Origin of the sequence: Bradyrhizobium valentinum, from assembly GCF_001440405.1 — a bacterium.
GTDB lineage: Bacteria > Pseudomonadota > Alphaproteobacteria > Rhizobiales > Xanthobacteraceae > Bradyrhizobium > Bradyrhizobium valentinum.
In genome coordinates, this window is sequence record NZ_LLXX01000060.1 from 1 (window position 1) to 56894 (window position 56894).

55 protein-coding genes and 2 tRNA genes (1 of these 57 running past the window's edge) are annotated in these 56894 nt (G+C 62.8%); 24 read left to right on the top strand and 33 right to left on the bottom strand.

Annotated elements, in window-relative coordinates; all coding sequences use genetic code 11:
• Positions 1-185: 185 nt before the first annotated feature.
• From CP49_RS10030 to CP49_RS10040, 3 genes are all read right to left on the bottom strand, one after another.
• Complete coding sequence (locus CP49_RS10030) at positions 186-1424, bottom strand: CHRD domain-containing protein (RefSeq protein ID WP_057850107.1); 1239 nt, start codon at positions 1422-1424, stop codon at positions 186-188.
• Positions 1425-1765: 341 nt separating this feature from the next.
• Positions 1766-2785 (bottom strand): serine hydrolase, encoded by a 1020-nt coding sequence (locus CP49_RS10035; RefSeq protein WP_338060340.1) that lies wholly within the window; start codon positions 2783-2785, stop codon positions 1766-1768.
• A gap of 465 nt (positions 2786-3250) precedes the next feature.
• Positions 3251-4864: a helix-turn-helix domain-containing protein gene (locus CP49_RS10040; protein ID WP_057901972.1), complete on the bottom strand. Its 1614-nt coding sequence runs from the start codon at positions 4862-4864 to the stop codon at positions 3251-3253.
• Between the two features lie 246 nt (positions 4865-5110).
• Here CP49_RS10040 and CP49_RS10045 point away from each other — a divergent pair, with 246 nt between their 5' ends.
• The gene (locus tag CP49_RS10045) at positions 5111-5584 is read left to right on the top strand and encodes a nuclear transport factor 2 family protein (RefSeq protein ID WP_057850109.1); all 474 of its coding nucleotides are present in this window, start codon (positions 5111-5113) and stop codon (positions 5582-5584) included.
• 124 nt (positions 5585-5708) lie between these two features.
• Here the strand turns inward: CP49_RS10045 and CP49_RS10050 are convergent.
• The 12 genes from CP49_RS10050 to CP49_RS10105 form a co-directional block, all read right to left on the bottom strand.
• Positions 5709-5784, bottom strand: a tRNA-Phe gene (locus CP49_RS10050).
• A 170-nt stretch (positions 5785-5954) separates the two neighbouring features.
• Positions 5955-6182: a DNA gyrase inhibitor YacG gene (gene yacG / locus CP49_RS10055; RefSeq protein ID WP_057850110.1), complete on the bottom strand. Its 228-nt coding sequence runs from the start codon at positions 6180-6182 to the stop codon at positions 5955-5957.
• Complete coding sequence (locus CP49_RS10060; protein ID WP_057850111.1) at positions 6172-6795, bottom strand: Maf-like protein; 624 nt, start codon at positions 6793-6795, stop codon at positions 6172-6174. Before CP49_RS10060 ends, yacG begins: the two co-directional genes overlap by 11 nt.
• 247 nt (positions 6796-7042) lie before the next feature.
• Complete coding sequence (locus CP49_RS10065) at positions 7043-7510, bottom strand: arsenate-mycothiol transferase ArsC (protein WP_057850112.1); 468 nt, start codon at positions 7508-7510, stop codon at positions 7043-7045.
• A gap of 30 nt (positions 7511-7540) precedes the next feature.
• Positions 7541-8044 (bottom strand): UPF0262 family protein, encoded by a 504-nt coding sequence (locus CP49_RS10070; RefSeq protein ID WP_057850113.1) that lies wholly within the window; start codon positions 8042-8044, stop codon positions 7541-7543.
• Complete coding sequence (gene hisD, locus CP49_RS10075) at positions 8041-9336, bottom strand: histidinol dehydrogenase (protein ID WP_057850114.1); 1296 nt, start codon at positions 9334-9336, stop codon at positions 8041-8043. The genes CP49_RS10070 and hisD overlap by 4 nt, the downstream gene beginning before the upstream one ends.
• A gap of 194 nt (positions 9337-9530) precedes the next feature.
• Complete coding sequence (locus tag CP49_RS10080) at positions 9531-9953, bottom strand: DUF2948 family protein (RefSeq protein ID WP_245310635.1); 423 nt, start codon at positions 9951-9953, stop codon at positions 9531-9533.
• A 58-nt stretch (positions 9954-10011) separates the two neighbouring features.
• Positions 10012-11301 (bottom strand): UDP-N-acetylglucosamine 1-carboxyvinyltransferase, encoded by a 1290-nt coding sequence (murA, locus tag CP49_RS10085; RefSeq protein WP_057850116.1) that lies wholly within the window; start codon positions 11299-11301, stop codon positions 10012-10014.
• A gap of 205 nt (positions 11302-11506) precedes the next feature.
• The gene (locus tag CP49_RS10090; RefSeq protein WP_057850117.1) at positions 11507-12331 is read right to left on the bottom strand and encodes an alpha/beta fold hydrolase; all 825 of its coding nucleotides are present in this window, start codon (positions 12329-12331) and stop codon (positions 11507-11509) included.
• Between the two features lie 137 nt (positions 12332-12468).
• Positions 12469-12969: a hypothetical protein gene (locus CP49_RS10095; protein ID WP_057850118.1), complete on the bottom strand. Its 501-nt coding sequence runs from the start codon at positions 12967-12969 to the stop codon at positions 12469-12471.
• 354 nt (positions 12970-13323) lie between these two features.
• Entirely contained in the window at positions 13324-15033 is a 1710-nt protein-coding gene (locus CP49_RS10100) for an FAD-dependent oxidoreductase (protein WP_057850119.1), read from the bottom strand.
• A gap of 83 nt (positions 15034-15116) precedes the next feature.
• On the bottom strand, positions 15117-15335 hold the full coding sequence (locus CP49_RS10105) for a hypothetical protein (RefSeq protein WP_057850120.1): 219 nt from the start codon (positions 15333-15335) through the stop codon (positions 15117-15119).
• Between the two features lie 584 nt (positions 15336-15919).
• Here CP49_RS10105 and CP49_RS10110 point away from each other — a divergent pair.
• The 3 genes from CP49_RS10110 (at position 15920) to CP49_RS10120 (ending at position 17253) form a co-directional block, all read left to right on the top strand.
• Positions 15920-15994: transfer RNA gene (locus tag CP49_RS10110), tRNA-Thr, on the top strand.
• 114 nt (positions 15995-16108) lie between these two features.
• Positions 16109-16456: a DUF3024 domain-containing protein gene (locus CP49_RS10115; RefSeq protein WP_057850121.1), complete on the top strand. Its 348-nt coding sequence runs from the start codon at positions 16109-16111 to the stop codon at positions 16454-16456.
• A gap of 293 nt (positions 16457-16749) precedes the next feature.
• Positions 16750-17253: a hypothetical protein gene (locus tag CP49_RS10120; protein ID WP_156438238.1), complete on the top strand. Its 504-nt coding sequence runs from the start codon at positions 16750-16752 to the stop codon at positions 17251-17253.
• Positions 17254-17470: 217 nt separating this feature from the next.
• Here CP49_RS10120 and CP49_RS10125 read toward each other — a convergent pair whose 3' ends face one another.
• The gene (locus tag CP49_RS10125; RefSeq protein WP_057850123.1) at positions 17471-18511 is read right to left on the bottom strand and encodes an HD-GYP domain-containing protein; all 1041 of its coding nucleotides are present in this window, start codon (positions 18509-18511) and stop codon (positions 17471-17473) included.
• Positions 18512-18763: 252 nt separating this feature from the next.
• Between CP49_RS10125 and CP49_RS10130 the strand changes: the two genes are divergently transcribed.
• Entirely contained in the window at positions 18764-19786 is a 1023-nt protein-coding gene (locus CP49_RS10130; RefSeq protein ID WP_420807599.1) for a glycoside hydrolase family 16 protein, read from the top strand.
• A gap of 12 nt (positions 19787-19798) precedes the next feature.
• Entirely contained in the window at positions 19799-21262 is a 1464-nt protein-coding gene (locus CP49_RS10135; protein ID WP_057850152.1) for a GH1 family beta-glucosidase, read from the top strand.
• 15 nt (positions 21263-21277) lie between these two features.
• Here the strand turns inward: CP49_RS10135 and CP49_RS44470 are convergent, their stop codons facing one another.
• Positions 21278-21511 (bottom strand): hypothetical protein, encoded by a 234-nt coding sequence (locus tag CP49_RS44470; protein WP_156438240.1) that lies wholly within the window; start codon positions 21509-21511, stop codon positions 21278-21280.
• Between the two features lie 101 nt (positions 21512-21612).
• On the opposite strand from CP49_RS44470, the gene CP49_RS10140 reads away from it, so the two are divergent.
• Both CP49_RS10140 and CP49_RS10145 read left to right on the top strand, forming a co-directional pair.
• Entirely contained in the window at positions 21613-21933 is a 321-nt protein-coding gene (locus CP49_RS10140; RefSeq protein ID WP_057850124.1) for a helix-turn-helix domain-containing protein, read from the top strand.
• 225 nt (positions 21934-22158) lie between these two features.
• On the top strand, positions 22159-22884 hold the full coding sequence (locus CP49_RS10145) for an outer membrane protein (protein WP_057850153.1): 726 nt from the start codon (positions 22159-22161) through the stop codon (positions 22882-22884).
• A 34-nt stretch (positions 22885-22918) separates the two neighbouring features.
• Here the strand turns inward: CP49_RS10145 and CP49_RS45865 are convergent, their stop codons facing one another.
• A complete protein-coding gene (locus CP49_RS45865) occupies positions 22919-23206 on the bottom strand; it encodes a hypothetical protein (RefSeq protein WP_197423065.1) in 288 nt (95 codons plus the stop codon).
• On the opposite strand from CP49_RS45865, the gene CP49_RS10150 reads away from it, so the two are divergent.
• On the top strand, positions 23112-25232 hold the full coding sequence (locus CP49_RS10150; RefSeq protein WP_057850125.1) for a methyl-accepting chemotaxis protein: 2121 nt from the start codon (positions 23112-23114) through the stop codon (positions 25230-25232). The genes CP49_RS45865 and CP49_RS10150 overlap by 95 nt on opposite strands.
• 149 nt (positions 25233-25381) lie before the next feature.
• Positions 25382-26443 (top strand): MBL fold metallo-hydrolase, encoded by a 1062-nt coding sequence (locus CP49_RS10155; RefSeq protein ID WP_057850126.1) that lies wholly within the window; start codon positions 25382-25384, stop codon positions 26441-26443.
• A gap of 33 nt (positions 26444-26476) precedes the next feature.
• Here the strand turns inward: CP49_RS10155 and CP49_RS10160 are convergent, their stop codons facing one another.
• Positions 26477-27862 (bottom strand): malonyl-CoA decarboxylase, encoded by a 1386-nt coding sequence (locus CP49_RS10160; protein ID WP_082645953.1) that lies wholly within the window; start codon positions 27860-27862, stop codon positions 26477-26479.
• 32 nt (positions 27863-27894) lie between these two features.
• Entirely contained in the window at positions 27895-29565 is a 1671-nt protein-coding gene (gene mdcA / locus CP49_RS10165) for a malonate decarboxylase subunit alpha (RefSeq protein ID WP_057850127.1), read from the bottom strand.
• Between the two features lie 113 nt (positions 29566-29678).
• Here mdcA and CP49_RS10170 point away from each other — a divergent pair, with 113 nt between their 5' ends.
• From CP49_RS10170 to CP49_RS10180, 3 genes are all read left to right on the top strand, one after another.
• A complete protein-coding gene (locus CP49_RS10170) occupies positions 29679-30557 on the top strand; it encodes a LysR substrate-binding domain-containing protein (RefSeq protein WP_057850155.1) in 879 nt (292 codons plus the stop codon).
• A 144-nt stretch (positions 30558-30701) separates the two neighbouring features.
• Positions 30702-31931 (top strand): 5-aminolevulinate synthase, encoded by a 1230-nt coding sequence (gene hemA / locus CP49_RS10175; protein ID WP_057850128.1) that lies wholly within the window; start codon positions 30702-30704, stop codon positions 31929-31931.
• Positions 31932-32099: 168 nt separating this feature from the next.
• Positions 32100-35615: a PAS domain-containing hybrid sensor histidine kinase/response regulator gene (locus tag CP49_RS10180; protein WP_057850129.1), complete on the top strand. Its 3516-nt coding sequence runs from the start codon at positions 32100-32102 to the stop codon at positions 35613-35615.
• A 92-nt stretch (positions 35616-35707) separates the two neighbouring features.
• Here CP49_RS10180 and CP49_RS10185 read toward each other — a convergent pair whose 3' ends face one another.
• From CP49_RS10185 to CP49_RS10195, 3 genes are all read right to left on the bottom strand, one after another.
• Positions 35708-36379 (bottom strand): response regulator, encoded by a 672-nt coding sequence (locus CP49_RS10185; protein WP_057850130.1) that lies wholly within the window; start codon positions 36377-36379, stop codon positions 35708-35710.
• Between the two features lie 188 nt (positions 36380-36567).
• Entirely contained in the window at positions 36568-38700 is a 2133-nt protein-coding gene (locus CP49_RS10190; protein ID WP_057850131.1) for a DUF294 nucleotidyltransferase-like domain-containing protein, read from the bottom strand.
• Positions 38701-38738: 38 nt separating this feature from the next.
• Positions 38739-39359: a hypothetical protein gene (locus CP49_RS10195; RefSeq protein WP_057850132.1), complete on the bottom strand. Its 621-nt coding sequence runs from the start codon at positions 39357-39359 to the stop codon at positions 38739-38741.
• Between the two features lie 278 nt (positions 39360-39637).
• Between CP49_RS10195 and CP49_RS10200 the strand changes: the two genes are divergently transcribed.
• The 6 genes from CP49_RS10200 (at position 39638) to CP49_RS10225 (ending at position 45168) form a co-directional block, all read left to right on the top strand.
• The gene (locus CP49_RS10200) at positions 39638-39925 is read left to right on the top strand and encodes a DUF4212 domain-containing protein (protein ID WP_245310636.1); all 288 of its coding nucleotides are present in this window, start codon (positions 39638-39640) and stop codon (positions 39923-39925) included.
• 13 nt (positions 39926-39938) lie between these two features.
• A complete protein-coding gene (locus tag CP49_RS10205) occupies positions 39939-41915 on the top strand; it encodes a sodium:solute symporter family protein (RefSeq protein ID WP_057850134.1) in 1977 nt (658 codons plus the stop codon).
• Between the two features lie 172 nt (positions 41916-42087).
• Positions 42088-42408, top strand: a complete 321-nt coding sequence (locus tag CP49_RS10210; protein ID WP_057850135.1) for a hypothetical protein — start codon at positions 42088-42090, stop codon at positions 42406-42408.
• Positions 42405-42728 (top strand): hypothetical protein, encoded by a 324-nt coding sequence (locus CP49_RS10215; protein ID WP_057850136.1) that lies wholly within the window; start codon positions 42405-42407, stop codon positions 42726-42728. Before CP49_RS10210 ends, CP49_RS10215 begins: the two co-directional genes overlap by 4 nt.
• Positions 42729-42824: 96 nt before the next feature.
• Positions 42825-43193 carry a hypothetical protein gene (locus CP49_RS10220; protein WP_057850137.1) on the top strand — a complete coding sequence of 123 codons (369 nt, stop codon included), beginning with the start codon at positions 42825-42827 and terminating at the stop codon, positions 43191-43193.
• 313 nt (positions 43194-43506) lie between these two features.
• A complete protein-coding gene (locus CP49_RS10225) occupies positions 43507-45168 on the top strand; it encodes an MFS transporter (RefSeq protein WP_057850138.1) in 1662 nt (553 codons plus the stop codon).
• 76 nt (positions 45169-45244) lie between these two features.
• Here the strand turns inward: CP49_RS10225 and CP49_RS10230 are convergent, their stop codons facing one another.
• The 3 genes from CP49_RS10230 to CP49_RS10240 form a co-directional block, all read right to left on the bottom strand.
• Positions 45245-45718, bottom strand: coding sequence for a secondary thiamine-phosphate synthase enzyme YjbQ (locus CP49_RS10230; RefSeq protein WP_057850139.1), 474 nt, complete (start codon positions 45716-45718; stop codon positions 45245-45247).
• 159 nt (positions 45719-45877) lie between these two features.
• On the bottom strand, positions 45878-46414 hold the full coding sequence (locus CP49_RS10235; RefSeq protein ID WP_057850140.1) for a hypothetical protein: 537 nt from the start codon (positions 46412-46414) through the stop codon (positions 45878-45880).
• A gap of 142 nt (positions 46415-46556) precedes the next feature.
• A complete protein-coding gene (locus CP49_RS10240; RefSeq protein ID WP_057850141.1) occupies positions 46557-47180 on the bottom strand; it encodes a 2-hydroxychromene-2-carboxylate isomerase in 624 nt (207 codons plus the stop codon).
• Between the two features lie 276 nt (positions 47181-47456).
• Here CP49_RS10240 and CP49_RS10245 point away from each other — a divergent pair, with 276 nt between their 5' ends.
• The 5 genes from CP49_RS10245 (at position 47457) to CP49_RS10265 (ending at position 50039) form a co-directional block, all read left to right on the top strand.
• Entirely contained in the window at positions 47457-47828 is a 372-nt protein-coding gene (locus CP49_RS10245) for an AtpZ/AtpI family protein (protein WP_057850156.1), read from the top strand.
• Positions 47829-47897: 69 nt separating this feature from the next.
• On the top strand, positions 47898-48653 hold the full coding sequence (locus CP49_RS10250; protein WP_057850142.1) for a F0F1 ATP synthase subunit A: 756 nt from the start codon (positions 47898-47900) through the stop codon (positions 48651-48653).
• Between the two features lie 56 nt (positions 48654-48709).
• Complete coding sequence (locus tag CP49_RS10255; RefSeq protein WP_016847054.1) at positions 48710-48940, top strand: F0F1 ATP synthase subunit C; 231 nt, start codon at positions 48710-48712, stop codon at positions 48938-48940.
• A gap of 60 nt (positions 48941-49000) precedes the next feature.
• Entirely contained in the window at positions 49001-49549 is a 549-nt protein-coding gene (locus tag CP49_RS10260) for a F0F1 ATP synthase subunit B family protein (RefSeq protein WP_057850143.1), read from the top strand.
• A 4-nt stretch (positions 49550-49553) separates the two neighbouring features.
• The gene (locus CP49_RS10265) at positions 49554-50039 is read left to right on the top strand and encodes a F0F1 ATP synthase subunit B family protein (protein WP_057850144.1); all 486 of its coding nucleotides are present in this window, start codon (positions 49554-49556) and stop codon (positions 50037-50039) included.
• A 66-nt stretch (positions 50040-50105) separates the two neighbouring features.
• Here CP49_RS10265 and CP49_RS10270 read toward each other — a convergent pair whose 3' ends face one another.
• From CP49_RS10270 to CP49_RS10300, 7 genes are all read right to left on the bottom strand, one after another.
• Complete coding sequence (locus CP49_RS10270; RefSeq protein ID WP_057850157.1) at positions 50106-50717, bottom strand: hypothetical protein; 612 nt, start codon at positions 50715-50717, stop codon at positions 50106-50108.
• 132 nt (positions 50718-50849) lie between these two features.
• Positions 50850-51437, bottom strand: a complete 588-nt coding sequence (locus CP49_RS10275) for a GNAT family N-acetyltransferase (protein WP_057850145.1) — start codon at positions 51435-51437, stop codon at positions 50850-50852.
• A 100-nt stretch (positions 51438-51537) separates the two neighbouring features.
• Complete coding sequence (locus CP49_RS10280; RefSeq protein WP_057850146.1) at positions 51538-52827, bottom strand: M16 family metallopeptidase; 1290 nt, start codon at positions 52825-52827, stop codon at positions 51538-51540.
• Positions 52824-54242 (bottom strand): threonine synthase, encoded by a 1419-nt coding sequence (gene thrC, locus CP49_RS10285; protein WP_057850147.1) that lies wholly within the window; start codon positions 54240-54242, stop codon positions 52824-52826. Before thrC ends, CP49_RS10280 begins: the two co-directional genes overlap by 4 nt.
• Positions 54243-54623: 381 nt before the next feature.
• Positions 54624-55895, bottom strand: coding sequence for a lipoprotein-releasing ABC transporter permease subunit (locus tag CP49_RS10290; protein ID WP_245310637.1), 1272 nt, complete (start codon positions 55893-55895; stop codon positions 54624-54626).
• 134 nt (positions 55896-56029) lie between these two features.
• The gene (locus CP49_RS10295) at positions 56030-56425 is read right to left on the bottom strand and encodes a (R)-mandelonitrile lyase (protein WP_057850158.1); all 396 of its coding nucleotides are present in this window, start codon (positions 56423-56425) and stop codon (positions 56030-56032) included.
• 161 nt (positions 56426-56586) lie between these two features.
• The coding region annotated (locus CP49_RS10300) for a xanthine dehydrogenase family protein molybdopterin-binding subunit (protein WP_057850149.1) crosses the window boundary (this coding region is incomplete at its 5' end): on the bottom strand, positions 56587-56894 show 308 of its 1468 nt. Its footprint extends 1160 nt past the window's final position.

The following is a 56894-nucleotide window of genomic DNA, read 5'->3' on the forward strand; positions in this document are numbered from 1 at the left end:
GCTGGGTGTTCGCAAACTCAGCTTACCCCTGACCACCTGCCACCCCATAGGATCTATGCTTGCTGCGAATTTTCCGGCCTGTGTCCCGCCAGTTCGATGCCCAAATCGGGAATTGCGCGAGACGAAACCAGCAATCGCCAAGAGGGAGCTGGGGCGGGCCGCAGATCCGGCCCGCCACCGCCACCTCAAGCGGTCACGAGGAAATTCGCGGCGTTCAACTCGGTCGGAAGAAGACCCAAGAACAGCACCTGATTGCCCTCGCCGAGATCAAGGGTGGTGCCCGAAGCTGACGCGCTCAGATTGTCCAGCGGGTCGAAGTCGGCTCCGAAGCCTTCCAACACCGCGACGTCCTGCGTTACGTCGAAGTCGGTAATGGTATCACTGCCTGGCTCAGTCTCACGAAAGATAAACTGATCAGCTCCACCGAAACCCGCTAGGTTGTCGTCGTCGGCGCCGCCTTCGATCGTATCACCAGCATTGCCGCCGAAGATGGTGTCATTGCCGCGGTCTCCGAACAGACGGTCGGGCGCGTGATCCGCCAGCTGCTGGTTGGCGACCGCCCGGATGAGGTCGTCACCATTACCACCAAAGATCGTGTCGGCGGCAACGTCGCCGCCTCGCAGCGTGTCATTCCCGGCGTCCCCGAACACGATATCGCCCGTGGGATCGTTCCAGGCGATGAAGTCATCGCCGGCACCACCGAAGACGGTATCCATTCCGGCCATTCCGACAACGGTGTCGTTGCCTTGACCGCCGAAAACCAGGTCATTGCCGGCGCCTGTATTGATATTGTCGTTTCCCTGGCCGCCCCTGATAATGTCGTCGCCATCGCCGCCTTCAAGTCTGTCGTTCCCGGCAAGGCCACGGATGATGTCATTGCCGCCGAGCCCCGGAAGGAAATCGTCACCCGGCGTTCCGACGACGACGTTGTCGTTGTCATCTGCGATTGCGATCAACTGACCCCGGATCTCGCCCCCTTGATTTTGGTTCGTATGGACGTTGAAATAGATCGGGATCTCCGATCCCACCGGAGCTGAGCCGAATTCGTCGGCGAAGTCAGTGATTGGAACGCTGGCGGGGTCCGTCGTCTCCCATCGACCACTTACCGTCCAGGAGCCATCCGTATTCAGGGCAATGCTGAGATCATCGTCGTCCTGAGCCGGGTTGATCTGCCCGAAGACAACGGGCCCGTTTACTCCGCGCACTTGGTTGTGAAAATGCGTGGAGATGACGTCATCTGAGGTCGACGGCGTCTGGGCCGAACCACCCGTAATCGGGCCGTAATCGACGCCCTCGATGCGAAACGTATAGCTCGCGGCAATTTCCGTACTGTCAAAGATGACGGTGCCGAGACCGCTTGCAGTCGAGCTGTTCGGAGGAACTTCCTGAGTGCCTTCGAGAACCACGCGGAACGCTGTGGACATGAGAGCCTCCTGCTCTTTGCGCAGCAGGTCGGGCGGCCAGCGACGCCGGCCTGCATATGTGGCAGATGTTGCACCCGGCTCGCGCCGGCATGAATTAGGCGCCCGCGTCGCTCCGCTATCGCGGAATCGGCGCGTTGTCCTTCTCGCGGTATTTCGGCCGAGAACAAGGGATCGCTGGATCGCGCCAAGCTAGCTTCGCCGCTGTAGGCCATCGACCGGGCGTTATTGTGATTTGTTTATGCGATCGAGTCATTGTGATGCAATGTCCGGTTGCCGACGCAGAAATTGTGTTCGGTTCCAGCCTGCAACCCGTCACCGGAGCTCTCCACCGTGGCTCGCATCTACAATCGCGACAATGCTGGAAGCACACGGTAGCGGGCGATTTCGTGCGGAAACTCGCCGCGGTTGGCGAGCAGAACGACGCCAACCTTGCGCCCGGGTACGAGCCCCATATAGGCCGTCGCATTGTTGAGGCCGCCCGGCTTGTCGACGATGCTTACTCCGTCCACATCGATGGTTTCCCACGCCATCGCCTGTCCAAACTGCTCGCTGACACGGAACATTTCACGCTGCGTCATCTGTAAAGCCTCACGTAGCTGCGGATCGGCCGCGCCATCGCCGAGGCAGGCCGCGAGGAAGATCGCGAGATCCCGCGCCGAGGTGAACATCTGCCCGGTCCCGGGGAATTCAAAATAGCCCTGCTGGTTGCCCCGCGGACCGATTGGCATGCCGTTATCGGAATAACCCTGGACGACGCGTTGCATCAGCGCCGGACTCATGATGGCGCGGCGGTCCGGCCTCCGTTCGGGGAGCAGCGTCGAGTTCATATTGAGGGGCCGCAGGATACGGCTCTGGATGAGTTGGTCGATAGGAAGCCCGTACCGACGTTCGAGCGCGAGCTGCAGCAGCACGTAACCGGCATGCGAATAAATGCGTTGCTTGCCCGCCTCTTCGCCCGCGTGTGGCGTCCAAACGTTGAGCATGTCGATGAATTCGACGAGCGAATACGACGCATTGGGCCAGGGCGGGTGATCCGTCGGCAACAACAGGCCGGAAGTATGGGCGGCGAGTTCGCCGATCGTGACCCTGCGAATATAGTCGCCCCGCAGTTCGCCGACATATTTGCTGACCGGATCGTCCAGCCGCAATTCGCCGCGAAGCGTTCCGAGCGCGACCAGCGCAGCCTCAAACACCTTGCGAAGCGATGCGATATTGAACAGCGAGTCCGGCGTGATTGGACGCTTCTCCGCTTGATCGGCAAGGCCGTAGCTGAAGAACCGCGTGTGGCCGGCGACGTAGACAACGGATGCAAGCCCGCCCGCGTGACCGGCCGTTGCTGCGGGGGCGATGTTGGCAGCCATGATATCTTCAACCCGGGAATCCGCATCAGGGCCGGTCATGACCGCTGACGCCAAACCGGGCAGGAAGACGAGCAGGAACGCCAGAATTGCACGAGACGCGCAGAAAGACCGCGATCTGATCAAGAGCATTACCCTTGGACATTTGCTGCGATTGCCCGCAGCGGCCACGCCGGTCGGACGATCCGGCGATTGATGCAAACGCCATGGTCGGTCCGCACCGTGCAGTGGTGGCCCGCGCATCACCACGAGCGCAAACGCGCAGATGCTGTACTGAGTTCCGCGATCCGATCCATTGCTCCATGTCAAATATTGTCGATCGGCGACGCCGCACTACGAAGCTGCCGCTGGGTCTGGTGCGATGAATGAGGGATTGCGGTGAGCACCGTCACCGTAATTCTGAGTGGCCACAAGCAGACATTGTATCGATGCGCGCTGTGGAAACGCGGCGCATGGTTGTTCCCTTGATCAGGGAGGCAAGCCGAGATCACTTAACCCCTCTGCGATACGGTCGAGAAAGTCATTTGTGAAGGGAATGGAAGCTACAACTTCGCCGATCGTGACGTCCGGACAGTAGCGGCGGAACGCATCCAACGAATCGAGCGCAGCCACTCGCTGGCCGAGACGTGAGTAAGACACCGCCAGAGTTCGATTGACCCAGACGGTGGCCGGTTGCTCCAGGAGTGCTTGGCGCATCCAGAGGGCGCCTTGATCGTAGCGACCGGCATGGAAGTGAGCGGAGCCGATCCCGACAAAGCGGTTGGCGGTCGACGCACCGGATGGATCGAGACTGATCGCACGGCGGAAGTGTTGAATCGCAGTCTCCGGTTCGCCCGCGAATGTCTTCAACCAACCGCTTCGCTCCCAGACCCATGCCGAGGTTGGGTCGCGCGCGAGAACCCGAGCGAGAAGGGCGTCAGCAATATCGAGTTGTCTCGCCATGGTGTGCACCGCACATCGCGCCGTGAGCACTAGCGGATCGTCGCTGTCGAGAATGCCCGCGCGCTCGGCAAGGAGCAGCGCTCGTGCTCTTTCGTCCGCAGGTCGTTGTGTGCCATTGTGCATCACCAATTGACCGTGGCACCAAGCGGCCAGCGCGGCCGCCAGCGCATAATCGGGATCAATCTCCATTGCACGGTTGAGTAGCTCGAGTGCGCGCCGTGCGCCGTCGGGATTCGCAGCCAACGCCAAGGGAAACGCTCGCATCGTGAGGCCGTAGGCATCCAGTTCTTCCGGTCGCTTGCGCTGCGCACGATCGATTTCAGCCCTGCGGATGCTGGGCAAGATGCCGCGCATAACCCCGTCTGTGATACGATCCTGCAACCCGAACAGGTCGGCTGGCTCGCCGTCATAGCTGTCGCCCCACAGGTTTTGCCTCGTGACGTTGTCGATCAGACGCATGATGACGCGGATACGTTGGCTGGCCTGTGTGATCCTGCCCGTCAGGAGGTAGCGCGCCCCAAGCTCCCGGTCGGGGCGTCGGTCGAAGCCCGAAGTTCGTGACCGTGTCGGCTCGATGACCGAAATGGAGCCGATGCGACACAACGCGGCACCAATTCCCTCCGGTGCACCTTCGACGAAATCGCAGAGGTTCAGCTCAGTTGTGCACGCCTGCAGCGGCAGCACGGCGACTGAGGGTTTTTCGTGCGCACGACCTATGCCACGTGCGCAGCGGATAGCACTGGGCAGCTTGTCGGGGGCTGCAGCACGGCTTCGCCGAAGTGTGCCAGAGGGTGTTTCTCCGAAGCATCTCCGGTATTGGAGCGAGAACCTCCCAAAATGGCTGAAGCCGTACCGCGTGGCGATCTCTGTGATCGACACACCTTCTGCGCCCTCGATTAGCTCATCCCGAACCGCTGCCAACCTGAGCCGGCGCAGGTAGTCGAGCGGTGAAAGGCCCACAAATTCACGAAAGTGCTTGCGCAGTGTTCGGGCCGCAACCCCGGATGCGGTGGCGACCTCGGCCATCGTGATTTTCCGGCTCATGCGCGCCCGCAGATAGCCAATCGCTTTCCTGACATCCCTGGATGCCGGGCTGCTGCGCGCGAGCGCGGTACGATCGAACTGGGTCGCTAGCACCATCGGCCCTAGTCCAGCTAGCGCAGCGCATCAGCACTGCCTCGGGCCAAAATCTGCCACCTCACGCCGACCACTGTAACTACCTTTCGGCTTATTTGCAGCCTCGAACTTCTGCAGCCCGCGCCTTCGGGTCAGATAATCGGGCCGCTCGCGGATAGGGCGGGCCGAAAGCGGATATTCAGGTTCACTTTCTGTCCTGCATCTTCGGGTTCTTCGCGCAGCATCGCGGCTTTAAGAAAGGAGAACCCCATGTTCAAACGAACGATCCTCGTTTTCGTTCTCGCTGTTTTAGTCCTGCTCGGTCCCCAGCACCTGAGCCCGGCGGCTCGCGCTGGCTCAGCAGAGGAAGTCAGGTCGCTTTTTGAACGTTTCGTCGCCGCCCAGAACGCGCATGATCTGAAGGCCGTTGGAGAAACGTTGTCGGATTCAAAAGACTTCCTCTGGGTTACGCGCGGCATCCCCGTCTGGGGGCATGAGGCGGCGCTGCACCGGTTCCAGGCGCTCTATCAAAGCACTTGGCGTCTCGACCCCGTAATGGCTGAGTTCAAGGTGATCGATCTCGGCAGCGACACCGCCCAACTCTTCGTCCCGGTTAAGTTCATGATTGCACCGTCAGGGCAAACCGCGCAGCCATCGAGATTCCTCATGAATCAGACCCTGGTGAGGACGGGACAAGGTTGGAAGATCGCAAGCATCCTCCCAATTCTCGTCCCTCCGCAGTGAACCTTTGACGAGAGCGTTTTAGATGTGGCGGCGCATGTCGCGTTTGGATCAAGAGCAGAAGAAGTGTCCCACCGAAACTAGTGGGATGCGACTCTTGAGCGTGGGCAACGGCTTAGGAGAGACATGGTGCCCAGGGGCGGGATCGAACCACCGACACTGCGATTTTCAGTCGCATGCTCTACCAACTGAGCTACCTGGGCATACTCGAAGGCCCAAAGGCCGGGCGAGCGGGCGGTTTATAGAGAGGTCGGACGCACCTGTCCACCCAGCTTCGCCTTCTTGTCCGGCATAGCCCGAAGGGCGACGACGGATGGCTTCGCTGGGCGCGGCCCGACTCCGGCGCTATCCCCAAATTGTTGGGAAATCTCGCCTATTCGGCGTCCTCGGGGTCGGTGTCACGGCCGGGGATGACGTATTTGCCGGACAGCCAGCGGTTCAGATCGACGTCCCGGCAGCGCGGCGAACAGAACGGCAGCGTGGCGGGATTCGCCGGCTTGCCGCAGACCGGGCAGGGTTTCGGCGGCGGCTTTCCGCCGGCATCCTTGGGCCCGCCGGCATCCTCGGGCCCACCGGCGTCTTTGGGGCCGTCAACTGGCATTGAGCCAGCCGAAGCGGATCGGAAAGCCCTCGCCGCCCATCAGCGTGACCGATTCGTAGAGCGGCAGGCCGACCACGTTAGAGTAGGAGCCGACCATCTTGACCACGAACGATCCGGCGATGCCTTGCACGGCGTAGCCGCCGGCTTTGCCGCGCCATTCGCCGGAGCCGATATAGGCCTGGATGTCGTCCTCGCTGAGCCGCTTGAAACGGACGCGGGTTTCGATCAGGCGCTGGCGAAAGGCCTCCTTCGGCGTTACCAGGCAGATCGCGGTGTAGACGCGGTGATTGCGCCCCGAGAGCAGCCGCAGGCACTGCGCGGCTTCATCGACCAGGTTGGCCTTGGGCAGGATGCGGCGGCCGACCGCGACCACCGTATCGGCGGCGAGGATGAAGGCGCCGCGCAGTTCGTCGTCGAGCTTCACGGATTTCAGCGCCGCATCGGCCTTGGCCCGCGCCAGCCGATTGGCGCAAGCGCGCGGCAGCTCACCCCGCCTCGGGGTCTCGTCGACATCTGCGGGGCGCAGCGCGTCAGGCTCGATGCCGGCCTGGTTGAGCAGGCTGAGCCGCCGCGGCGAACCGGAAGCAAGAACGAGTTTGGGACGGCCAAGCATGCTGGATTTGTCGTGGAAAAAGGATTCGGAAGGAGGCGCGCGCGGAACCTATCGGAAGGCACTCCATTCCACAACAGTGGAACAAGTGATTGATGGAACTTCGATTCTTTCGTCGTCCCTGCGAACGCAGGGACCCATAACCACAGGCCGATGTCATTGAAACGACAGTCGGCGACTGGCACTTTCTTAAATTCGCACGGTCACGGCGTATGGGTCCCTGCGTTCGCAGGGACGACCGCGACAGTTGCTACCCGCTCGCCGCGCCGGCCTTGGCAAATCGGCGGCGGATGCGCATCGACAGCCCGTCGCAGACTTCGCGATAGGCTTGCAGCTTCTGCTCGCGGTTGCCTTCCATGCCGGTCGGATCTGATGTCGGCCAATACTCGACATCGGCGGCAAGCGTCCGCGTCAGCTCCAGCGCCTTGTGGTGCGCCTCGGGTGACAGCGTGATGATGAGATCGAAATTGAGTCCTTCCCAGTCGTCCAATTCCTCGAATGTCATGGGCTTGTGGCCGGAAATATCCTGGCCGAGTTCCGCCATCACGGCGACCGCGAACGGATCGAGCTCGCCCTTCTTGACGCCGGCGGATTTCACATAGAGCGCCTGCGGGAACATCTGCTGCAGCAGGCTCGCCGCCATCGGCGAACGGACGCTGTTCAGGCCGCATGCGAACAGCACGGCCTGCGGATTGCGCGCGCGGGGCGGCGCCTCCATGCGGTCAGGCTTCTCTCTGACGTTTCGGCGTCATGCGTCCTGTCCCTTCCAGTGCAGGACGCAGATCAGCGTGAACAGCCGCCGCGCGGTTTCGAAATCGATCCGCACCTTGCCCTTCAGCCGCTCCTGCAGCGTGCGCGAGCCCTCGTCATGGATGCCGCGGCGGCCCATGTCGATCGCCTCGATCTTGTCGGGCGTGGCGGTGCGGATCGCTTGATAGTAGCTGTCGCAGATCATGAAATAGTCCTTCACGATCCGCCGGAACGGCGTCAGCGACAGCAAGTGCGCCACGACAGGCGCGCCGTCCTCGCGGCGGATGTCGAACATCAGCCGGTTGCCGGTAATGGCGATGTGCAACGTATACGGCCCCTGCACTGTGCCTTCCGGCGCGAACAGGTTCTGCTCGATCAAATCGTAGATCGCGATCGCGCGCTCATGCTCGATATCGGGGCCGGAACGCCCGATCGATTCCTCGTCGAGCGTCACCGCGACGATGCGGTTGTGCTGGTCATCGTCTGGCGGCGGCTTGTTCATGACAAATTGAGGCGTAATCCGACGGAGCGTGAATGGGCGTCTAAACCCTCGGCTTTGCCCAAGGTCATCGCGGCAGGCCCCAGCGCGCGCAACTGGTCCGGCCCGCATTTGAGAATCGAAGTGCGCTTCATGAAGTCTAGCACGCCAAGTCCGGACGAAAACCGCGCCGAACGCGCCGTCGGCAGCACGTGGTTGGAGCCGCCGACGTAGTCGCCGATCGCCTCCGGCGTATGGGCGCCGAGGAAGATCGCGCCGGCGTTGCGGACCTTTGCGGACAGCGCTTCCGCGTCCTCGGTCATGATTTCCAAGTGCTCGGCGGCGATCGCATTCGCCAGCTCCACCGCCTCGTCGAGTTTTTCGACCATGATGATGGCGCCGAAATCGTTCCACGAGGCCCGTGCGATCTCGGCACGCGGCAACGTGGCAAGCTGGGCTTCCACCGCGCGTTCGACCTCAGCGGCGAGCGCCGCGCTGTCCGTGATCAGGATCGACTGCGCGCTCGCATCATGCTCGGCCTGCGCCAGAAGATCGGCGGCGATCCAGCCGGCGTTACCGGTCTCGTCGGCGATGACGAGCACTTCCGAGGGGCCGGCGATCATGTCGATGCCGACCTTGCCGAACACCTGCCGCTTGGCGGCGGCGACATAGGCGTTGCCGGGGCCGACGATCTTGGCCACCGGCGCGATCGTCGCCGTGCCGTAGGCCAGCGCCGCCACCGCCTGCGCGCCGCCGACGCGGTAGATCTCGGAGACGCCGCCGAGATCGGCGGCTGCCAGCACCAGCGGATTGAGCTTGCCGCCCGGCGACGGCACCACCATCACCACCCGCGGCACGCCCGCGACCTTCGCCGGCACCGCGTTCATCAGCACCGACGACGGATAGGCCGCGGTGCCGCCGGGCACGTACAGCCCGACCGCATCGACCGCGCTCCAGCGCCAGCCAAGCTCGACGCCGAGCGCATCGGTGAAGCGCTCGTCCTTCGGCAATTGCCGCTGGTGGAACGCCTCGATCCGGTCGCGGGCGAATTTCAGGGCGTCGACCGTGCCGGCGTCGCAGGCCTTTACCGCGGCGTCGATCTCGGCCGCGGTCACGCGCAAGCCGCCGGCCGTGACCTCGAGCCGGTCAAATTTCTGCGTCGCTTCGATCAGCGCGGCGTCGCCGCGGGCGGCCACGTCGTCGACAATGGCCCTTGTGGCGCGCTCGACATCGGCCGAAACCTCGCGCTTGGCGGCGAGGAATTGCTGGAATCGCTGGTCGAAATCAGCGCTGCTTCTGTCCAGGCGAACGGGCATGGGGACTTTCTTGGGCTAGGATCGAAGGCCCATGCTCAATGGCGCGGCGGCCAAGGGCCGTCAACCCTTGGCGGGCAGGCTAGGGCTGGATACGCCGTCATTCCGGGGCGATGCGCAGCATCGAACCCGGAATCTCGAGATTCCGGGTCTGGTGCTGACGCACCATCCCGGAATGACGTCCCCCTCACCCCTCCTCACCCTGCCGGCGCGATGGTGAGGTCGCTGGTCCCGAGATCGTCGGTGCCGAGGTCGGTCAGCTCACATTCCAGGCACTCGACGTCCAGCCGCAGCGCCCCGCCCTGGCTGAACAGCAAAAGCGCGCTGCCGCCCGGCGCCTCGCCGGGATGGAATTCAATCCCGACCAGTTCCAGCACGGCATCCAGCTGTTCCAGATCGATGTTGCGCGATTTACAGGCCAGCACCCTGTCGAAGCGCAGCGCGGCGATGAGGCGGCGCGGTTCGGTTCCGCCTGACAGCGTCTGCTCCCAGTCGAGCCTGTTCATGCCGACCACCAGCCGCTTTTCGTCCTGCCGCCAGACGATGTCGGACGCCTGGACGCGGGCGTCCTGCACATGGGCCGACATGACGGCGAGATCATCGGCATCGAGCGCAATCATTTTCAGCGGGTCCGCTGGCATCCCAAGAAGCTTTCGCTGATCTTTCGCTGCGATCTACTCAATCGCTGATGCGCTGAATCGATGCACCGCAGGCCGAGAGTTTTTCCTCCAGCCGCTCGAAACCGCGGTCCAGATGATAGATGCGGTTGACCATGGTTTCGCCCTCGGCGGCAAGCCCTGCGATCACGAGCGAGACCGACGCCCGCAAATCGGTCGCCATCACGGGCGCGCCGCGCAGCCTGGCGATGCCTTCGATGGTCGCGGTTTCGCCGTCCAGCGAAATCCGCGCGCCGAACCGCGCCAGTTCCTGCACATGCATGAAGCGGTTTTCGAAAATGGTCTCGGTGATCTGCGAGGAGCCGTCGGCGCAGGCCATCAGCGCCATCAATTGCGCCTGCAGGTCGGTCGGGAAACCCGGGAACGGCGCGGTCGATACCGTCACGGGGCGGATGCCGGCGCCATTGCGCGCGACCCGGATGCCGTCATTGTTGACGGTGATGACGGCGCCGGCCTGGACCAGCACGTCGAGCGCCGACTGCAGCAGCTCGGGGCGCGCGCCGGAAAGCTGCACGTCGCCGCCGGTCATCGCGACCGCCATCGCATAGGTGCCGGCCTCGATCCTATCAGGCAGCACGGTATGGTGTGCGCCGTGCAGTTTCGCGACGCCCTCCACCGTGATGCGAGGCGTGCCCGCGCCGGTGATGCGTGCGCCCATCTTGTTCAGGCAATCGGCGACATCTGCGATTTCAGGTTCGCAGGCGGCATTGCTGATGATGGTCGTGCCCTTGGCGAGGGTTGCCGCCATCAGCGCGACATGGGTGCCGCTCACCGTCACCTTGGGAAAGTCAATCGCTGCGCCGCGCAGGCCGCCGGGCGCCCTCGCGACCACATAGCCGCCGTCGATGGTGAGTTCCGCACCGAGCTTCTCCAGCGCCATGATCAGGAGATCGACCGGCCGCGTGCCGATGGCGCAGCCGCCCGGCAGCGAGACTTTTGCTTCGTGCATCCGCGCCAGCAGCGGCGCGATCACCCAGAAGCTGGCGCGCATCCGCGACACCAGTTCATACGGCGCCGTGGTATCGATGATGTTGGCCGCGGAAATATGCAGGGTCTGGCCCTGATATTGCCCGTCGCCGGGCCGCTTGCCCGCGGACATGATGTCGACGCCGTGATTGCCTAGAATGCGCTGCAACTGCGCGACGTCGGCAAGCCGCGGCACGTTGTCGAGAACGAGCGTTTCCTCCGTGAGCAGGGCAGCGATCATCAGCGGCAGAGCCGCATTTTTCGCGCCTGAAATGGCAATGGTGCCGTTGAGCTTGCTGCCGCCGACGATACGAATGCGGTCCATGACGACACCCTTCTACTATGCACAAATTGCAGGAGATACGCGTGCACAGCAGAAGATATTTGCGGCGATTTGATGGGGTGGCGCAGCAACCGTCATTCCGGGGCGCGCGAAGCGCGAACCCGGAATCTCGAGGTTCTCAGGGGCGCAAGGGGCGCCCCATAGTTCGATGCTAGCGCATCGCCCCGGAACGACATCCATACTGACGCTACGACCTGATGAACGCCAGCAGGTCGGCGTTGATCGTGGCCGCTTCGGTGGTCGGCATGCCGTGCGGAAAGCCCTTGTAGGTCTTCAGCGTGCCGTTCTTCAAAAGCTTCGCCGACAGCGGCGCGGAATCTTCGTAAGGAACGATCTGGTCGTCGTCGCCATGCATCACCAGCACCGGCACGGTGATCTTCTTGAGATCTTCGGTGAAGTCGGTTTGCGAGAACGCGACGATGCCGTCGTAATGCGCCTTGGCCCCGCCCATCATGCCCTGTCGCCACCAGTTCTGGATCACGGCTTCCGAAGGCTTGGCGCCCGGCCGGTTGTAGCCATAGAACGGACCCGACGGCAGCGCGCGATAGAATTCCGAGCGGTTGGCGGCGAGCTGCGCCTGCAGTCCGTCGAAGACTTCCTTGGGCAAGCCGCCCGGATTGGCCGGCGTCTGCACCATCAGCGGCGGCACTGCGCTCAGGATCGCCGCCTTCGCCACCCGGCTCTCGCCGTGGCGGGCGATGTAATGCACCACCTCGCCGCCGCCGGTGGAATGACCGATATGAACGGCGTCCTTCAGATCGAGATGGGCGGTCAGCGCCGCGAGGTCGTCGGCATAGTGATCCATGTCGTGGCCGTCGGCCACCTGGCTGGAGCGGCCATGGCCGCGCCGGTCATGGGCGATCACGCGGAAACCGTTGTTCAGGAAGAACAGCATCTGCGTGTCCCAGTCGTCTGATGACAGCGGCCAGCCATGGCTGAACACGATGGGCTGGCCCTTGCCCCAGTCCTTGTAGAAGATCTCGACGCCGTCTTTGGTGGTGATGGTGGGCATGGGAATTCTCCTCTTGCTACGCCGTCATTCCGGGACACGCCTCTTCGCGTGGACCCGGAATCTGGATGTGGTGAAAAGAGATTCCGGGTTCGCGCTGGCGCGCGCCCCGGAATGACGAGATTGGGTCAAGTAAGCTCTCACGCGGGGCGGAAGCGCCGCCACACGCCGATGATCATGACGACAAAGAACACCAGGACGAGGCCCTGGGCGACCGCGAAGATGGGCCCCGACGGCGGGTTGCCCGGCGCCAGTGCGGTCAACGCCGGTACCTTGAGGAAGCTCTGGATCACCAGCACGAACACGTTGAGATAAAGCGAGATCAGCGCTGTCAGCACATAGATCCAGCGCCATGGGCCGGACAGCTTCGTGACGTAGAGCGCAATGCAGGCGATTGCCAGCAGCACCAGCGACAGAATGCCGATCATGTGAGATGGCAACGTCTTTTCGAACAAGAAAGGCGGAATCACAAAACCGGTGGCGCTGGTCAGGATGGTGAACAGCAGGAAGATCGCGGTGAGCCCCGCCTGAAGTTTCGAGCCGAGCATTCCGAACATCACGACAAGGCCCGCGACGATGGCAATCAGGCTGATGATCACATGGACCACCGTCAACGTCGACAAACTCATCCCCAGCATCATGATGCGCCCCCTTCGTTGGAAACTTTCCAGAGGTTACGACGCAGCACGAAAAATTTCCACACGCATCGCGTGCGGCGTCGGCAATGCAGGCATGTGCGTGAATGAAGACACAGCAACGAAAGTTGTATGATGCACGAGATATTTGCACACTTGTCACAAATGCCAGCAGAGACGACGCTAGCTCACCGTCATCCTGAGGAGCGTGCATCGCACGCGTCTCGAAGGATGCACGGCCCCGTTGCTGGCCGATTCATCCTTCGAGGCTCGCTACGCTCGCACCTTCGGAATAAGCGCAAGTGCGCTTATTCCCGAGATGACGGGGGATAGATCGCGTATGCTGCATCGATCATCAACCTATGGCGCCGGCTTCGCGCTATCGCTCAGAAAGCCATGCAGCGCGGCCACCACCTGTGCGCCCTCGCCGATCGCGCCGCCGACGCGCTTGACGGAGCCGGAGCGCACGTCGCCGACCGCGAACACGCCGGGCACCGAGGTTTCCAGCGGCGACGCCGACGGCCCGTCTTGCTGTTTGCATTGCGCCCCCGTCACCACGAATCCACCGCGGTCGACCATGACGCCGCAACCTTCGAGCCAGCCGGTGGCAGGATCGGCGCCGACGAAAAGAAACAGATTGCGGATATCGAGCGTGTATTCCTCCGGCGCCAGGCGGCTGCGCCAGCGCACACGCGCCAGCGACGCGTCGTCGTCGCCTTCAAGGCCGATCACTTCGGTGTTGAACATCAGTTCGATGTTGGGCGTCGCCTCGATGCGCTCGATCAGATAGCGCGACATGCTGGCGCCCAGCCCGCCGCCGCGGATGATCATGTAGACCTTGCGCGCATGGCCGGACAGGAACACCGCGGCTTGTCCGGCGGAATTGCCGCCGCCGACCAGCACGACATCCTGACCGGCGCACAGCTTCGCCTCGATCGGCGAGGCCCAGTACCAGACGCCGCGGCCCTCGAATTTTTCGAGATTCTCGATTCCAGGCCGGCGATAACGCGCCCCGCTCGCCACCACAACGGATTTGGCGCGCATCATCTGTCCGCAGTCCGTCGCCAGCGCAAAGAGGCCGTCGTTGCGGCTGCAATCGAGCGAGCGGATCGAGACCGGGATCATCATGTCGGCGCCGAATTTTTGCGCCTGGTTGAAGGCGCGCCCCGCAAGCGCCTGGCCCGAAATGCCGGTCGGGAAGCCGAGATAATTTTCGATCCGGGCACTGGCGCCGGCCTGGCCGCCGAACGCGCGCGCGTCGAACACGGCGACCGACAATCCTTCGGAAGCCGCATAGACGGCGGTGGCGAGGCCCGCCGGCCCGCCGCCGACCACCGCGACGTCGTAGAGCTTTTCATGATTGTTGTCGCCGATCATGCCGATCGCGTAGGCGATCGCCGGCTCCGACGGGTTGCGCAGCACCCGCCCGTCAGGAATCACGACCAGCGGCAGATCGGCGCGCGAAGTGGCATAGCGCGCGACGAGGTCGGCGGCGTCCTTGTCGGTGGCGGGATCGAGCACATAATGCGGCTGGCCGTTACGCCCTAGAAAATTCTGCAGCCGCGCCATGTCGCCGAGCGAGGCCGGGCCGATCAGCACCGGACCGCCGACGCCGCCCTGGATCAGGCTGACCCGGCGCAGGATCAGTGCGCGCATGATGCGCTCGCCGAGCTCGGCCTCGGCGACCAGAAGCGCGCGCAATTGATCCGGCGGAATCAAGAGCGCTTCGACGTCGCCGCCATCGGCGTGGCCGTCGACCAGCGCAACGCGGCCCGAGAGCTGGCCGATCTCGGCCAGAAACTGTCCCGGCCCCTGATCGATGACGGGAGTGACGCGGCCGAGGCCGTCGCGCTGGGTGATCGCGACATGGCCCGACAACACCACGAACATGCCGGGGCCGACCTTGCCGGTCTCGAACAGGGCTTCGCCGTCTTTATAGCTTCGCAGCTCCCCGAACCGGCGCATGCGCTCGATCTCGTGATGCGTCAGCGTCGGAAAGGTCTGCTCGTGACGGGGAAATGCGTAGGCGTTGGGGCCGGTCGCCGGACCGGCCGTGGTGTCTGCACTCATTTTGTCGCCGCCTAAAAAAGAAACAGAACGCTGCAGAGAGCGCGCCTTGCCACCCGGCGAGCGATTCGGGATTTCCCGCTGCGCTACTGGCCAGACTTTTCTCCGCTGGCGTCATCTAGGGAGGCATCGGCACTTTCGGAAGATGCACCGACATCGCTGCGTCCGCGCGCCTGCGACTTTCGCCGCTTGAGATTTTCGCGTAGCGCCAGCTTCAGCCGGTCGCGTCGTGAATCCTTCACATCCGCGCCGGTCTTTCCCGCAGCCTTATCTTGATTGTCCTTCATCGCCAGTCCGTCGAACACGCCTTGATCGAAACGGCGTCAGGGTACGCCGTCGCCGGAAGATTGTGGATTTCGATCATCCATACCGCAATCATGCGCCCGGCACATCGGGCGGATGGCCGAACAGCTCCTTCACCGAGGCCGGATCGAGCTGATCGATGCCCTCGAATTCCTCGGAAGGCGGTGGTAGGTGCATCGCTGCACCGGACTCAAAATTGCGAAAACGACCCCATGCAAAGTAGGAATGGGCCTTACGTCATCCGAAAACGCAAGACCTGGTAGGGTGTGGACTCATGAAAGGGCAGCATGCCCGGGATTGGGCCGGGCATCACGAGAATTGGAGCGAACTGGAGACCAGGCGGCTTACGCCACAAATATTCGACAGGCTTGCGCGACCCGCAGTCCGGCCGCTCAGGACGAGATCGGGAACCAGAGCAAGGCCCAAACTTGCCGAATTGCCCGATGTCGCGATCCTCAGCGCCGGTTTTTCACGATTTTGGGCTCTTTCCGGCCCGCCCGCGTGCTTGCGCCGGAGAGGCCCTTGTGGCAAGAACCGGCCGCCTAGTGGGCGGCCATTTGGACCGATTCCCCTCGATACCGGGCATGCTGCCGTAGCTCAGTGGTAGAGCACTCCATTGGTAATGGAGAGGTCGACAGTTCAATCCTGTCTGGCAGCACCATTTTGCTTCGATATCAAACCCTTGCCAACAACATAGGTTGGCTCTCTTCGATCCTTGCCTATTCAGCAAGAAGCCGCAAGATCGCTAGGACGGGTCATTCCAATCAAATCAACGATGACACTCTCTGAGTTTGAGATTAGGCGCTGTGAGAAGTTGGTCGCCGAGTTCATATCAAAGCGGCGCCCACCGCCGCATATTCGTCCTCAGCTTGACCTCGCATTCCGTATCAACGGACAGAGCATCGAGATATTCGAGGTTCGCCCCGACTGGAGGGATAAAAACAGGACACTTGAACAGCCCGTAGCCAAGGCGACCTACAACAAGCGCAAACTCAATTGGAAAATCTTATGGCAACGCGCCGATCTCAAATGGCACAGCTATCAGCCACGTCCAGAGGTTACATCAGTCGAGGAATTTTTGGATGTAGTTGAACACGACGAATACGGATGCTTCTTCGGCTAAGCTGAAGCGCCAATTCAATGACCATTGGTCACTCAATCCGCAAACAAGCCGGAGCTAACCTCTCCACAAAGCATCTCCGAACCGATCTGCAAAGGATGGGTCTGGCAGCAGCAACTCGAGCGCTTGCTCCGTTGACGTCTAAATCGATGCCGCTGACAATGAGATCAAGGCGACCTCCATGAGTAGCGGCGCGGCATTTGGAGGCGTTTGAAAAGGCGTTTTATTGGATGTGCAACTGGGAATCCGAAATCGCTAGGTCTGATAGTAAGCGACGAACGGCGGAGTACGATTTGTTGCTGGAGACGTTCCCCAATTTGGAAGATTTTGATCTGGTAGGCACAAAGCATTTTGTCCTACATGACGATAAACCGATTTGGGGATTAGATGAGGCAGTCGATCGATATAAAGAAATCTCGAAATTTCTTGTTCTCGATCGATTCCATGACCAATTCGCTTCGCGTGCCTTGCTGTTTGGAGATCAGGAACTTGAAATATTCCGCAAGCGAATGCGAGCATACAGGGATAGGCGACTGCGGGACGATCTGAAGATTGCGATGACCTGTTTTGACAAGCGACGCGACGATCAAGAGGATTTTTACGAAGATAACGAGTATCAGGTCACGCCGTTGTGGCAGCCGCACCGCGCCTTTTCACCTGAAGATCAATTTGGAATATTTTATAAGAAACTGAATGAGTACGGAGTGTACTCGTTCTTCGCGGCAGACGACGATAAAACGTATCATTCGTACTATCGGAGCGATGCCTCGTTTTCGAATCAGAGCGTCTTGATGCCCTGATGAGAATTTATGGGAAAAACCGGCGATCAGCGTTCGCCTGTCGCGAAAACTGAAGTAAAAAGAGCACGTTAGCTTGGATTGTGACCTCCATTGGTAATGGAGAGGTCGACAGTTCAATCCTATGCAGCACCATCCATTTCCAACAAATTGCCGGCCTCAGTCGGGAAACCCGCCCGGGATCGCGATCACTCCGCGTGACTCATCGGCAGCCGTTTGTTCACGCCCCCAGCGCGACCTTGCGGAACGCCCTGACCAGCGCCCCCTCCAGCTTCCCCTCCATGCCGCAGAGGATCTGGTAGGCGTCCTGCCGGGACATCGGCGGCCTGTAGGGCCTGGACTCGACGAGCGCGGCGAAGATATCCGAGATCGTCAGCAATCGGACCAGATCGGAAATCTGCGAGGCCGCCAGTCCGTCCGGATAGCCGGAGCCGTCAAGATATTCATGATGGTGCCGCACGCCGTCCAGAATTTCCGGACTGATGCCCGATACGCCCTTGAGCAGATCATATCCGATCACGGGATGACGCCTGATGATCTCTTCCTCCTCGGCGTCGAGGCGTCCCGGCTTGTCCAGGATCGACAGCGGGATACGCGCCTTGCCGATGTCGTGGAGGGTCGCCGCCATTCCGAGCCGCGAGACGTCCCCGTCGGAGAATCCGACATCGAGGCCGAAGGCGACCGCAACACCTGTTACAAGCAGGCAGTGCTGAAACGTACCCTCATGATAGCGACGCACCTCGTCGAGCCACGACGAAAGCCCATCCTTCCCGACGCGGGTGATGATCTTCGACGTCGCGCGCTTCGCATCGACAAGCTTCAGTGGCCTGCCGCGGCGCACATCCGAAAACATCGAGGCGAAGGCCGCCGCACCTTGGTCCATCTCCACTGCCGGATCTGCAGCGTTGTCTTCCGCGGCCGCTTCCGCCGCTTCGATCTGCGCAACCTTGAGAATGGCCTCCTTGGGACGCGAAATCACCGAGGTCGCGCCGAGCGCATGGGCCTGCGCAACCATCGAACGGGAAAGGTTGTGAACGACGAACAGCTTCTCGGGAATGCCGGCAAGCTCGTGCAAGATGAACTTGAGCTGATCGACGCGAGGCATCTGCCGCAGGTCGATGTCGACCATCAGCACGCCATGCGACCTGATCCCGGTGCCGTCGCCGCCCAGCACCCAGGGGACCACGGCATGTTGCGGTTCGAGCATGGCGCGAATCGCCGGTAACTTCGTCGGTTCGTCTGTGACAAAATAGACGAGCATCCAAGAACTTCCGTCCGCCGTACTATTTGAGGTAGCTACCCTTCAAAATTGAAGCACTGAAAAGATAATGAACTATCTGCCGGTGATTCCGGACAACGAACCCCGCACTTGGCGCCATCGGCATCTCAAGCATTAATCAACCTCAAACTTGGCTACCTTGCCGTTAAGCATCTACCTCGTATAACTACGTACCTCGAACAGGTGAATATGTCGGTCGGGCTCTGAAGGGTCGTCAGATCGAGGGCATTATCAGTGAGTGACCTCCTGTCGTCTCGAAGCGAACCGGGAACCGAGAGATTGACGCTGTGCGCCTTGGCCTCGATCGGCTGCCTGTTCGCCGCCGGCCCGGCGTTCGCGCAGGCCGATCTCGCCGCCGCTACAACCAAACTCACGCTGCAGGTCGCGACCGCCATGCTCGGCGAACAATGCCGCCGCATCGAAGCGCCGGACCCCGCGTCGCTTGCTTCGGTATCATTGCACCGAACCTTCCACGATGATTTCGACGCCCATCCCCTGCTGGACCAAAGATGGGCGTCGTATTACGCCGGCGGCCCCACCTGGCCGGAGGCGCGCTATTGGGGCGGCGAAGGCTCCGACTTCAGGCGCAAGAGCACCTATAATGGCGAGCAGCAGATCTATGTCGATCCGCGCTATGGCGGGCTGGAAACAACGCCGCTGGGCCTCGATCCGTTCAAGGTCAAGGACGGCATACTCTCGATCATAGCCAGCCGCACCCCGCCGGCGCTGAAGGCCGTGCTGTTCAACAATGAATATATTTCGGGCATCCTGACGACGCAGGGCCGGTTTGCCCAGCAGTATGGATATTTCGAAATCCGCGCCAAGATACCGGTCGGCGTCGGCGTGTGGCCGGCGTTCTGGATGCTCGCCGATGACGGCGGCTGGCCGCCGGAAGTCGACATCATGGAGGGCCGCGGGCAACGGCCGGGCGACATCGTGATGACGACGCATTGGCGGATACCGGAGACGCAGCGCGTGGAACGCTGCGGGTTCGACTTCATTGTGCCGGACGCCCCGACCGCGTTTCACGACTACGGCGTGCTGTGGCAGCCGGATCGCATCACCTATTTCATCGACCGCCGGCCGGTCTCCGAGATCAAGGTCCCCGTCGGCTTCGGCGTGCCCATGTATATGATCGTAAACCTCGCCATGGGCTCGAAGACTCTCGAGGCCGTGGGATTCGTCGACGGCGAGTCGCCCGCGATCGTCGCATTCGAGATCGACAGGATATCCGCCTACCAGATCGACGAACGCTGACCGGAGATAATGATGTTCGGAAAATTCTCGCGCCGCCATTTTGCGAAGCTTGCAGGCTTGTCGGCGCTCGGAATGGCGGCGCAACCCTCTGACGCCGCGGCGCAGCCGGCAGCCGAGCGGCCCGCGCCTGCGAGTTTTCCGAAAGACTTCGTGTGGGGCACCGCCACCTCGGCCTATCAGATCGAAGGCGCGGTGAACGAAGACGGCCGCGGCCGCTCGATCTGGGATACGTTCGCGCACACGCCCGGCAAGATCGAGGACAAGACCACCGGCGATTTCGCTAACGATCACTACCACCGCTACAAGGAAGACATCGGCCTGATCAGGGAATTGGGCGCAAAGGCCTACCGGTTTTCGATCGCGTGGCCGCGGGTGTTTCCGGAAGGAACGGGTAAGCCGAACCCCAAGGGCCTCGACTTCTATGACCGCCTCGTCGACGAACTGCTCAAGCAGGGCATCGAGCCGTATGCGACGCTCTATCACTGGGATCTGCCGCAGGCGCTGGAAGATCGGGTCGGCGGTTGGCGATCCAGCGAAACGTCGAAAGCATTCGGGGATTATGCCGGCCACGTGGCGGCGCGTATCACCGATCGCGTCAGGTCGATCTTCACGATCAATGAAGCCGGAAGGTTCGTGAATTTCGGTTATGGATGGGGCATCGACGCCCCCGGCCTAAAGCTGCCGGATGCGGAAGTAAATCAGGTCCGCCACCATGTGGCGCTGGCGCATGGTCTTGCGGTGCAGGCAATCCGCGCGCATGGGCGCGCGGGCACCAAGGTGGGTCCGGCCGAAAACATCGCGGCCTGCGTGCCCGCGTTCGACACGCCGGAAAACGTTCGTGCCGCCGAGATCGCGACGCGCGAATTGAACTCGGGCTTGCTCGGCGTCATCCTGGAGGGCAAATACACCGACGGGTTTCTGCAGTTCGCCGGCAAGGACGCGCCGAAATTCACCGCCGACGAACTGAAGATCATTTCGCAGCCGAACGATTTCGTCGGCCTCAACATCTACGCGCCGCAATTCTATATCGCCGCTTCCGACAAGCCGCCGGGCTGGAGCGTGCTGCCGTTCCCCGCCTCGTTCCCGCACATGAATTCGGAATGGCTGCGCGTGGGACCGGAGACGATCTACTGGGCGCCGCGGCTGGCGGCAAAGGTCTGGAACATCGAGACGATCTACATCAGCGAGAATGGCACCTCGTCGGAGGACAAGCTTCGCGCCGACGGCCAGGTCTACGACCTCGATCGCATCATGTACCTGCGCAATTATCTCAGGCAATTGCAGCGCGCGACGTCAGAGGGCGTGCCGGTGCGCGGCTATTTCCTCTGGAGCCTGATGGACAATTTCGAATGGATCTATGGCTACGAGAAGCGCTTCGGGCTCTACCATGTCGACTTCGAGACGCAGCGCCGGACGCCGAAACTGAGCGTCGCCTTCTATCGCGACGTGGTGGCGCGGAATGCGATCGGCGTCTGACGCCGGCAGCCGGCCTCAATACCTCGCGGCCTGCCGGATTGACGCCGGGACCTCGGTGATGGGCCGCTGCTGGCCGTCGATTGCCACAGTCGCGGCGGGTTCATGCGCCAGCTTGCGTGATGATTCGTGACTGACGAATACGCCTGCAGCCGTGAGCATCAGCACGACATAAAGGGCGAACATGCCGCCGACCCATTTCCAATAAATCCGGCGGGCGTCAGGGGTAAGGCTTTCAAGTAATCGGCGCATGGTTACCTCCTCATCAGGAAACCTAATGGGCTGCGTATAGCCCCCACGCCAGATACGGTGTGTGACGCACTTCACAGATGTTGATTAGTAATGGAGAACCCGTGACCGGAGCGGAATTGAAGAAACTTCGCGAGCATCTCGGTGAGGCCATTGGCCAGCCGCTGTCGGTGGCCGACATGGCCAAACTCTGCGGGCTGCCGCCCGCTGATGGCGCCGACACCATCCGCAGATGGGAGGTCACCGGCCCGACCGGACCCGTGGCGGAGCTGCTGCGCATCCTGGCGATGGCCAGCGACCACTATCCGATCCTCGAAATGTTCAACGTGTTCGACCGCCACGACGTCCCGGTGAAGGACCGCCCCGCCCGCCGGCAAGCCTTCCGCGAGCAGATGCGCAGCGACGTACGGCGCCGCATTGGTTAAGCAAAGCTTGCCCGGAGGCTTTGCGGGACCTCGAAAATTAAGCCTTTCCTAACCTTTGATTAGGCCTTCATTAAGTACAAAAAACGTTTGTCTGCCAATAGGTTGGGTTCGCCCCCGCTGTCGCCTCCAGGTGACAGCATTTTAGGTAAATGCCGTCTATGTGCGTGGGCCATGGATGGCGCCCTGCACGAGGGTGTCGCCGAACGGTTTTCGGAGACCAACACAATGAAGAAGATCCTCGCAGCCCTCGTGGCCATCGCAGCCCTCACCGCCGCCGCGCCCGCCCTTGGCGCCGATCTTGGTGCGCGCTCCTACTACAAACAGCCGCCCGTCTATGCGGCGCCGCTCTACAACTGGACCGGCTTCTATCTCGGCGTCCATCTCGGCGGCGCCTTTAGCGGCAGCCACGACTTCAACGGCGCGGTGCTGAGCGATTCCAGCGCCCGGCTGCTCGGCGGCGTTCAGGCCGGCCTCGATTGGCAATTCGCGCAGAACTGGGTGCTCGGCACCGAGGGTCAGTATTCCTGGCTCGGCAAGAACAACCTCTCCGCCAGCTTCCCCGGCGGTTACGTCTACACCAACGATCAGCGCGGCCTCGGCTCGGTCACGGCCCGCATCGGCTACACCTGGGGTCCGGGCCTGCTCTATGTCAAAGGCGGTTACGCCTATTCCGACAACCGCGAGAGACTGACCCTGGCCGGCGCTCCGATCCCCTTCCTGCTCGATGGCAACCACAGCCACGGCTATACCGTCGGCGCCGGCGTCGAATACATGCTCGCCCCGAACTGGTCGGTTAAAGGCGAGTACATGTATTACGACTTCGGCAGCAGCCGCTTTGTGAGCCCTGGCGCGCTGACGCCGTACGGAAACTTCCACAATGACGACCACACGCTGAAGGCCGGCGTCAACTATCGCTTCAACTTCGCCAGTCCGGTGGTGGCGCGCTACTGAGCGCTTTCAACTGCGAATTGCGGAAGGCCGGCTTTCACACGCCGGCCTTTTTTATTTTGGCTTTTCGACCTGCGTTTTCCGGTTCACGGAAAAAATCTGCTGCAACAAACCTGTGCAGCAAAAAATTATGGCGAAAAAAGTCTCGTTTTTCCAAACTTGTTAACCGGGTATCGCGATACTGCCGCGCGAGGAACATCCCAAGGTAGCGTAGACGGGGCAGCGGGCAGATGGCGTTACGATCGAAATTGAGTCTCAAGGGTTTTGGCGTCAGAGGCAGTCTGTTTGCCGCCTTCGCCGTCATCGCCGGCATGGCGATCGTCATCTCGGCCGGCGCCGGCCTGATGCTCGGGCGGCTTGGCGGGACGATGGTGGACTTAAGCGGACGGGACATTCCCCGCCTCGCCGCCAGTCTGCAACTGTCGGCGCAGAGCGCGAGCCTCGCCAGCCAGGGGCCGGCACTGCTGGCCGCACGCACCGAGGCTGCGCTGAACGATCGAACCATGAAAATGAAGGAAACCCAGGCGGTCGCGCTGCAGAAGCTTGGCGAGATCGTCGAGCTCGGTGCCGACAAGGCGGTCGTTGCGGCGCTCACCGAGAACATGAAGAACATCGATGACGTGATCAAGAGCCTCGGCACGGCCGCGCGCGAGCGGCTCGAACTGGGCGCCCAGCACGAAAAACTCTATGAAGCGGTGCGCAAGGCGCAAAGGCGCTTCATTTCCGCCGCCGCCCCCGCGGCGATCGACGGTCAGACCGAACTATACAGCATCTACGCCGCCCCTCTCTTCGTCCAGAACGATGCCATCAAGGGCCACAAAGCCGCCGACCAGCTCGGCGACATCGCCGCCAGCGGCAATCTGATCGCGTTCGACATGATCGCCGCGCTTTCGACCAATAGCGGCGACACGCTCGAAACCATCGGTAAGGAATTCCGCACCGCGCAGGCGCGCGTGAAGGCGAATCTCGAATTGCTGCCCAAGACCACGGCGATGAACGTGGTTCGGAAAGCAACCCTGGACTTGCTGGCGCTCGGCGAAGGCAAGACCGGCGTCTTCAAGGTCCGCCAGCAGGAGCTGGACGCGGACGATTACGGCCAGACTATCCTGGAAGAGACCCGCAAGCTCAATGTCGGCCTCGGCATCAGCGTGCAGCAACTGGTCGACGCCGTGCGGAAGGAAACCGACGCCGCGGCCTGGCAGGCGCGCCAGGAGATTTCGTTCGGGACCATGGTCATGCTCGCCCTCGGCGTAATGACGCTGGTCGGCTCGATCCTGTTCGTCTGGCTCTATGTCGGCCGCAACATCCTGCGGCGGATCAGCAACCTGCAGCACTCGATGCAAGTGCTGTCCAGCGGCGACCTCGATTCGGAGGTCTATCAGAGCCATCAGCAGGACGAGATCGGCGCCATGGCGGACTCGCTGCAGGTGTTCCGCGAGAGCATGATCCAGAGCCGCGCGCTCTCTGCCGAGCAGGACAAGGACCGCATCGTCAAGGCCGAGCGCGCCAACCGCATGGAAGCCCGCATCGTCGAGTTCGAAAGCACCGTGCGCAACGCGCTCGAAAGCCTGCAGACTGCCGCGAGTTCGATGCAGTCGACCGCGAAGAGCATGTCGGCGACCGCTGATCAATCCAGCGCGCTGGTGAGTGCGGTGGCGACGGCCGCCGAGCAGACTTCAGCCAACGTGCAGACGGTGTCGTCGGGCACCGAGGAATTGTCCTCCTCGATCGAGGAAATCGGCCGTCAGGTCATCACCTCGGCGGAGATCGCCCGCAAGGCGGTCGACGACGCCGGTGCGACCGATGCCACCATGCAGGGGCTAGCGGACAACGCCGCGCGGATCAGCGTGGTGGTCGATCTGATCCAGACCATCGCCTCGCAGACCAACCTGCTGGCGCTGAACGCCACCATCGAAGCCGCGCGCGCCGGCGATGCCGGCCGCGGCTTCGCCGTGGTCGCCTCCGAGGTGAAGAGCCTCGCCAACCAGACCGCAAAGGCGACCGACGAGATCCGCCAGCAGATCGTCAGCATGCAGACGGTGACGACATCGGCCGTCAGCGCAATCAGGAACATCAGCAACACGATCAGCGAGATCAACGAGGTGACCACCGCGATCGCGGCCGCGGTCGAGGAGCAGGGTGCGGCGACGCGCGAGATCGCGCGCAACATCCAGCACGCCGCCGGCGGCACCAGCGAGGTCTCCAGCAATATTGTCGGCGTCTCCAGTGCCTCGACGCAGGCCGGAACCGCCGCCGGTCAGGTGCTGACCGCCTCCGACGCGCTGCGCCGCGAGGCCGACGTGCTGCGTGAGGAAATCGACGTGTTCCTGTCGAACATCCGCGCGGCGTAGCAGCCACATACGCCGTCATTCCGGGATGGTCCGAAGGACCAGACCCGGAATCTCGAGATTCCGGGTCTGGTGCTTGCGCACCATCCCGGAATGACCGCCAGCACTTTTTTCGGCTAGCGCCGCGCCGCCTCTGCCGCTAAGCCGGTAGCATGCATTCGAAAACCGACACGGTGCAGTCCTCGGCCGAGGCACTGCGATACCCCTTCGAGAACCACCCCGGCCACGATCAGGTCGTCGAGGTGGTGCCCGGCGTGCTCTGGGTCCGCCTCAAGCTGCCGTTCCGCCTCAACCACGTGAACATCTACCTGCTGGCCGACGGCGACGGCTGGGCGATGGTCGATTCCGGATTCGGCAATGAGGAATCCATTGCGGCCTGGACCACCCTGTTCGAGGGCCCGCTCCGGCATGTGAAGATCACGCGGCTGATCGTCACCCATTCGCATCCCGATCATGTCGGGCTGGCGGGCTGGATCGTCGAGCGCTTCGACTGCCCGCTGCAGATGTCGCAGGTCGAATATCTGCAGTCGGTCTATCACCAGAACCGCGGCACCGAGGAGCGGCGCAACGCGCAGCGGCTGTTCTTCCGCCGTCACGGCATGGACGAGAGCCTGACCGACAGGCTGCTCGGCCGCGGCCAGGACTATTTGAAGCGGGTTTCGGTGCTGCCGCCGTCCTATCGCCGCATCTCGCATGGCGACGAGGTCGTGATCGGCACGCGGCGTTTCAAGGTGATCACCGGCGGCGGCCATGCGCTCGACCAGGTGATGCTGTACTGCGCCGCCGACAAGCTGTTCCTGTCAGCCGACCAGGTGCTGAGCAAGATCTCGCCCAATGTCAGCGTCTGGGCGGTCGAGCCCGACCAGAACTCGCTCGGGGAATATCTGGCCTCGCTGGCGAGCCTCACCACCACGCTGCCTTACGACGTGATGGTGCTGCCCGGCCACGGCGTGCCGTTCTACGGGCTGAAGACCCGCATCAAGCAGCTCGCCGATCATCACGAGGATCGCTGCCGCCTGATCGCGGAAGCCTGCCGGGAAGTGCCGCAGACCTCGAAGGAGCTGGTGCCGGTGGTGTTCCACAAGCACGTGCTGGACGAGCACCAGATGGGCTTTGCCGCCGGCGAACTGGTCGCCCACGTCAACTACATGCTGGTCGAGGGCCGCCTGACCTCGGAGGTTGCCGAGGGCGTGCTGCGGTTCCGGACCACCTGACCGGCCGGCATGCGCCGCCTCACTAACGGACCGCTAGATGCTGGCGGACGACTCACGGCGTTGCCGGGCTACTAGCAACGCGTCGACGTCAGACGACCGCACCACCGTCCCGTCATGGGCGAAAGTCTCGTGGTTGGCCTCGATCGTCCCGTGGTCGTAGAGGTAATTGACCATGATACCGAAGGATTCCTCGATGCCGCGCGGCGCGGCATTGCCGAGCCAGTTGATGCGCTCCAGCCGCGCGCCGTTGCCGAGATGGAAGCGCGCGACCGGATCGATCGGCGGCTTCGATGAGACCTGGCGCGTCAGGTAGGTCGCGCAATGACGCATCAGCCAGGGACGCAGCGCCTCGCTCCGTGACGCGTCGCGCCACCACCCGTCGGTCTTGAGTTCAGCCAATGCCGCCGTCTCGGCCTCGCCCGCGTCTGCCAGCGCGCCCGTCAGCCAGCGTCGAAAGCCCGGTACCGGCGACAGAGTGGAGAAACGGGTCAAATGCGGCAGCTCGGCCTTCAACTCCTCCACCACCTGCTTGATCAGGAAATTGCCGAACGAAACGCCGCGCAGGCCGTCCTGGCAATTCGAGATCGAATAGAAGATCGCGGTGTCCGCGCGCTGCGCCCGTTGCCGCGCAGCGTCATCATCGCCGTCCTGGACCAGCAGCGGCTGCACCGCTCCAGCAAGCCCCTGCACCAGCGCGACTTCAACGAAGATCAGGGGCTCGCCCGGCAGTGCCGGATGAAAGAAAGCAAAGCAGCGGCGATCGGGCGCCAGGCGGCGGCGCAGATCATCCCAGCCCTGAATCTCGTGCACCGCCTCGTAGGCGATCAGCTTGTCGAGCAGCGCTGCCGGCGACTGCCAGTCGATCCGCCGCAGTTCGAGAAAGCCGCGGTTGAACCAGGATGCGAACAGATGCTTGAGATCGCCATCCAGCGACTTCAGCGCCGGCTCGTCGCGGAGATGCGCCGTCAGCTCCTTGCGCATGGCGACGAGTGCGCTGGTACCGCCGGTTGCCATGTTCATTCGCCGCAACAGCTCCTGCCGCGGCGGATCGGCTGCCTGTGCCAGCTGCGCTGCGCTCTCGGCCGTGGCGCCGGCAAGATAGGCTTGCGCGGCCACCCGCAGCGCGGCGGCGTCGGGCAGGAAGTTGGTGGCGAGATGGCGGTGGAAGTGGCGGCGATCGTCGGTGTCGAGGTCCCGCAGGACGTCGTGGAGTTCGCGCGCGACCACCGCGCCGGAGGCTTCGCCGCGTTCCGACAGCAAGGCCGCCGCGAGCCGTTTCGCCTGATCGAGCGGCGCGATTGCATCGTGCGCCGATCCGGCCTCGGCGCTGCTGCGCAGGCCGAGCGAAATCCGAAGCCGCTCCAGCCAGGACGGCCCCGGCTGCGCGTCGCGAAAACTGCTGGTTCGGACGTTCTTCATGACGCTATCCTTCTGCGGAATGGATCGTCGGCTTAGTGGACGTCGGCCGTTGCGGGCTTTGCGACTGACGGCCGAAGGAATTTCGCCGGCGGCGCGTAAAGTCCGCCGGAGCAGGCGACGAGATCGCCGAGCGTCTGCGCGGCGAGCAGATCGCGATTTGCCGTTGTTGTGTCGATGCCGAGATCGGACGGCCGCATCACGATGCCGCGCCTGCGCAAATCCTCGGTCACGCCGGCCGACCCCGCGCGCCCGAATTCGGTGTCACCGGCAATGGCGCGCAGCGCCGCCGCGCGTTCCTCCGCAGAGCGGCAAAGCAGGAGATTTGCGACACCTTCCTCGGTGATCACATGCGTGACGTCATCGCCGTAGATCATCACCGGCGGCAATGCGAAGCCCGCGGCCGCCGCCAGGTCGAACGCATCCAGCCGTTCGACAAAGCTCGGCGCGCCGGTCGGCTGCCGGGTCTGGACCATCTGCACGACCAGCTTGCGCCCGCGGATGGTTTCGCCGGCCTCCCTTCCCGCGCGCAACCAGGCCGGACTGTCGTGCCGCCTGCCGCGCGCATCGGCGCCCATATTTGGCGCGCCGCCGAAGCCGGTGATTCGGTCCTTCGTCGCCGTGGAGCTGTTACCCCCAGCGTCGATCTGCAGGGTGCCGCCGATGAAGAGGTCGCAGGCATATTGCCCGGCGACCTGGGCCAGCGCGCGGTTCGAGCGCAAACTACCGTCACTGCCCACCGGAAACACGTCGGCACGCTCCGACATGTATCGCTCCATGCCGAGCTCGGAGCCGAAGCAATAGACGTTGTCGACGAAGCCGGCCTCGATCGCCGGAATCAGCGTCGGATGCGGATTGAGCACGAAGTGTCGTGCGACCTTTCCCTTTAATCCGCGCGCCGCGGCGAAGGTCGGAAGGATCAATTCGATCGCTGCCGTGGCGTAACCGATGCCGTGATTGAGCCGCTGTACTTCGTAGGGCTCATAGACGGCGGCAATCGCCATCATCGCCATCAGGACGTTCTGGTCGCGAACTTTTGCGGGATCCCGCGTGAACAGGGGCTCGATGAGGTATGGCTTTGGGCCCGGGACGACGAAGTCGACCCAGTCGCCGGGAATGTCGACCCGCGGCAAGCGATCGACGATCTGATTGACCTGTGCCACCACGATCCCGCCGCGGAAGGCGGTCGCCTCGCTGATGACAGGCGTGTCCTCGGTGTTCGGACCCGTGTAGAGGTTGCCGTCGCGGTCGGCCTTGTCGGCCACGAGCAACGCAACGCGCGGGGTCAGGTCGACCAGCATCCTCCCGTAAAGTTCGAGATAAGTGTGGATCGCGCCGATCTTCAGCGAACCCGTCGCGACCAGTTCGGCGAGCTTGCGGCTTTGCGGGCCGGAGTAGGCAAAGTCGAGCCGGCTGGCGATGCCGCGCTCAAACACCGCGAGGTGATCGGGCAAGGCCAGCACCGACTGCACCATGTGCAGATCATGCAGCCGCGCAGGATCGGCTTTGGCGAGTGCCGCAGCGAGAAAATCGGCCTGCTTCTGATTATCGCCTTCGACCGCGACGCGGTCGAAGGGCTCGATGACAGCCTCGAGCAGCGCCGTGGCGCGATCGGGCGGACAGATTTTTCCGTCGCCGCAGACCGATTGAGCCCTGCGCAGGCGATCGCCGCGGTTTGTGGATCTCCGGGTCGGTTGTTGTGACATCGTGAGCCCTTTTCGATGGTCCGGGATACCGATGCCCAAACGTAGGGACGGGACATTGATTACAGAAACAATATTTTGTAATATGATTGATCGTAAAAGACGATCAGTTGGCCATGCTCGAATTCGATCTCCTCCGCACCTTCGTCGCAGTGGCCGATTGCGGCGGCTTCCACCGTGCGGCCGAACAGCTCCACCTGACGCAGTCGACGGTAAGCCAGCAGATCAAGCGCCTCGAACTCGAGACCAGGCGGCCGCTGTTCCGTCGCACCACGCGGACGGTCGCGTTGACCGACGACGGCGAGATGCTGCTGGATGACGCGCGGCGCCTTTTGCAGCTCGAAGAAGCGGCGCGGCGCCGCCTCAACGCCCCGCAACTATCCGGCATGGTGCGCCTGGGCGCGGTCGAGGAAGTTGCCAGCGGTTCGCTGCCGCCCGCGCTCGGCCGCTTCGCCAAATTGCATCCGAACGTGAAGCTCGAGGTCCAGATCGGCGTCAGTTCCGAGCTGATCGGACAGCTCGACGCCGGACGGCTCGACGTGGTGCTGGCCAAGCGTCCGATCGGCACATCACGCGGGCGTCTTGCATGGCGCGAGCCGCTGTTGTGGACCGCCGCAGACGCCTTCGAGCTCGCTCCTGGGGCCCCGTTGCCGCTGGCGCTGTACCGCGAGCATTCGGTGTCCCGTGAGGCGGCGCTTCAGGCGCTGCGCACCAGCGATCTTTCCTGGGAGATCGTCTACACCAGCCCCAGCCTGACCGGCGTCCGCGCCGCAGGCCTGGCCGGGCTTGCCGTCACCCCCTTGCCCGTCAGCGCCATCGTCGGCGGGTTGCGCGTTCTCGGCGCGGCGGAGGGCCTGCCGCGCCTGCCGGATCTCGAATTCGCGATCTTTGAAAGGGATCGGCCCATGGCAGCAGCGGCGGCGCTGGCTGCAACGCTCTCAACTCTTGCGCCCGTTGCAGATCATCCCGCTCGCGGGGCCAAGAAGCGCAGCTAGCGCATTGATCCCGATCAACATTTACTCCGCCTAGGTAGCATCCCGGAGCCGCGCTCAAATGTGGGATTTCGCGTAGACACCAAAGCTGGAAAAGCTCTAAAAAGAGCCCACGCCAATCCGGCCGGTTCCGTTCCAGGTCTAGTGATGGATTACAGCAAATTCTTCAGCACCGCCCTCAACCGCCTGCATGACGAGCGGCGCTACCGCGTTTTCGCCGACCTCGAACGGATCGCAGGACGCTTCCCGCATGCGGTCTGGCACTCCCCGAAGGGGCAGCGCAATGTCGTGATCTGGTGCTCCAACGACTACCTCGGCATGGGGCAGCACCCCAAAGTGGTCGGCGCCATGGTGGAGACCGCGACCCGCGTCGGCACCGGCGCCGGCGGCACCCGCAACATCGCCGGCACCCATCATCCGCTGGTGCAGCTCGAACAGGAACTGGCGGATCTGCACGGCAAGCAGGCTTCCCTGCTGTTCACCTCCGGCTACGTCTCGAACCAGACCGGCATCTCGACGATCGCAAAGCTCATTCCGAACTGCCTGATCCTGTCGGACGCGCTGAACCACAATTCGATGATCGAAGGCGTCCGCCAGGCCGGCTGCGAGCGGCAGATCTTCCGCCACAACGATCTTGCGCATCTGGAAGATCTCCTGGTCGCGGCGGGTCCCGACCGGCCCAAGCTGATCGCCTGCGAGAGCCTCTACTCGATGGACGGCGACGTCGCCCCACTCGCCAAAATCTGCGATCTCGCCGAGAAATACGGCGCCATGACCTATGTCGATGAGGTCCATGCAGTCGGCATGTACGGCCCGCGCGGCGGCGGCATCGCCGAGCGCGACGGCGTCATGCATCGCATCGACGTGCTCGAAGGCACGCTCGCCAAGGCCTTCGGCTGCCTCGGCGGCTACATCGCGGGCAACGCAGAGATCATCGATGCGGTCCGCTCCTACGCGCCGGGCTTCATCTTCACCACCGCGCTGCCGCCGGCGATCTGCTCGGCTGCCACCGCTGCGATACGGCATCTGAAAACCTCGAACTGGGAACGCGAGCGCCACCAGGACCGCGCCGCCCGGGTCAAGGCGATCCTCAATGCTGCCGGCCTGCCTGTGATGTCGAACGACACCCACATCGTGCCGCTGTTCGTCGGCGACCCCGAAAAGTGCAAGCAGGCGTCCGATATCCTCTTGGAGGAGCACGGCATCTACATCCAGCCGATCAACTATCCGACGGTGGCCAAGGGTACCGAGCGGCTGCGGATCACGCCCTCGCCCTACCATGACGACGGCCTGATCGACCGGCTTGCGGAAGCGCTGCTGCAGGTCTGGGACCGCCTCGGGCTGCCGCTGAAGCAGAAATCGCTGGCGGCCGAGTAGCCCTACCCGCCTAATCGCTGGAATTTCGGCCGGTAGCGCGGTGCGCTGCCGGCCCAAAGCGTTTATACTGCCCTCTTCCGGCCATATGTTCCGGCTTTGGCGCTCGCGTCCGGCCAGTGTGAAGGAAAGCACGTCCGCATCAAGTGCCGGACAGGGAGACCCGCAGCGATGCTGCACGATTGGGGCGTAATCGCCGCCGCGTTCGCCTATATCGGATTACTGTTCGTCGTCGCCAGCTATGGCGACCGCCTGTCGCCGAGCCAGCGTGGCCGCGCCAGCATGCTGATCTATCCGCTGTCGCTGGCGATCTATTGCACCTCCTGGACCTTCTTCGGTTCAGTCGGCTTCGCCACCCGCACCAGCGTCGATTTCCTTGCGATCTATGTCGGCCCGATCCTGATGATCGGGCTTTGCACGCCGCTGCTGCGGCGCGTGATCCAGCTCGCCAAATCGCAGAACATCACCTCGATCGCCGACTTCATCGCGGCACGCTACGGCAAGAGCCAGGCGGTCGCCGCCACCGTGGCTGTCATCGCGATTGTCGGCTCGGTGCCTTACATCGCACTGCAGCTCAAGGCGGTGGCGTCCTCGCTGGAAACGATCCTGAGCGAGGACAAAGTGTTCTTCTCCTCGATCCCGATCATCGGCGACATCGCGCTGGTCGTGACCCTGGCGATGGCGGCATTCGCGGTGCTGTTCGGCACCCGCCAGACCGACGCCACCGAGCACCAGCACGGCCTGATGCTGGCGATCGCCACCGAATCCATCGTCAAGCTGGTGGCCTTCATCGCCGCCGGCGCCTTCGTCACCTTCTGGATGTTCACGCCCGTCGAACTGATCGAACGCGCGATGAAAACCCCGGAGGCGGTGCGCGCCATCAGCTACGTGCCGTCGATCGGAAATTTCCTGACGATGACGCTACTGTCGTTCTGCGCGATCATGCTGCTGCCGCGGCAATTCCACGTCAGCGTGGTCGAGAATTCCAGCCCTGAGGAGGTCCGCCGCGCACGCTGGCTGTTCCCGCTCTATCTGGTCGCCATCAACCTGTTCGTGATTCCGATCGCAATCGCCGGTCTCGTCACCTTCCCGTTCGGCGCCGTCGAGAGCGACATGTATGTGCTGGCGCTGCCGATCGAGGCCAATTCCGCGCTGCTCAGCATTGCCGTGTTCGTCGGCGGCCTATCGGCCGCGACCGCGATGGTGATCGTGGAATGCGTCGCGCTCTCCATCATGGTCTCCAACGATATCGTGCTGCCGATGGTGCTGCAGGGAAGCCCCGGGGCACGCGACGGCAGCAAGGCTTTCGGCGACTTCCTGCTCAAGATACGGCGCTTCGCGATCTTCGCCATCATGGTGATGGCGTATTTCTATTATCGCGCGCTCGGCAATACCCAGTTGGCTGCGATCGGCCTGTTGTCGTTCGCAGCGCTAGCGCAACTGGCGCCGGCCTTCTTCGGCGGCCTGTTCTGGCGGCAGGGAACCGCACGCGGGGCGATGGGCGGCATGCTGGTCGGCGTAGCGGTGTGGTTCTACACGCTATTCCTGCCGAGCTTCCTGGAAGGCAATCCGGCCGGTCTCTTATTCTTGCAGCAAGGCCCGTTCGGCATCACGGCGCTGCGTCCGCAAGCGTTGCTCGGCACCGATCTGCCGCCGCTGATGCATGGCGTGTTCTGGTCACTCTCGCTCAACATCCTGACCTATGTCCTGATGTCGCTCGCGCGCCAGCCATCCTCGATCGAGCGGCTGCAGGCCGACCTGTTCGTGCCGAACACGCTGACGCCGATTGCCCCGACCTTCCGGCGCTGGCGCACCACGGTGACCGTGCAGGACATCCAGAGCACGGTGGCGCAATATCTCGGTCCCGAGCGCGCGGCCCAAGCCTTCGAGAACTTTGCCGCCGATCATCCCGGCCATCTCGATCCGGCCGCGCCCGCTGATTTCGAGTTGCTGCAGTACGCCGAACGCCTGATCGCCTCCTCGATCGGGGCAGCCTCCTCGCGCCTGGTGATGTCGCTTCTGCTGCGCAAGCGCACCGTCTCCGCCAAGGCTGCCCTGAAGCTGCTCGACGATTCCCACGCGGCGCTGCATTTCAACCGCGAAATCCTGCAGACCGCGCTCAACCATGTGCGCCAGGGCATCGCGGTGTTCGACGCCGATCTGCAGTTGATCTGCTCGAACCGCCAGTTCGGCGAAATTCTTGCGCTGCCACCACAGCTCGTGCAGCTCGGCATTCCCTTGCAGGAAATCCTCGAATTCATGGCCGCGGTGAGCCCTCCCGGCGCCGGCGATCCCGACACGCTGCTGGAGCGGCGGCTGGACGCCTATACCACCGAGGGTGCGCCCTATCTGGAGCGCCTGCCCGACCGTCACATGGTGATCGAGGTCCGCTCCAACCGGATGCCGGGCGGCGGCTTCGTCATCACCTTCTCCGACGTCACACCGAGCTTCGAGGCCGCCGAAGCGCTGGAGCGCGCCAATGCGACGCTGGAGAAGCGCGTGCGCGACCGCACCGAGGAGCTCACGCGCCTGAACTCAGAACTGGCGCAGGCCAAGAGCACCGCCGAGGACGCCAACATCTCGAAGACGCGGTTTCTGGCGGCCGCCAGCCACGACATTCTGCAGCCGCTCAATGCGGCGCGGCTGTACGTGACAAGCCTCGTCGAGCGGCAGAACGGCGGCGAGGATTCGCGCCTGGTCGAGAACATCGACGACTCGCTGGAGGCGATCGAGGAGATTCTCGGCGCGCTGCTCGACATCTCGCGGCTCGATGCGGGGGCGATGACGACCTCTATCAGCAGCTTCAAGATGGCCGACCTGATGCGCTCGCTCGAGATCGAATTCGCGCCGATCGCCCGCGCCAAGGGGCTGGACCTGACCTTCGTGCCCTGCTCGCTGGCGGCGCAATCCGACCGCTCGCTGCTGCGGCGGCTGTTGCAGAATTTCATCTCGAACGCCATCAAATACACCCCGCGCGGGCGCGTTTTGGTCGGCTGCCGCCGCCACGGACAGTCGCTGCAGATCGCAGTCTACGATACCGGCGTCGGCATTCCCGTGACGAAGCGCAGCGAGATCTTCAAGGAGTTCCACCGCCTCGAGCAGGGCGCGCGGATCGCGCGCGGCCTCGGCCTTGGCCTCTCGATCGTCGAGCGACTGGCGCGCGTGCTCAATCACGGCATCGCGATCGACGCCAACGTCAGCGGCGGCTCGGTGTTTTCGGTGACGGTGCCGATCGCCAAGGCGATCAACCATACCGCCGCCGTCACCAGCGCCACGCCGCTCTCCAAAACGCCGATAAGCGGCGCGCTGGTCGTCTGCATCGAGAACGATCCCGCGATCCTCGACGGCATGAAGACGCTGCTGACGGCCTGGGACGCCGAGGTGATCGCGGTGGCCGATCCCGAGGCCGCGATCGCGGCGATCGAATCCTCAGATGGAGGCGTGACCGGCCTTCTGGTCGACTATCACCTCGACCGCGGCAACGGCGTCGCCGCGATCCGCGAGATCCGGCGCCGCTTCGGCGAAAACATTCCCGCCATCCTGATCACGGCCGATCGCAGCCCGAACGTCCGGGCGGCCGCGCGCGAGGAGAATATCGCGATCCTCAACAAGCCGGTAAAGCCGGCCTCGCTCCGCGCTTTGCTCGGCCAGTGGCGGGCGCAACAGATGGTGGCGGCGGCGGAGTAATACACACCGTCATTCCGGGGCGATGCGTCAGCGTCGAACCCGGAATCTCGAGGTTCCGGGTTCGCTTCGCGCCCCGGAACGACGTGCCCTGATTACCCCGTCGGCGTACCCTGGCGCCACTGGCCGCCGGAGATTTTCGCCGCCGCGATCACGGCCTGGGTGCGGCTTTCGACGCCGAGCTTCTGCAGGATCGCCGAGACATGCGCCTTGATGGTCGCCTCCGACACCCCGAGCTCATAGGCGATCTGCTTGTTGAGCAAGCCCTCCGACAGCATCATCAGCACGCGCACCTGCTGCGGGGTCAGCGTCACCAGGCGATCGCGCAGCCGCGTCATGTCGGGGTCGTCGGCCGACGAGAGATCGGTGTCCGGCGGAACCCAGACGTCGCCCTCCATCACCTTCATGATGGCATCGCGCAGCGTCTCGACCCCGAAGCGCTTGGGAATAAAGCCGGAGGCGCCGAAATCCAGCGACCTTCGGATCGTGCCGGCATCGTCGCTGGCGGACACTATCACCACCGGAATCGCCGGGTATTGCGCGCGCAGATAGATCAGGCCGGAGAAGCCCGAGATCCCCGGCATGGTGAGATCGAGCAGGATCAGGTCGACGTCGGAGTCCCGTTCGAGCAGCGCGGTCAGATCGTCGAACGACCCGGCCTCGCTGATGGCCGCCGATGCAACGACGCTGGCAACCGCCTGCCGCAGAGCGTCGCGGAACAGCGGGTGGTCATCGGCGATGACGAGGTGGGTATTGGCAGCAGTCATTTACTTCTTGCGAAAAGCGTTGCGGCAAACCGGTGACGTTTTCGGTAGGCCTGCCAAGCGGTTTTGCAATTGTCCCCTGCCCGGCAGTCGCATGCAAGCTCGCAATCTTCTCACGCGGTAAAGCAGTTAATTGCCAGATTTGTGCACATTTGTGCACCGCAACAAGGTTTCTGCATTCACAATCAAAATCAAACCTTGAACAGGAGATTGCGGGTCAACTCATCGACAGCGGTCACCGCCTGAAGCGCTGCGCGCAATCGATCGCGGTTGCGAGGCGACAATTGCTTGACGGAGACCGCGTTGGTGGTCGGTGTTCCCTTGGCGATATCCTCGATCTGCTGCGACAGGATGAGATCGAGAAATACGCCCTGGGCCTCGACCAGCGCATCAAGATCGGTCTCGCTCACGTGAGCGAGCGCCTTCACGCCAGCGAGCCGCGCCGGCGTCGATCGGTCCATCAGGTGGTAGCGGATTGCCATGGCCCGCGCCGCGGCGACAATGCCGAACAACCCGGCCGCCTTGAGGTCGATGCGACCGCCCTCGGTGCGAATACCGCCGAAAAGTTTCAGGCTCGCGGGGATGCTGATGCCTTCGACCAAAAGCTTGGCGAACGCGACCTGACCTTCGGCCGCAGCGTAGGCGGCCTGCCTCACCGCGACGGCAAGACTGCCATCGCCGTGGACGGCGCGCAGGTCGAAAAAGATGTCGACGGACAGCAGATCCGCAGGATTGGAGCGTGTGATCCAGTGGTCGATCCGGTCCCGCCACGTTGCGACCGAACCACGCCAAGGCGCGTTCTTCGCCATCACGCCACCCCTGCAATAGGGCACGCCGACCTCATGCAGGATGTCAGCGACATGTGTCCCGAGCGCGGCGAACCAGCGATCCTCCTCGCTGTCAGGCTCGCCGCGTTCGAAGATCACCGCATTGTCCTGGTCCATCGCGAGCAGGCTTTCGCCGCGGCCGGCCGAGCCGAGCACGATCATGGCATAGCCGCACGGGGGATCGCCCCGGCCACGCCGCCGCATGATCCGCTCGGCGATCACGGCGGCCTGCCCGGTGAGCGCGCCGAGTTCGCGGGAAATCACTTCCGCGATGTCGCGGCCGGAAAGTCCTTCCGTCATCAGAGATTCCGCGACCCGCGGCAGCTTGGCCCAGGCAAGCGCCAGGGCGTGCGCGTCCGCGGCATCGTCAATCTCTTCGCCGAGCGAAATGGCCTCCCCGGCGCGTAACCGCAGCAGGTCCCGCGCGGACAATGCCCCGATCACCCGGCCGGCTTCGTCGATGACGCCGAGATGGCGGGTCTTGAGACGGTTCATGCGGCCGATGGCGCGATAGACAAAAGCGTCCGCGGAAACCGCTGCGAGCGGCCGGCTCATGATCTCTCCGACCGGCAAATCGAGCGCGGCGGCGCCGAAGCGGGCGATCGCGCGCAGCACGTCGCGTTCCGTGACGATGCCTGCCTCCGCGGCCTTCACGTCGCCGGAAGCAGCGTTTGGCGCCACATATACCGCCGATGTTCTCTCGCTCGCCAGCCGCGCGAGGGCGTCGTGGACCGAAATGCCGGATGCCACAAAGACCGGAGGCATCCGCATGATGTCGCGATTGCGGTGCCGATAGGCGTAGATGTCGAAACGTTTCAGCGTTCGTTCCGCATCGGCGCGTTCCGGAGCTTCGACGGCCTGGATCCAGCCGCTGCGCGCTTCATCGTCGAGGACAGAGGTAAGGGCGAGGCAGGCCCGTTCGGCCTCGGCGATGGTACGGATGCCGTGCTCGCGCAGCTTCGGCACCAGCGCCAGAAACACCCGGGCCGCCGTTATGGCATCGCCAAGCGCCGAATGCCGATCGACGACGTCGACACCCAGCCAGGCGGCGAGTTCGTCCAGCGAATAGCCGGCCAGTTCCGGAGCGGCGATCTGCGCGAGCTGCCGCGTGTCAAGCGTGCGCGGTCGTATCCACGGCAGGCCGGCGAGGTCGCATTCGCGCTTCAGCACCGCAAGGTCGAACCCGACCGCGTGCCCAATCACCAGTGCCCGGCCGAGAAACGTATTGAAGCGTGGCCAGACACCGGCAAACGGCGGCGCGCCGGCGACGGCCGCATCGTCGATGCCGTGAATGCGCGTCGCTTCGGCGGGGATCGATTGACCGGCCGGCCGCAGCAATTGACGGAAGGATTCGCCGGCAACCAGCTTTCCGGCCGAGAGTCGCACCCCGGCAAGCTCGATCACCCGCGCCTTGCGCGGATCAAGTCCGGTGGTTTCGGTATCGATGACGACAGCGTCGAGCGATAAAAGCGGGGCGCCGCCACTCGTCCTGTCCATCGCCTCTCCTGCCGGTCGCCGCGTGCGATCGATCGAGACTATGCCACGGCGCCCGCGATCAATGCCCGTTCCAGCGCGGCCCTGTCCATGCGCGCAATCAATTCGTCATGAATGTTGCAAAGGCTGACACGAAGATAATTGCGCGTGGTCTCGAAATCCCGGCCACGCAGCTTTTCGTGGATCGGCATCATGGCAAAATAGCTTTCCGCCAGCGGCTCCGGAATGTCCATCACCCGCTTGGGCGCATGGCCTCCGACCAGATCGAGCCGATGCGCAAGATCGCGACGCGCTTCAAGCCAGGCCGCTTCTCCAATGGACGGAGGGACCGGATAGCGGTCGAAAACCGAAAGAACGACAAGGGTTAACTGGTCGAGAAATTCCCGGCGCCGGGCCCCGGCTTGAGAAGCCAGAACCCCCTCGACCATTTCGCCCACCATCGCGAGGCCGAGCGGAAAGGCCCTCCAGCGAGCGTACTCGACCGATTGCGCAAACCCCTCTTCGGCGAACAGGACCTTGGCGTAGTGGCCTGCGCGGGCCCGGGAATATTCGTAGATGCCCTTTTGCACGATGAAGGCCGACTGTGCGTCGATGAAGTCCGCAAGCGCCTCCCGGTCGCGGATCGGTGGACGGGGACGAAACAACTTTTCGAACAGCTTCATCGCGGTCTCATCGAGCTCAGGTTACGTCGTCAGCATACCCTATCCGCTTCACGACAAGTCCAATGTTCTCAGCTCATCTCTGTTAGCAGATGCAACAATTTCACACCCCCCGAAAGTATAATTAAGATCTGACCATTCGTGATGTTAGCCTTCGATGTCTCCAATCCGGCAAAAGACCGGTAGAGCCGCGGCAAAGGGGGGCGCCGCACTGAAGGGATTTCATTCCCCTCGATCATTTCATCCCGGCGCATTCGCTATGCCGGTGCTTTGAGGGAGGAATGCAGTCAATGGCCGACTCTACCAGTATGAAAGAAAGAGAAGAGGCGCACTGGGCAAAGACCTCGCGTCTGATGTTCACGCATCTCGGCATCTGGTTCTTCTTCGGCTTCGTCATCCACATGTTCGTGAAGCCACTCAACAACATAGTCATTCCGATTCTGGGCTTCCCGCTCGGCTTCTATATGGCGGCGCAGGGTTCGCTCATCGCGTTCGTGGTCATGCTGTTCGTCTTTGCCAAACAGCAGGACAAGATTGACCGCGAATTCGGCTTTGCCGAGGAAGATTGAGGGGAGCATCGACATGGCCACGCAAGGCGCTGCCACTTCGGATTTCATCAAGAATCTCGGTAGGATGTACGGGACCTACACCGGCGGGTTCCTGGCATTCATCATTCTGCTCGCGGTTCTCGAGCAGGTAGGCGTTCCAAACAAGATCCTCGGCTACCTGTTCGTGTTCTTCACCCTCGCGGTTTACGCCATCATCGGCGTGATGACGCGAACTGCGGAAGTCTCCGAGTATTATGTCGCGGGACGCCGTGTGCCCGCCTTTTACAACGGCATGGCGACCGGCGCCGACTGGATGTCGGCTGCTTCCTTCGTCGGCATGGCCGGCACCTTGTTCCTGCTGGGTTACGACGGCCTCGCTTGGGTGCTGGGCTGGACCGGCGGATTTGTGCTGGTATCGATCCTGATCGGCCCATACCTGCGCAAGTTCGGTGCCTATACCGTGCCTGACTTCCTGTCGTTCCGGTACGGCGGCAACTTCGCCCGCTTTCTCGGCGTGATCGTCCTTGTCGCCTGCTCCTTTACCTATGTAACGGCGCAAATCTACGGCACCGGGATTATCGCCTCGCGATTCCTTGGAATGCAGTTCGAGCTTGCGGTCTTTGCGGGCCTCGTCGGCATTCTGCTCTGCGCGATGCTGGGCGGAATGCGGGCAGTGACCTGGACTCAGATTGCACAGTACATCGTGCTGATCATCGCCTACCTGACCCCCATCATTATCCTGTCCACCAAGAATTACGGGATTCCGATTCCGGAACTCACCTACGGGCAGGCGATCGTGGATATTACCGCGCGCGAGCAACAGATGCTGGCGAACGGCCTGACGACGGCCGCAGCGCTGAAGCCGCATATCCAGCCATTCATCAACTACAGCCCGCTCAACTTCTTCGCGATCATCATGTGCATGATGGTCGGCACGGCCTCGTTGCCGCATATCCTGATGCGTTACTTCACCACCCCGTCGGTGCGTGAGGCACGTCAGTCGGTTGCGTGGTCGCTGCTGTTTATCTTCCTGCTGTACTTCTCGGCGCCGGCCTATGCGGCATTCTCGAAGCTGGAGGTTTACACCAACATCATCGGGCGTGACCTGACCGCCATTCGCCCCTGGTTGTTCAGTTGGGGTGAACTCGGGTTGATCCAGATCTGCGGCAAGAACGCAAGCAGCATCGATGCGATCGTCGCAGCGTGCAAGGCGATCGCCGATCATCCCGGCGTCGTCAGGTTGCAGGACTTCGTGATCAATACGGACGTGATCGTGCTCTCCACGCCGGAGATCGCGGGGCTTCCCTATGTGATCTCGGGCCTGGTGGCGGCCGGCGGTCTCGCCGCCGCGCTCTCCACCGCCGACGGGCTGCTGCTCGCCATCGCCAACGCGCTGTCGCACGACATCTACTACAAGATGATCGACCCCAACGCTCCGACCATCCGTCGGCTCACGGTGGCGCGCGCTCTCCTGGTGGGCGTCGCCGTGGTCGCAGCCGCGACGGCCGCAACCAAGCCAGGCGACATCCTGGCCATGGTCGGCTGGGCGTTCTCGCTTGCAATGGCCGGCAACTTCCCGGCGCTGGTGATGGGCGTCTGGTGGAAGCGAACCACGGCAACGGGAGCGATCTGCGGCATCATTGCCGGCTTCGGCCTCTGCCTGTTCTACCTCGTGACGACCCGATATTTCCCGGGTGCAGGCGTGAAGTACTTCGGCATGACGTCGCTGACCAACCCGCTGACGGGAGCGCCGCTGGTCGATATCGCGAAAGCCATGGCACTGCCCAATGCCATGGAGAGCTTCCCGACACTGGCCCACCCGATGGCCAACAAGGTCGGCTGGTTCGACCTCAACAACATCGCCTGCGGATTGTTGGGAACACCGCTCGGCTTCGCTGTCATCTACATCGTCAGCAAGCTCGGCAGGGAGCCATCGGCCGAAATGCAGGCCTATGTCGACGAAATCCGGAAGCCGCGTGGCAGGACGGTGCTCGAAGAGAGGACCACCTAGGTTCCTTGACTTGGAGATCGATGGACGGGGCCCTTCAGGGGCCCCGTCTTTGTTGGTAGCACCTTATCAGTCTTGCCCGGACATCGCGCTCTTGCCATTGTTGGCGAAGAGCGGCTGGTTGCGATGCTCGGCCGGTCGTCTCACTTAATCAGGCTGCGAGGAGAAAACGTCCTTGAATATCGCAAGCTCGCTCGCGGCGTATTGGTACTTTCATCTGCCTAATTTTATTCTTGCGGTGTTGATGTACACGTTGCTTGGCCGCGTCCTGCTCGGCCTGATGGTGGATGCGGACTCGCCGAACTACATCTGGCGATTTTTCTGCCGGATCACCGATCCCGTCGTCACCGCCGTCGCCATCGTTACGCCCAAGGTTACCCCGCCGGTCGTGATTTGGCTGTTCGGCTTCGTCTGGCTGTTCTGGCTGCGCGTCGCGCTTCACTACACATTGCTACTATTCAATCTGGCGCCCCGGCTTGGGGGAGCCGCATCATGAACCGCAATTTCTATTTCGTCGGAATCGCGTTCTTCGGCATGATCAACGGCATCTTCAATCAGCTCGCGCTGATTTTTACGTTGCTGTATGTCCAGTTGCTCGCCGGCCCGCTGCTGTTTGGCAGCCTGTCCCTGACGCTGATGTTCGCATCCTTGATGGTTTCGACCGCGACCGTGATCCTGGGCGGGATTCCGGCGGCAATCTACGAGCGGGTCACCGGAGGCTCGGAATCAAGCGATGCATCGCTGTGGATCTGGCTTGCGGGAACCGCCCTTCTGGCGCTGCCCGCCGCCGGTAATTTTCTCAAGATCGGCCTGTAGCAACCCATTCGCGATGTTGAGCACGGGCCGTGCTGCCGCTACCCTGCGGCCGGCTTTTGAACCGGCACATGTCCTTGATTGACGGGGTGGCGGATCGTGGAAGAGATACGCCGTATCGCCTACGAAACAGTGCTTCGCGCCTGCGGCTTCGCTTCGCTCGCCATCTTCTGCATAATGATCGGGTTGTCTTTCCTGCCGCGCTCTGCCTTCCAGGCGGGAGGTTTTCTCAGCATACTGATGACGCTGGTTCTGATTTTGAAAGCCTGGGAGGCCCGGACCAAGGATCACCGCCGGACCGAGTTGTGGCTCTATCTCCCCAAAGAGAGCCGTCCGCCGCAAGCCTCCGCGCAGCGGACAGTTTCGACGGTCATGCGCGAGACTTATCTGCTGTTCGCACTCTGGACCGCAAAGATCTCCATCGTGATGTGGAGCATTGCGCTTTTCCTCTCGCTTATTGGACTTTAGTTCGAGACTGCGCTGACTGGCGGGGTCAGGTCACCGCTTCTGGGTCGCGGACCGGCCAAAATGTAGTCACAGCTAAAGCGCTGAGAACGGTCTGAATGCCAAGGCTTTTCATGATCCGGGAGTCAGTGCTGCGTACTGTTTACGCAGTCTGGAATCATGTGGAGGCCACCGCCAACTCAGGCGCGGAAGGCCCGACGCCAGCCGAAAGTACTATTGGGCCAAGCTTCGCGAACATGTAGTGACCCCTATTCATAATGCGTGATCTGACGCAACGCACATCTTTGCGAGCATAAAAAAGGGGAGCGATTCTGAAATGTCTACTATGACTGTCACGTCCGACAAGGCCAAGGGCATGACGAAGGACGAACGTTTCGTCATCTTCGCATCATCGCTGGGCACCGTCTTCGAATGGTATGACTTCTATCTCTACGGATCGCTCGCCGGCATCATCGGCGCACAGTTCTTCTCGGAATATCCGCCAGCGACCCGCGACATCTTCGCGCTGCTGGCTTTCGCCGCCGGCTTCCTGGTACGCCCGTTCGGCGCCATCGTGTTCGGACGTGTCGGCGACATCGTCGGACGCAAATACACCTTCCTCGTCACCATCCTGATCATGGGCCTGTCGACCTTTATCGTCGGCCTGTTGCCCAACGCCGCCACCATCGGCATCGCCGCGCCGATCATCCTGATCATACTGCGCCTGCTGCAGGGTCTCGCGCTGGGCGGTGAGTACGGTGGCGCCGCGACCTACGTGGCCGAACATTCACCGCACGGAAAACGCGGATACTACACGTCGTTCATCCAGACCACGGCAACGCTTGGCCTCTTCCTCTCGCTGCTTGTGATCCTGTTCACCCGTACGGCGCTCGGCGAGCCTGCGTTCGCTGCCTGGGGTTGGCGCATTCCGTTCCTGCTGTCCGTGGTTCTTCTCGGCGTGTCGGTCGTGATCCGCCTGAAGTTGAACGAATCGCCGGTGTTCCAGAAGATGAAGGACGAGGGCAAGGGCTCGAAAGCGCCGCTGACCGAAGCCTTCGCCAACTGGAGCAACGCCAAGATCGTCATCCTGGCGCTGATCGGCGGCGTGATGGGCCAGGGCGTGGTCTGGTACACCGGCCAGTTCTACGCGCTGTTCTTCCTGCAATCGATTCTGAAGGTCGACGGCTACACCGCCAACCTGCTGATCGCCTGGTCGCTGTTGTTCGGCACCGGCTTCTTCATCGTGTTCGGTGCACTGTCGGACAAGATCGGCCGCAAGCCGATCATCCTGGCGGGCTGCCTGATCGCGGCGCTGACCTTCTTCCCGATCTTCAAGATGATCACCAGCAACGCCAACCCGGCGCTGGAAAAGGCCATCGAGTCGGTCAAGGTCGAGGTGGTCGCCGATCCAAAAGGCTGCGGCGATCTGTTCAACCCGGTCGGCACCCGCGTCTTCTCGGCGCCGTGCGATACGGCTCGAGCCTATCTGTCGCAGTCGTCGGTCAAGTACTCGACCGCCTACGGTGCTGCAGGCTCGGGGGTGAAGGTCGTCGTCAACGGTAAGGACATCGCTTACACCGACGCCAAGACCTCCAACCCGGCGGTGCTGGCAGCGGTTCAGGCGGCCGGCTATCCGAAGGCCGGCGACGCGCAGATCGTGAAGATGTCGAACCCGATCGACATCTTCCGTCCGCAGGTCGCCGCCATTATCGGACTTCTGTTCGTCCTGGTGCTCTTCGTCACGATGGTCTACGGGCCGATCGCGGCGATGCTGGTCGAACTGTTCCCGACCAAGATCCGCTACACCTCGATGTCGCTGCCCTATCACATCGGCAACGGCTGGTTCGGCGGATTGCTGCCGGCGACCTCGTTCGCGATCGTTGCCTCAACCGGCGATATCTACGCGGGTCTCTGGTATCCGATCATCTTCGCTTCGATCACCGCGGTTGTCGGCTTCTTCTTCCTGCCGGAAACCAAGGACGTCGACATCACGAAGTAACCGATTTCGTTCGGCGAAACGAAGTCACGAACCGGCCGCGGAGCGATCCGCGGCCGGTTTGCCTTTTGCAATCGGCTTACTCGACGCTGCCCGCGAACTGCAGCACGATCTCGCGCCGGTGCGGCCGCGCGCGGTGCTCGACCAGATAGATCGCCTGCCACGTACCCAGCGCAAGCGCACCCTGCAGCACCGGGACGTGCAGCGAGGTCGCGGTCAGCATGGTCTTGATGTGCGCCGGCATGTCGTCCGGCCCCTCGGTGTCATGGCGCCAGCCGGCGTTTTCGGGCGCGAGCCGGTTCAGCGCCGTCGTCAGATCGACGAGCACGGCCGGGTCGGCATTTTCCTGGATCGTCAGCGACGCCGAGGTGTGACGGATGAACAGCGTCAGCGCGCCTTCGCGCGCCCGAGCGTCGCGCACGAATTTCGCGACTTCAGCGGTCAGGTCGGTAAAGCCCGCACCCGAGGTCTGCACGGTCAGCAGCGAGGACACGATGGTGTTGGCGCTGACGGCAGATGGAGCTGTTCGGGAAACGGATTTTGGCGATGTCACGATTCTCTCTCCACCCGTCGTCCCTGCGAACGCAGGGACCCATAACCACCGGCATTCATTGTTACGTATGGTATCAGCTCTCATCGCGCAAAATCGACGGGCCGCGGCGTATGGGTCCCTGCGTTCGCAGGGACGACGCGAGGTGCGCGCGCTGCTCCGTCAAATCTTGCCGTTGACGTCCCGCTGCACCCGGTTGGCCATCTCGATCAGGCGACGCCAGGCCCGCTCCAGGAACGACATCATGCGATCCATGTCGCGGTCGCTCGGCAGCGGGATTTCGATCTTGCGCTCGCCCTCCGCCACCTTCGGTTCGCTCTTCTTCAGCGAATCCGATTTCGGCAGCGGCTCTTCGATCTTGCCGTTCACGGTGGGCTCGCGCGCGGCGAGATCTGCCTTTAGCTTTTCATTCTCGGCCTGCAGCCGGCCAATATCAGCTTGCAGCCGGCCGATTTCCGCGTCCATCGCCGCGCGCTCGTCGGGCACGGCATAGCAGGCCCAGCCCGCACCCGAATTGTTGCAGGTTGAGACCGCGCCGGTGCGGGTGTCGAGGCGGAGCACACCATCGCCCGCCGGCGACAGCGCGTAACGGCCGTTTTCGCTCTCCGGCATGCCCGCAACGGCGTATCCCGTGCCGGCGAGACACACGGCCAGCACGACGAGCCTTAAGAATTTCGATGACGATTTCGCTGTGCTCATGGGCTTGCTCCCGCCTCAGGACGGTACCGGTTTCCTCGACCGCCGGGGCGCTTTCAAGGCGCGTTTTCGAGCGAAAGCCTGCCCCGGACTTGATCCGGGGTGGGTACCGGTTCGCGTAAAGAAAACGCGTCAAAACAAATAACTAGATCCTTGAGCTATAGGGCGCGCGGGCGGACTTCAACGCATCTTCCAGCAATTCGAGGCGATCCTGTCCCCAGAACACTTCGCCCTCCAGCACATAGACCGGCGAGCCGAACACGTCGGCCGCCAGCGCGTCCTGCCGGTTCTGCTCATACGCTGCGCTGATTTCCTCAGAGCTGGAGCGCTCCACTAATTGCCGGCCGGGCAGCCCCGATTCGTCGGCGAGTTTCGCAATCGTTGCGGGATCGGCGAGATTGAGCTGATCCTCCCAGACGCCGGCAAAGGCCCGTCGCAGATATCGGTCGGGGTCGAAGCCGGCCTCGAGCGCCGCGATCACCACGCCGTCCGCGAGCCGGGCGTTGAACGGCCAGTTGGCCGGCTGCAGGTGAAATTTCAGTCCGCGCTTGTCGCGCCAGCGCTGCAGTTCGACCATCCGGTAGCGCTGCCGGACCGGGTGGCGCTTCATTAACGGCAAGCCGCCGGTCTCCGAGAACAGGTCGACCAGCACCACCGGCCTGTGATTAACCTTGAGATCGTAAGTACTTACCATATGCCGAAACACTTGATGCCCGATATAGGCCCAAGGCGATTGGATCGAGAAATAGTAATCGACCTGACGCGGCATGCGGGCTCCGGGGGACGAGGATTTTGGCTTCGCTTGGAGCATCCCAACAGACCGCTCAAATGGGCGCAAGATCGATCCTTGGGAGAATAGCTGCTGCACTGCGATGACCGTCCACAGTGTCGCAGGCCCCGCTCGAATAATTCCAATTAAATCAATGAACTAACTGGTTACGACCTAATCTTGACTTGAATAGACGCGGTAAGTATGGTCCGCGCGGCTTTCAAGGGTGACGGGCGTAATTTCCATCAACCGTTGGCATCGTTTAATGTCTTGGGCATGGCCGAAGACAAAAACGACAACGCAGGTGGGAATCGCGATCAGCCGTCTTCCGACGAAGCTGCGCTTTCCGCAAGGCTCGGAAGTCTGGATCAACGGTTGTCCGAAATTCGCGACAGCCGGAAACTCAGGACTGATCAACCCGGAACTGAAAGCGGAGACAGGGCTGCCAGAGCATCTGCAATGGCGCTGGGTTTCCGGCTTTCTTCGGAGTTGGTTGCGGGCGTTGTCGTCGGGGCGGCGATTGGCTGGGGGTTCGACCGTTTGTTGTCGACATCGCCGTTCGGTCTCATCGTGTTTTTGCTACTCGGCTTCACCGCCGGCGTGGTCAACGTGGTGAGGTCTGCAGGCGTAGCTTCCCGCAGGCGCTGAGCATCGACGGGAAGTCACGACATTTGAAATTCGATTGCCGGCCAGGCCGGTGGATAAAGAGCCGCGCGGATGAAAATCGACCCGATCCACCAGTTCAATATCGAACCCCTCTTCACGATCGGCCATATCGGCAACCAGACGATCGCCTTCACCAACTCGTCGCTCTACATGTTCCTCTCGGTAGCGGTGATCTCGCTATTGATGATCGGCGGCATGGCGGGACGGCAACTGGTTCCCGGGCGGCTGCAGTCGATCGCGGAAATCTCTTACGAATTCGTCGCCAGCACGATCCGCAGCACCGCCGGTGCGGAAGGCATGAAGTTCTTCCCGCTGATCTTCTCGCTGTTCATGTTCATCTGCATCTCGAACCTGATCGGCATCATCCCCTACACGTTCACGGTTTCGAGCCATATCATCGTCACCGCGGCGCTTGCCTTCCTGGTTTTCTTCACGGTCCTGATCTACGGGATCTACAAGAACGGCTTCAAGTTCTTCAAGATTTTCGTGCCCTCCGGCGTGCCGATCTACATCCTGCCGCTGGTCATGTTCATTGAAATCCTGTCCTTCTTCCTGCGGCCGGTTTCGCATAGCGTGCGTCTGTTCGCCAACATGCTGGCGGGTCACATCGCGCTGAAGGTGTTCGCGGGCTTCGTCGCCATGCTCGGCGTTTCGCTTGGCGCCGTCGGCTGGATCGGCGGCGTGCTGCCGCTGGCGCTCACCGTCGCGCTGACCGCGCTCGAACTGCTGGTCGCGTTCCTGCAGGCCTACGTGTTCGCGATCCTGACCTGCATCTATCTCAACGACGCCATTCATCCGGGACACTAAGCGGTCCGGGGAATTTCCACCCACCCTTTGTCTTATCCTCAAGGAGCTGAAAGAAAATGGAACCGGCAGCAGCAAAACTTATCGGCGCGGGCATCGCATGCATCGGCATGGGCGGTGCGGGCGTCGGCGTGGGCATCATCTTCGGCAACTACCTCGCCGCAGCGGTGCGCAATCCTTCCGCTGCCCAGGGCCAGTTCGGCAACCTGATCTTCGGCTTCGCCGTGACCGAAGCGCTCGGCATCTTCTCGCTGCTGATCGCGCTGCTGCTGCTGTTCGTTCCGCTCTGAACTGCACCCTACCGCGCCGCCCGGACCGGGCGGCGCGCCTGACTGCAACAGGAGAACCCCGTGGCTGAAAAAAGTCATGGTACCGGCGCCCACACCGGAGCAGATGGCGGACACGGCGGAGGGTTTCCTCCGTTCGAGTCGAGCACGTTTGCTTCACAACTGGTGTCGCTCGTTATCGCGTTCGTCGCGCTCTATGTGATCGTTTCCCGCATCGCGCTCCCGCGTGTCGAAAGCGTGATCGACGCACGTCAGAACGCGATCGAGGGCGATCTGGCGGCGGCGCAGAAACTGAAGGACGAGTCCGACGCTGCGCTGAAGGCGTATGAGGCGGAACTCGCTTCGGCGCGCTCCCGCGCGCAGGCGATCGGCAACGAGACCCGCGAGAAGCTGAATGCGGCTGCGGAAGCCGAGCGCAAGACGCTGGAAGACCAGCTCGCCACAAAGCTGGCCGCCGCCGAGAAGCAGATCGCGGCGACACGGGAAGCCGCGATGAGCAATGTCCGCGGCATCGCAGCGGACGCAGCCGGCGCGATCGTGCAACGGCTCACCGGCGTGCTGCCCGACAAGAAGACGGTGAGCAAGGCCGTCGATGCTTCGTTGAAGGGATAGACCGATGTTCACCGAACCGGAAACCTGGGTCGCAATCGCCTTCGTCATCCTCCTGGTGCTGTTTGCCTATCTCGGCGTCCACAAGACGGTGCTGACGGCGCTCGATCACCGCGCCGAACGCATCAAGGCCGAACTTGACGACGCCCGCCGTCTCAAGGAGGAGGCCGCCAAGCTGCTCGGCGAGTACCAGACCCGCCGCGCCAGCGCCGAGCGCGAGGCCGAGGAAATCATCGCCAACGCCAAGGCGGAAGCCGAGCGCATCGCGACCGAGGCCAAGGCCAAGATGGAAGACTTCGTCGCCCGCCGCACCAAGACCGCCGAGAGCAAGATCGCGCTCGCCGAGGCCCAGGCGCTGGCCGATGTCCGTGCCGCCGCCGCCAACGCCGCGGTCGAAGCCGCCGCGACCATCCTGTCGCGGTCGGTCAAAGGCTCGGTCGCCGACGACCTGCTCGCCAAGGGCATTGCCGAGGTTCGTGCCAAGCTGAACTGAGCGCTTTCAATCAACCAATCAAGGCCGGCGCGAGACGATCGCGCCGGCTTTTTTATTGCTTCTGCTTCATTGCTTTTTCTTGCGCGGCGCCGGGCGTTCGGGTTTCAGGGCCTGCGGATCGAAGCCGATATAGAAGATGTAGCTGTCGCCGACGGCGCCGGGGGGCGCCGGGTAGGTGAGATCTTCGGCCACCAGCGTGAACGGCTCGCTGCCGGTTTCGGTCATGTTGACGGTGGTCTGGTAGGCCTTGGTGGCGATGGTCTTTTCGGAAACGCCGCCCTGCACCACCGCGACGCGAATCGGGACCTGCACCGAGGGCGGCGCGCCGGCGGGACCGGCAATGACGCGGCCCTGAATGCCGATCCGCGCGGTGATCACCCCGCCATTGACGCTGCATTCGCGGGCCATCTTGGTGATCGTCGCCTGAAAGCGCAGGTCGTTGCCGACCGGCTGCTTGCCGGGCGGGGCCACCGCATAAGTCGCCGCGCCGGCCCGGACCGTGACCGGTGGGCAGGTCAGGTCGCCGGTGTCCTGGGCTTCCGGCCCCCCGGGGGCAACCCCGGCCGGTTCGTCAGGCTTGCCGCCGAACAGGCTCTTGAAACGATCGGTCAGTGATTGGGCCGATGCCGGCGCCGCCGTCAGGCAGGCCAGCCCGCCTGCGACCGCCGCCGCAACCATCACCTTGGCCAAACGATTGTCACCCATGCGACGTCCCAAAATCCCCTCGTCTCACGTCATTGTTCCCGGCGGCGTTATAGCAGCCCAATGGCGGCGAACCCAAGGCACCCAAAAGGCTTAGAAATCAACGGTTCAGCCGCGGAAATCCTCATGCAGCAGGCCGAACAGCAAATGGTCCTGCCAGACGCCGTTAATGCAAAGATAGCGCCGCGCCAGCCCCTCGCGGGTGAAGCCGCATTTCTCCAACACCCGGATCGACGGTGAATTGGAGGGAATGCAGGCGGCCTCGATACGGTGCAGATTGAGCTCGCCGAACAGCGTCGGCAGCAGCACCCGCAACGCTGATGTCATGTAGCCGCGATGGGCGTAGGGCTCGCCGACCCAATAGCCGATGGTGCCGGCCTGCACGATGCCGCGGCGGACATTGGCCAGCGTGATGCCGCCGATCATGGCGCCGTCGGATTCCCGGAAAATGATGAACGGATAGGAGCGGTCGGCGGCGATATCCTCGGCGTAGCGGCGCAGCCTGCGGCGGAAACCGGCGCGGGTCAGATCGTCCGACGGCCAGATCGGCTCCCATGGCGTGAGGTAGGCCCGGCTTTGTTCGCGCAATTGCGCCCATTGCACGAAGTCCGACATCTGGGGAGCGCGCAGCAACAGGCCGTGGCCGCGCGGTACGAGCGCGGCTTGTCCGCTGGTTGGCAAACGAAACAGGGCCATGCCCTTTACTCCCCGCCCTCTAACTATCGGAGCATCATCCTTACGGAAAACCGGAGCCCACTTTTGCGCTAACACGGCCCTCCGGGTCCGGGATCATGCTCTAATGTAGCAGCGTCTTCGCCTTCGACCTGGTCAATCCTTCCGCAAAAGACACCGCTGTGTCCAGACCCCTGCCGCTGCCAAGCGCGACAACCGCCGGCCGGCTGCGGGACAAAAGCGCGTGCGCGGCGTTGCGGGTCGATTCGACGCTGACCGCATCGATCCTGGTAACCAGCTCTTCCACCGTCAGCGGCCGTCCATAGGCCAGCACGTGCCGCGCCAGTTGTTCGGCCCGGGACGAGCAGCTTTCCAGCGCCATCAAAAGCCCCGCCTTCATCTGCGCCTTGGCGCGGGCGATCTCGGCTTCGGTGAGGGTCTCCACGGCGTCGTTGATGACGTCGATGATGACCTCCATCATCTCCGGCGCGTCGCCGGGGTCAGTGCCGGTATAGAGGCCGAAAAAGCCGGTGTCGGTATAGGGCGCGTGGAAGGTGTAGATCGAGTAGCACAGGCCGCGCTTTTCGCGCACTTCCTGGAACAGCCGCGACGACATTCCGCCGCCGAGCGTGTTGGTGAACACCTGCAGTGAGAACAGCGACAGGTCGGTCTGCGGCACGCCTTCGAGCGCCAGCGTCAGATGCGCCTGTTCGAGGTCGCGGTGCACCACGCGCGAGCCGCCCTTGCCGAACATCGCCGGTTGCGGCTTCGGTGCGGGTGTCGCGTCGAAGTTGGCGAATTTTTGCGCAACATCCTCGACCACGCGTTTGTGGTCGACCGCGCCTGCGGCCGCCACCACCATGTCGGGGCCACGGTAATGCGTCGCGAGATAACCGCGCAACATGTCGCGGTCGAAAGTCTTCAGCGTCTTCGCGGTGCCCAGCAGCGAACGGCCCATCGGCTGGTCCGGAAAGCAGAGTTCGTTGAGGTGCTCGAACACGACGTCGTCAGGCGTGTCCTGCGCCGCGCCGATTTCCTGCACGATGACGCTCTTCTCGCGCTCGAGCTCATCCGGCACGAAGGACGGATTGGCGAGGATGTCGGAGAGCACGTCGAGCGCGAGCGGCACGTCGGCCTTCATCACCCGCGCATAATAGGCCGTCGTCTCGGTGGAGGTCCCGGCATTGAGGTCACCGCCGACGGCCTCGATCTCTTCGACGATCTCGCGCGAGGAGCGCCTGGTCGTGCCCTTGAAGGCCATGTGTTCCAGGAGATGCGAGATGCCGTGCTCGTTCGGCTTTTCGTCACGGCCACCGACGCCGGCCCAGACGCCGAGCGCTGCCGTTTCCAGATGCGGCATGGTGTCGGTGACGACAGTCAGGCCGGACGGCAGCTTGGTCACGTCAACGCTCATCCGGCAACTCCCTGCTTCGCGGCACGGCTCACCGAGCGCACGAATCGCTCCACTTCGGCTGAATCGTTTTTCATCACCGTGATGTGTTCGGATTTGGTCATGAGGCCGTCGAGCCAGGCCGGCAGTTGCGGGCGCACGCCGCAGGCCGCTTCCACCGCATCGGGGAACTTGGCCGGATGCGCGGTCGACAGCACGATGTTGGGAATCTTCGAATCCGAAGCATCGCGATCCGCCACCGCCAGCGCCACCGCGGTATGGGGATCGACGAGGTCGCCGGCCTCGCGCCACGCGGCGCGGATCGCAGCCGACGTCTCGGTCTCGTCGGCGCGGCCGGCATCGAACTCCTCGCGGATCGCGGCCAGCATGGCGTCCGGCAGCACGAAACGTCCGGACTGTTTGAGCGAGGCCATCAGCCGGCGAACGCTGTCGGCGTCGCGTCGGCTCGCCTCGAACAGCAGCCGCTCGAAATTCGAGGAGACCTGGATGTCCATCGAGGGCGAAGCCGAGGCGTGAACCTCGCGCACTTCGTAGATGCCGGTCTTGAGCGTGCGCGGCAGGATGTCGTTGACGTTGGAGGCGATCCGCAGCCAGCGCACCGGCAGGCCCATTTTCTTCGCGACATAGCCTGCGAAGATGTCGCCGAAATTGCCCGTCGGCACGGTGAAATCCACCGTGCGCGCAGGCGCGCCGAGGGCTGTGGCGGAAGTGAAATAATACACCACCTGCGCTACGATCCGCGCCCAGTTGATCGAGTTGACGCCCGACAGCGAGACCGCATCGCGAAAACCGTGGTGGTTGAACATCGCCTTCAGGAGCGCCTGGCAATCGTCGAAGGTGCCTTCGATCGCCAGCGCATGCACGTTGGACGCGCCCGTCGTCGTCATCATCCGACGCTGCACGTCGGAGATGCGGCCGTTCGGGAACAGCACGACCAGATCGACATTGTCGAGGCCAGCGAAGGCATCGACCGCGGCACCGCCGGTGTCGCCCGAGGTCGCGACCACGATGGTGGTGCGCTGATTGCGCTTGGCCAGCACGTGATCCATCAGCCGCGAGATCAACTGCATCGCGACGTCCTTGAACGCCAGCGTCGGGCCGTGGAACAGCTCCAGCAGGAATTGATTGGGCCCGATTTGATCGAGCGGCACCACCGCAGGATGGCGGAAGGTGGCGTAGGCTTCATTCGCCATGCGGCCAAGGTCGGCGTCGGAAATCTCGCCCGCCGCAAACGGCTTGATCACATCGACCGCGACTTCCCAATAGGGCCGACCGAAGAAAGAGGCGATGGTCGCCTGCGAGAGCTCCGGCCAGACCTCCGGCACGTAGAGGCCGCCGTCGCGGGCGAGCCCGGTCAGCATCACATCGCAGAAACCCAGGACGGGGGCTTCCCCCCGCGTCGAAATATAGCGCGTCAAACCACCCTCCAAAGGCGCAAGCCCTATGCCAAGCCTTTGATATCAATCATGTATTAGATTTCGCCAAGCGCGAAGCGAGCGGCACCATAAAGCGTTTTTGGGCGAAGGGGAAATGGCTCGATGACGAAAAGATCAGAGTTCGCGACCTCAATCACTGCAAGTTCTTCATAAAAGGTGCGTTCCCTCCCCCCTTGCGGGGGAGGGTTAGGGAGAGGGGTGGCGGCATCGGCGGTACTCGTGGCTTACCCCTCTCCCCAGCCCTCCCCCGCAAGGGGGGAGGGAGCCTACCGTTCGTGTGGTGACAGCGTGATTTGACGCTAACGAACTTTCTCTCCAGCAAAACGTGCCCACCATTCACGGGCGGAGCTCGCGCCCTTCCAATTACCCATATCGAAGAGCCTCGACCGGATCGAGCCGCGCAGCGCGCCACGATGGATAGAGCGTCGCGAGGAATGACAGCGTCAACGCCATGATCACAACGGCGGCGGTCTCGCCAAAATCGATCTCCGCCGGCAGCTTCGACAGAAAGTAGAGTTTTGGTGGAAACAATTCAGTATTGGTGAGCCAGGAAAGAAACTGCCTAATAGCTTCGATGTTGAGGCAAACCAGCATGCCGACGAGAAGCCCGGTCAGCGTGCCGACCACGCCGATCGCAGCACCTGCGATCAGGAACACCCGCATGATCGCCCCTCGCGAGGCGCCCACGGTGCGCAGTATGGCGATATCGCTGCCCTTGTCCTTCACGAGCATGATCAGGCCTGAAACGATATTCAGCGCAGCGACCAGCACGATCAAGGTCAGGATCAGAAACATGACATTGCGCTCGACCTGAAGTGCAGCGAAAAAGGCCGAGGTACGCCGGCGCCAGTCGACAAGGAACACCGGCCGCCCGGCGGCGTCTGCTACCGGCCTTCGGAATTCGTCGACCCTGTCAGGGCTGGCTTCGATGAAAATCTCGATCGCGCTCACGTCATCGGCGCGATTGAAATAGGCCTGCGCCTCGGCAAGCGGCATAAAAACCATCACGGAATCATATTCCGACATGTCGAGGCTGAACACCGCCGCGACCTTGTAAGGCTTGATACGAGGCGCCGCACCCTTCGACGTCACCGCTCCGCTGGGCGCGACCAGCGTGATGTTGTCGCCGGCACGCAGCGATAATTGATCGGCAAGCCTGCGTCCGATGGCGACCCCTTGTCCCTGCTCAAATCCGTCTAGCGAGCCCTGCTGGACATTGCTGGAGATCGAGGCGAGCTTATTGAGATCATCGGGGCGAATACCGCGAACGAGTACCCCGGAGGCATTGTGCACCGATGACGCCAGCGCCGGACCGTCCACCACGGGAGCGGCAAGCCGTATGCCTGGAACCTGACTGATGCGCTCGGTGACGTCCTTCCAATCCGTCAGCGGCTGTTCGATTGGTTGCAGCAGAAGATGGCCGTTCATGCCGACGATCTTGTCGATCAATTCCTTGCGAAAGCCGTTCATGACGGCCATCACGATAATCAGCGTCGCAACGCCGAGCATGATGCCGAGGAACGAAAATCCGGCAATGACCGAAATGAACCCTTCCCTGCGGCGCGCCCGCAAGTAGCGCCCGGACACCAGCCATTCGAATGCCGAGAACGGCATGGGGCGCGGGGGATTTTCCATGGCCCCAACCATAGCGCGTTTTCGGCAGGATTCGAATGCTCACTCTAAGGAAGGAGGATCATCCACCGCCATATTCCACCGGTTCTTGAGACTTACGGGTCATAACTTCGCCTGCGAAGAACGACGGCAGGCGATCAAGCCCGGTATTGCTCGTCGCTGACCTTCTCCATCCAGTCGACGGCCTTGCCGTCGAGCCGCTCCTGGATGGCGATGTGCGTCATCGCCGTGGTCGGCGTCGCACCATGCCAGTGTTTTTCGCCCGGTGGAAACCAAACGACGTCGCCCGGGTGAATTTCCTCGACACGGCCGCCCCAGACCTGGACCCAGCCGCGACCGGATGTGACGATCAAGGTCTGGCCTAAGGGATGGGTGTGCCATGCGGTCCGCGCGCCGGGCTCGAACGTGACGCTGGCGCCGGCGGCGCGCGCAGGGTCAGCCGCCTGGAAGAGCGGATCGACGCGCACGCTGCCCGTAAAATATTCGAGAGGCCCTTTGCCGGAGGGCTGTGAACCGCTTCGCCTGATTTCCATCGTTCCGTTCCTTGGCTTGGCCGGGACAGCCGGCATTGTTCCTGCTGCCAACACCGCGACGCCGGTGGTGGCGAGCAGGCATCTTCGCGTGATCATGGTGCTTCCCCTCGAGGCGGTTGGGTCGAGCTTGGAAGATTCGCGGCAGCGCCGCGATCCCGCGCTCAACCCACGTCCGGCATTTGCTCCAAGAGCTTGTCGAGCGTGATCGGATAATCGCGGACGCGCACGCCGGTCGCGTTGTAAACCGCGTTGGCAACCGCCGCCGCCACGCCGCAGATGCCGAGTTCGGCGACGCCCTTGGCCTTCATCGGCGACGACATCGGATCGGTCTCATCGAGGAAGAACATTTCCTGGTGCGGGATGTCGGCATGAACAGGCACCTCGTAGCCCGCGAGATCATGGTTGACGAAAAACCCTTTCCGTTTGTCGACCACGAGTTCCTCCATCAGCGCCGCGCCGACGCCCATGG

Bases quoted from the DNA above. Each gene is read 5' to 3' on its own strand.
- CP49_RS10030 (WP_057850107.1), bottom strand. From the start codon at position 1,424: ATGTCCACAGCGTTCCGCGTGGTTCTCGAAGGCACTCAGGAAGTTCCT.
- CP49_RS10035 (WP_338060340.1), bottom strand. From the start codon at position 2,785: ATGGCTGCCAACATCGCCCCCGCAGCAACGGCCGGTCACGCGGGCGGG.
- CP49_RS10040 (WP_057901972.1), bottom strand. From the start codon at position 4,864: ATGGTGCTAGCGACCCAGTTCGATCGTACCGCGCTCGCGCGCAGCAGC.
- CP49_RS10045 (WP_057850109.1), top strand. From the start codon at position 5,111: ATGTTCAAACGAACGATCCTCGTTTTCGTTCTCGCTGTTTTAGTCCTG.
- yacG (WP_057850110.1), bottom strand. From the start codon at position 6,182: ATGCCAGTTGACGGCCCCAAAGACGCCGGTGGGCCCGAGGATGCCGGC.
- CP49_RS10060 (WP_057850111.1), bottom strand. From the start codon at position 6,795: ATGCTTGGCCGTCCCAAACTCGTTCTTGCTTCCGGTTCGCCGCGGCGG.
- CP49_RS10065 (WP_057850112.1), bottom strand. From the start codon at position 7,510: ATGGAGGCGCCGCCCCGCGCGCGCAATCCGCAGGCCGTGCTGTTCGCA.
- CP49_RS10070 (WP_057850113.1), bottom strand. From the start codon at position 8,044: ATGAACAAGCCGCCGCCAGACGATGACCAGCACAACCGCATCGTCGCG.
- hisD (WP_057850114.1), bottom strand. From the start codon at position 9,336: ATGCCCGTTCGCCTGGACAGAAGCAGCGCTGATTTCGACCAGCGATTC.
- CP49_RS10080 (WP_245310635.1), bottom strand. From the start codon at position 9,953: ATGATTGCGCTCGATGCCGATGATCTCGCCGTCATGTCGGCCCATGTG.
- murA (WP_057850116.1), bottom strand. From the start codon at position 11,301: ATGGACCGCATTCGTATCGTCGGCGGCAGCAAGCTCAACGGCACCATT.
- CP49_RS10090 (WP_057850117.1), bottom strand. From the start codon at position 12,331: ATGCCCACCATCACCACCAAAGACGGCGTCGAGATCTTCTACAAGGAC.
- CP49_RS10095 (WP_057850118.1), bottom strand. From the start codon at position 12,969: ATGATGCTGGGGATGAGTTTGTCGACGTTGACGGTGGTCCATGTGATC.
- CP49_RS10100 (WP_057850119.1), bottom strand. From the start codon at position 15,033: ATGAGTGCAGACACCACGGCCGGTCCGGCGACCGGCCCCAACGCCTAC.
- CP49_RS10115 (WP_057850121.1), top strand. From the start codon at position 16,109: ATGACACTCTCTGAGTTTGAGATTAGGCGCTGTGAGAAGTTGGTCGCC.
- CP49_RS10125 (WP_057850123.1), bottom strand. From the start codon at position 18,511: ATGCTCGTCTATTTTGTCACAGACGAACCGACGAAGTTACCGGCGATT.
- CP49_RS10135 (WP_057850152.1), top strand. From the start codon at position 19,799: ATGTTCGGAAAATTCTCGCGCCGCCATTTTGCGAAGCTTGCAGGCTTG.
- CP49_RS44470 (WP_156438240.1), bottom strand. From the start codon at position 21,511: ATGCGCCGATTACTTGAAAGCCTTACCCCTGACGCCCGCCGGATTTAT.
- CP49_RS10145 (WP_057850153.1), top strand. From the start codon at position 22,159: ATGAAGAAGATCCTCGCAGCCCTCGTGGCCATCGCAGCCCTCACCGCC.
- CP49_RS10150 (WP_057850125.1), top strand. From the start codon at position 23,112: ATGGCGTTACGATCGAAATTGAGTCTCAAGGGTTTTGGCGTCAGAGGC.
- CP49_RS45865 (WP_197423065.1), bottom strand. From the start codon at position 23,206: ATGACGATCGCCATGCCGGCGATGACGGCGAAGGCGGCAAACAGACTG.
- CP49_RS10155 (WP_057850126.1), top strand. From the start codon at position 25,382: ATGCATTCGAAAACCGACACGGTGCAGTCCTCGGCCGAGGCACTGCGA.
- CP49_RS10160 (WP_082645953.1), bottom strand. From the start codon at position 27,862: ATGAAGAACGTCCGAACCAGCAGTTTTCGCGACGCGCAGCCGGGGCCG.
- mdcA (WP_057850127.1), bottom strand. From the start codon at position 29,565: ATGTCACAACAACCGACCCGGAGATCCACAAACCGCGGCGATCGCCTG.
- CP49_RS10170 (WP_057850155.1), top strand. From the start codon at position 29,679: ATGCTCGAATTCGATCTCCTCCGCACCTTCGTCGCAGTGGCCGATTGC.
- hemA (WP_057850128.1), top strand. From the start codon at position 30,702: ATGGATTACAGCAAATTCTTCAGCACCGCCCTCAACCGCCTGCATGAC.
- CP49_RS10180 (WP_057850129.1), top strand. From the start codon at position 32,100: ATGCTGCACGATTGGGGCGTAATCGCCGCCGCGTTCGCCTATATCGGA.
- CP49_RS10185 (WP_057850130.1), bottom strand. From the start codon at position 36,379: ATGACTGCTGCCAATACCCACCTCGTCATCGCCGATGACCACCCGCTG.
- CP49_RS10190 (WP_057850131.1), bottom strand. From the start codon at position 38,700: ATGGACAGGACGAGTGGCGGCGCCCCGCTTTTATCGCTCGACGCTGTC.
- CP49_RS10195 (WP_057850132.1), bottom strand. From the start codon at position 39,359: ATGAAGCTGTTCGAAAAGTTGTTTCGTCCCCGTCCACCGATCCGCGAC.
- CP49_RS10200 (WP_245310636.1), top strand. From the start codon at position 39,638: ATGCAGTCAATGGCCGACTCTACCAGTATGAAAGAAAGAGAAGAGGCG.
- CP49_RS10205 (WP_057850134.1), top strand. From the start codon at position 39,939: ATGGCCACGCAAGGCGCTGCCACTTCGGATTTCATCAAGAATCTCGGT.
- CP49_RS10215 (WP_057850136.1), top strand. From the start codon at position 42,405: ATGAACCGCAATTTCTATTTCGTCGGAATCGCGTTCTTCGGCATGATC.
- CP49_RS10225 (WP_057850138.1), top strand. From the start codon at position 43,507: ATGTCTACTATGACTGTCACGTCCGACAAGGCCAAGGGCATGACGAAG.
- CP49_RS10235 (WP_057850140.1), bottom strand. From the start codon at position 46,414: ATGAGCACAGCGAAATCGTCATCGAAATTCTTAAGGCTCGTCGTGCTG.
- CP49_RS10240 (WP_057850141.1), bottom strand. From the start codon at position 47,180: ATGCCGCGTCAGGTCGATTACTATTTCTCGATCCAATCGCCTTGGGCC.
- CP49_RS10245 (WP_057850156.1), top strand. From the start codon at position 47,457: ATGGCCGAAGACAAAAACGACAACGCAGGTGGGAATCGCGATCAGCCG.
- CP49_RS10250 (WP_057850142.1), top strand. From the start codon at position 47,898: ATGAAAATCGACCCGATCCACCAGTTCAATATCGAACCCCTCTTCACG.
- CP49_RS10255 (WP_016847054.1), top strand. From the start codon at position 48,710: ATGGAACCGGCAGCAGCAAAACTTATCGGCGCGGGCATCGCATGCATC.
- CP49_RS10265 (WP_057850144.1), top strand. From the start codon at position 49,554: ATGTTCACCGAACCGGAAACCTGGGTCGCAATCGCCTTCGTCATCCTC.
- CP49_RS10270 (WP_057850157.1), bottom strand. From the start codon at position 50,717: ATGGTTGCGGCGGCGGTCGCAGGCGGGCTGGCCTGCCTGACGGCGGCG.
- CP49_RS10275 (WP_057850145.1), bottom strand. From the start codon at position 51,437: ATGGCCCTGTTTCGTTTGCCAACCAGCGGACAAGCCGCGCTCGTACCG.
- CP49_RS10280 (WP_057850146.1), bottom strand. From the start codon at position 52,827: ATGAGCGTTGACGTGACCAAGCTGCCGTCCGGCCTGACTGTCGTCACC.
- CP49_RS10290 (WP_245310637.1), bottom strand. From the start codon at position 55,895: ATGGAAAATCCCCCGCGCCCCATGCCGTTCTCGGCATTCGAATGGCTG.
- CP49_RS10295 (WP_057850158.1), bottom strand. From the start codon at position 56,425: ATGGAAATCAGGCGAAGCGGTTCACAGCCCTCCGGCAAAGGGCCTCTC.